This is a genomic window from Microbacterium sp. CSI-V (assembly GCF_001984105.1).
GTDB lineage: Bacteria > Actinomycetota > Actinomycetes > Actinomycetales > Microbacteriaceae > Microbacterium.
This window is the reverse complement of record NZ_MTQM01000008.1, coordinates 517,994-575,664: the sequence shown is the minus strand read 5'-3', so window position 1 is coordinate 575,664 and position 57,671 is coordinate 517,994. Positions and strand designations below refer to the sequence as shown.

The 57,671-nt window shown below is 68.8% G+C and carries 52 protein-coding genes and 2 tRNA genes (2 of these 54 running past the window's edge); 31 read left to right on the top strand and 23 right to left on the bottom strand.

From position 1 onward, the window contains the following. Both CSIV_RS09285 and CSIV_RS09280 read right to left on the bottom strand, forming a co-directional pair. Window positions 1–607 carry the 5' portion of a 3-hydroxybutyrate dehydrogenase gene (locus CSIV_RS09285; protein ID WP_077051093.1) on the bottom strand. Its footprint begins 143 nt before the window's first position, so only the first 607 of its 750 coding nucleotides appear in the window; its start codon is at window positions 605–607; the stop codon falls past the left edge of the window. Window positions 608–612: 5 nt separating this feature from the next. Next, window positions 613–1,971 carry an MFS transporter gene (locus CSIV_RS09280; RefSeq protein WP_077051092.1) on the bottom strand — a complete coding sequence of 453 codons (1,359 nt, stop codon included), beginning with the start codon at window positions 1,969–1,971 and terminating at the stop codon, window positions 613–615. Between the two features lie 104 nt (window positions 1,972–2,075). On the opposite strand from CSIV_RS09280, the gene CSIV_RS09275 reads away from it, so the two are divergent. Beyond that, window positions 2,076–2,978 carry a LysR family transcriptional regulator gene (locus CSIV_RS09275; RefSeq protein ID WP_077051091.1) on the top strand — a complete coding sequence of 301 codons (903 nt, stop codon included), beginning with the start codon at window positions 2,076–2,078 and terminating at the stop codon, window positions 2,976–2,978. Window positions 2,979–3,390: 412 nt separating this feature from the next. Here the strand turns inward: CSIV_RS09275 and sfnG are convergent, their stop codons facing one another. Further along, window positions 3,391–4,524 (bottom strand): dimethylsulfone monooxygenase SfnG, encoded by a 1,134-nt coding sequence (sfnG, locus tag CSIV_RS09270; RefSeq protein ID WP_077051090.1) that lies wholly within the window; start codon window positions 4,522–4,524, stop codon window positions 3,391–3,393. 125 nt (window positions 4,525–4,649) lie between these two features. On the opposite strand from sfnG, the gene CSIV_RS09265 reads away from it, so the two are divergent. Then, window positions 4,650–5,711 carry an LLM class flavin-dependent oxidoreductase gene (locus tag CSIV_RS09265; protein WP_202401104.1) on the top strand — a complete coding sequence of 354 codons (1,062 nt, stop codon included), beginning with the start codon at window positions 4,650–4,652 and terminating at the stop codon, window positions 5,709–5,711. A 326-nt stretch (window positions 5,712–6,037) separates the two neighbouring features. On the opposite strand, the gene CSIV_RS09260 is transcribed toward CSIV_RS09265, so the two are convergent. After that, window positions 6,038–7,351, bottom strand: a complete 1,314-nt coding sequence (locus CSIV_RS09260; RefSeq protein WP_077051392.1) for an O-acetylhomoserine aminocarboxypropyltransferase/cysteine synthase family protein — start codon at window positions 7,349–7,351, stop codon at window positions 6,038–6,040. Beyond that, complete coding sequence (locus CSIV_RS09255; protein ID WP_077051089.1) at window positions 7,344–8,285, bottom strand: ATP-grasp domain-containing protein; 942 nt, start codon at window positions 8,283–8,285, stop codon at window positions 7,344–7,346. The genes CSIV_RS09260 and CSIV_RS09255 overlap by 8 nt, the downstream gene beginning before the upstream one ends. A gap of 144 nt (window positions 8,286–8,429) precedes the next feature. Here CSIV_RS09255 and CSIV_RS09250 point away from each other — a divergent pair, with 144 nt between their 5' ends. From CSIV_RS09250 to CSIV_RS09200, 11 genes are all read left to right on the top strand, one after another. Beyond that, on the top strand, window positions 8,430–9,260 hold the full coding sequence (locus CSIV_RS09250) for a class I SAM-dependent methyltransferase (protein ID WP_077051088.1): 831 nt from the start codon (window positions 8,430–8,432) through the stop codon (window positions 9,258–9,260). A gap of 89 nt (window positions 9,261–9,349) precedes the next feature. Continuing rightward, window positions 9,350–9,745: a hypothetical protein gene (locus CSIV_RS09245; RefSeq protein WP_077051087.1), complete on the top strand. Its 396-nt coding sequence runs from the start codon at window positions 9,350–9,352 to the stop codon at window positions 9,743–9,745. 108 nt (window positions 9,746–9,853) lie between these two features. Next, window positions 9,854–10,324, top strand: coding sequence for a hypothetical protein (locus CSIV_RS09240; protein WP_077051086.1), 471 nt, complete (start codon window positions 9,854–9,856; stop codon window positions 10,322–10,324). Window positions 10,325–10,407: 83 nt separating this feature from the next. Next, entirely contained in the window at window positions 10,408–11,343 is a 936-nt protein-coding gene (locus CSIV_RS09235; protein WP_077051085.1) for an ABC transporter ATP-binding protein, read from the top strand. Beyond that, the gene (locus CSIV_RS09230) at window positions 11,340–12,137 is read left to right on the top strand and encodes an ABC transporter permease (protein WP_077051084.1); all 798 of its coding nucleotides are present in this window, start codon (window positions 11,340–11,342) and stop codon (window positions 12,135–12,137) included. Before CSIV_RS09235 ends, CSIV_RS09230 begins: the two co-directional genes overlap by 4 nt. A 20-nt stretch (window positions 12,138–12,157) precedes the next feature. After that, the gene (locus CSIV_RS09225; RefSeq protein WP_077051083.1) at window positions 12,158–13,264 is read left to right on the top strand and encodes a sensor histidine kinase; all 1,107 of its coding nucleotides are present in this window, start codon (window positions 12,158–12,160) and stop codon (window positions 13,262–13,264) included. Window positions 13,265–13,318: 54 nt separating this feature from the next. Further along, window positions 13,319–13,924 (top strand): response regulator transcription factor, encoded by a 606-nt coding sequence (locus CSIV_RS09220; protein WP_077051391.1) that lies wholly within the window; start codon window positions 13,319–13,321, stop codon window positions 13,922–13,924. A 227-nt stretch (window positions 13,925–14,151) separates the two neighbouring features. After that, window positions 14,152–15,099, top strand: a complete 948-nt coding sequence (locus CSIV_RS09215) for a hypothetical protein (protein WP_077051082.1) — start codon at window positions 14,152–14,154, stop codon at window positions 15,097–15,099. 12 nt (window positions 15,100–15,111) lie between these two features. Further along, on the top strand, window positions 15,112–15,387 hold the full coding sequence (locus CSIV_RS09210; protein WP_077051081.1) for a hypothetical protein: 276 nt from the start codon (window positions 15,112–15,114) through the stop codon (window positions 15,385–15,387). 211 nt (window positions 15,388–15,598) lie between these two features. Beyond that, a complete protein-coding gene (locus CSIV_RS09205) occupies window positions 15,599–16,234 on the top strand; it encodes a hypothetical protein (RefSeq protein WP_139340655.1) in 636 nt (211 codons plus the stop codon). A gap of 106 nt (window positions 16,235–16,340) precedes the next feature. Next, entirely contained in the window at window positions 16,341–17,777 is a 1,437-nt protein-coding gene (locus CSIV_RS09200) for a P-loop ATPase, Sll1717 family (RefSeq protein ID WP_139340654.1), read from the top strand. A 195-nt stretch (window positions 17,778–17,972) separates the two neighbouring features. On the opposite strand, the gene CSIV_RS09195 is transcribed toward CSIV_RS09200, so the two are convergent. The 4 genes from CSIV_RS09195 to CSIV_RS09180 all read right to left on the bottom strand — a co-directional run bounded on the left by CSIV_RS09195 (window position 17,973) and on the right by CSIV_RS09180 (window position 21,859). Next, on the bottom strand, window positions 17,973–18,359 hold the full coding sequence (locus CSIV_RS09195) for a DUF779 domain-containing protein (RefSeq protein ID WP_077051078.1): 387 nt from the start codon (window positions 18,357–18,359) through the stop codon (window positions 17,973–17,975). A 230-nt stretch (window positions 18,360–18,589) separates the two neighbouring features. Next, a complete protein-coding gene (gene exaC / locus CSIV_RS09190) occupies window positions 18,590–20,140 on the bottom strand; it encodes an acetaldehyde dehydrogenase ExaC (protein WP_077051077.1) in 1,551 nt (516 codons plus the stop codon). Window positions 20,141–20,420: 280 nt separating this feature from the next. After that, window positions 20,421–20,996, bottom strand: a complete 576-nt coding sequence (locus CSIV_RS09185) for a sugar O-acetyltransferase (RefSeq protein ID WP_077051076.1) — start codon at window positions 20,994–20,996, stop codon at window positions 20,421–20,423. Continuing rightward, window positions 20,993–21,859 (bottom strand): helix-turn-helix domain-containing protein, encoded by an 867-nt coding sequence (locus CSIV_RS09180; RefSeq protein WP_077051075.1) that lies wholly within the window; start codon window positions 21,857–21,859, stop codon window positions 20,993–20,995. Before CSIV_RS09180 ends, CSIV_RS09185 begins: the two co-directional genes overlap by 4 nt. Before the next feature lie 126 nt (window positions 21,860–21,985). Here CSIV_RS09180 and CSIV_RS09175 point away from each other — a divergent pair, with 126 nt between their 5' ends. Both CSIV_RS09175 and CSIV_RS09170 read left to right on the top strand, forming a co-directional pair. Next, window positions 21,986–22,405, top strand: coding sequence for a (R)-mandelonitrile lyase (locus CSIV_RS09175; protein WP_077051074.1), 420 nt, complete (start codon window positions 21,986–21,988; stop codon window positions 22,403–22,405). After that, window positions 22,402–23,436: a zinc-binding dehydrogenase gene (locus CSIV_RS09170; protein WP_175627589.1), complete on the top strand. Its 1,035-nt coding sequence runs from the start codon at window positions 22,402–22,404 to the stop codon at window positions 23,434–23,436. The genes CSIV_RS09175 and CSIV_RS09170 overlap by 4 nt, the downstream gene beginning before the upstream one ends. Before the next feature lie 55 nt (window positions 23,437–23,491). Here the strand turns inward: CSIV_RS09170 and CSIV_RS09165 are convergent, their stop codons facing one another. The 5 genes from CSIV_RS09165 to CSIV_RS09145 all read right to left on the bottom strand — a co-directional run bounded on the left by CSIV_RS09165 (window position 23,492) and on the right by CSIV_RS09145 (window position 30,572). Then, entirely contained in the window at window positions 23,492–24,016 is a 525-nt protein-coding gene (locus CSIV_RS09165) for a hypothetical protein (RefSeq protein ID WP_077051072.1), read from the bottom strand. Window positions 24,017–24,044: 28 nt separating this feature from the next. After that, complete coding sequence (locus tag CSIV_RS09160) at window positions 24,045–25,352, bottom strand: GAF domain-containing protein (RefSeq protein WP_077051071.1); 1,308 nt, start codon at window positions 25,350–25,352, stop codon at window positions 24,045–24,047. 211 nt (window positions 25,353–25,563) lie between these two features. Beyond that, window positions 25,564–27,423, bottom strand: a complete 1,860-nt coding sequence (locus CSIV_RS09155) for a M1 family aminopeptidase (RefSeq protein WP_077051070.1) — start codon at window positions 27,421–27,423, stop codon at window positions 25,564–25,566. Window positions 27,424–27,487: 64 nt separating this feature from the next. Next, complete coding sequence (locus CSIV_RS09150; protein WP_077051069.1) at window positions 27,488–28,915, bottom strand: CCA tRNA nucleotidyltransferase; 1,428 nt, start codon at window positions 28,913–28,915, stop codon at window positions 27,488–27,490. A 142-nt stretch (window positions 28,916–29,057) separates the two neighbouring features. After that, complete coding sequence (locus tag CSIV_RS09145) at window positions 29,058–30,572, bottom strand: DUF7059 domain-containing protein (protein WP_077051068.1); 1,515 nt, start codon at window positions 30,570–30,572, stop codon at window positions 29,058–29,060. A 106-nt stretch (window positions 30,573–30,678) separates the two neighbouring features. Between CSIV_RS09145 and CSIV_RS09140 the strand changes: the two genes are divergently transcribed. The 3 genes from CSIV_RS09140 (at window position 30,679) to trxA (ending at window position 34,274) form a co-directional block, all read left to right on the top strand. Continuing rightward, window positions 30,679–32,808, top strand: a complete 2,130-nt coding sequence (locus CSIV_RS09140; protein ID WP_139340653.1) for a DUF6049 family protein — start codon at window positions 30,679–30,681, stop codon at window positions 32,806–32,808. 93 nt (window positions 32,809–32,901) lie between these two features. Beyond that, window positions 32,902–33,888: a thioredoxin-disulfide reductase gene (trxB, locus tag CSIV_RS09135; protein ID WP_077051066.1), complete on the top strand. Its 987-nt coding sequence runs from the start codon at window positions 32,902–32,904 to the stop codon at window positions 33,886–33,888. Between the two features lie 62 nt (window positions 33,889–33,950). Next, a complete protein-coding gene (gene trxA / locus CSIV_RS09130) occupies window positions 33,951–34,274 on the top strand; it encodes a thioredoxin (RefSeq protein ID WP_077051390.1) in 324 nt (107 codons plus the stop codon). Window positions 34,275–34,498: 224 nt separating this feature from the next. On the opposite strand, the gene CSIV_RS09125 is transcribed toward trxA, so the two are convergent. The 3 genes from CSIV_RS09125 to CSIV_RS09115 all read right to left on the bottom strand — a co-directional run bounded on the left by CSIV_RS09125 (window position 34,499) and on the right by CSIV_RS09115 (window position 36,825). After that, the gene (locus CSIV_RS09125) at window positions 34,499–34,846 is read right to left on the bottom strand and encodes a tryptophan synthase subunit alpha (protein ID WP_077051065.1); all 348 of its coding nucleotides are present in this window, start codon (window positions 34,844–34,846) and stop codon (window positions 34,499–34,501) included. 84 nt (window positions 34,847–34,930) lie between these two features. Further along, on the bottom strand, window positions 34,931–35,908 hold the full coding sequence (locus tag CSIV_RS09120) for a ParB/RepB/Spo0J family partition protein (RefSeq protein WP_077051064.1): 978 nt from the start codon (window positions 35,906–35,908) through the stop codon (window positions 34,931–34,933). Beyond that, the gene (locus tag CSIV_RS09115; RefSeq protein ID WP_077051063.1) at window positions 35,908–36,825 is read right to left on the bottom strand and encodes a ParA family protein; all 918 of its coding nucleotides are present in this window, start codon (window positions 36,823–36,825) and stop codon (window positions 35,908–35,910) included. The genes CSIV_RS09120 and CSIV_RS09115 overlap by 1 nt, the downstream gene beginning before the upstream one ends. Window positions 36,826–40,403: 3,578 nt before the next feature. Between CSIV_RS09115 and CSIV_RS09110 the strand changes: the two genes are divergently transcribed. Further along, window positions 40,404–41,195 carry a hypothetical protein gene (locus CSIV_RS09110; RefSeq protein WP_202401100.1) on the top strand — a complete coding sequence of 264 codons (792 nt, stop codon included), beginning with the start codon at window positions 40,404–40,406 and terminating at the stop codon, window positions 41,193–41,195. A 10-nt stretch (window positions 41,196–41,205) separates the two neighbouring features. Here the strand turns inward: CSIV_RS09110 and rsmG are convergent, their stop codons facing one another. Genes rsmG through rpmH form a run of 6 tightly spaced genes read right to left on the bottom strand, consistent with a single transcriptional unit; the run spans window position 41,206 to window position 44,282 of the window. Beyond that, on the bottom strand, window positions 41,206–41,835 hold the full coding sequence (gene rsmG, locus CSIV_RS09105; protein ID WP_139340652.1) for a 16S rRNA (guanine(527)-N(7))-methyltransferase RsmG: 630 nt from the start codon (window positions 41,833–41,835) through the stop codon (window positions 41,206–41,208). A gap of 10 nt (window positions 41,836–41,845) precedes the next feature. Continuing rightward, entirely contained in the window at window positions 41,846–42,349 is a 504-nt protein-coding gene (locus CSIV_RS18030; protein ID WP_077051061.1) for a Jag family protein, read from the bottom strand. A gap of 18 nt (window positions 42,350–42,367) precedes the next feature. Then, window positions 42,368–43,441, bottom strand: coding sequence for a membrane protein insertase YidC (gene yidC / locus CSIV_RS09095; protein ID WP_077051060.1), 1,074 nt, complete (start codon window positions 43,439–43,441; stop codon window positions 42,368–42,370). 3 nt (window positions 43,442–43,444) lie between these two features. Then, window positions 43,445–43,801: a membrane protein insertion efficiency factor YidD gene (gene yidD, locus CSIV_RS09090; protein WP_077051059.1), complete on the bottom strand. Its 357-nt coding sequence runs from the start codon at window positions 43,799–43,801 to the stop codon at window positions 43,445–43,447. After that, window positions 43,798–44,136, bottom strand: a complete 339-nt coding sequence (gene rnpA, locus CSIV_RS09085; RefSeq protein WP_077051058.1) for a ribonuclease P protein component — start codon at window positions 44,134–44,136, stop codon at window positions 43,798–43,800. The genes yidD and rnpA overlap by 4 nt, the downstream gene beginning before the upstream one ends. Before the next feature lie 8 nt (window positions 44,137–44,144). Next, window positions 44,145–44,282, bottom strand: coding sequence for a 50S ribosomal protein L34 (rpmH, locus tag CSIV_RS09080; RefSeq protein ID WP_013584598.1), 138 nt, complete (start codon window positions 44,280–44,282; stop codon window positions 44,145–44,147). Between the two features lie 295 nt (window positions 44,283–44,577). Here rpmH and dnaA point away from each other — a divergent pair, with 295 nt between their 5' ends. From dnaA to CSIV_RS09020, 12 genes are all read left to right on the top strand, one after another. Then, complete coding sequence (gene dnaA, locus CSIV_RS09075; protein ID WP_077051057.1) at window positions 44,578–46,002, top strand: chromosomal replication initiator protein DnaA; 1,425 nt, start codon at window positions 44,578–44,580, stop codon at window positions 46,000–46,002. Between the two features lie 450 nt (window positions 46,003–46,452). Continuing rightward, complete coding sequence (gene dnaN, locus CSIV_RS09070) at window positions 46,453–47,604, top strand: DNA polymerase III subunit beta (RefSeq protein ID WP_077051056.1); 1,152 nt, start codon at window positions 46,453–46,455, stop codon at window positions 47,602–47,604. Between the two features lie 48 nt (window positions 47,605–47,652). Beyond that, window positions 47,653–48,804, top strand: coding sequence for a DNA replication/repair protein RecF (recF, locus tag CSIV_RS09065; protein WP_077051055.1), 1,152 nt, complete (start codon window positions 47,653–47,655; stop codon window positions 48,802–48,804). Next, a complete protein-coding gene (locus CSIV_RS09060) occupies window positions 48,797–49,285 on the top strand; it encodes a DUF721 domain-containing protein (protein WP_077051054.1) in 489 nt (162 codons plus the stop codon). Before recF ends, CSIV_RS09060 begins: the two co-directional genes overlap by 8 nt. Window positions 49,286–49,404: 119 nt before the next feature. Then, window positions 49,405–51,441 (top strand): DNA topoisomerase (ATP-hydrolyzing) subunit B, encoded by a 2,037-nt coding sequence (gene gyrB, locus CSIV_RS09055; protein WP_077051053.1) that lies wholly within the window; start codon window positions 49,405–49,407, stop codon window positions 51,439–51,441. A gap of 32 nt (window positions 51,442–51,473) precedes the next feature. Beyond that, window positions 51,474–54,101: a DNA gyrase subunit A gene (gene gyrA / locus CSIV_RS09050; RefSeq protein WP_077051052.1), complete on the top strand. Its 2,628-nt coding sequence runs from the start codon at window positions 51,474–51,476 to the stop codon at window positions 54,099–54,101. After that, a complete protein-coding gene (locus tag CSIV_RS09045) occupies window positions 54,098–54,502 on the top strand; it encodes a DUF3566 domain-containing protein (protein ID WP_077051051.1) in 405 nt (134 codons plus the stop codon). Before gyrA ends, CSIV_RS09045 begins: the two co-directional genes overlap by 4 nt. Before the next feature lie 68 nt (window positions 54,503–54,570). Beyond that, a tRNA-Ile gene (locus tag CSIV_RS09040) sits at window positions 54,571–54,644 on the top strand. A gap of 14 nt (window positions 54,645–54,658) precedes the next feature. Next, window positions 54,659–54,731, top strand: a tRNA-Ala gene (locus CSIV_RS09035). 111 nt (window positions 54,732–54,842) lie between these two features. Further along, a complete protein-coding gene (locus CSIV_RS09030; RefSeq protein ID WP_077051050.1) occupies window positions 54,843–55,544 on the top strand; it encodes a FadR/GntR family transcriptional regulator in 702 nt (233 codons plus the stop codon). 126 nt (window positions 55,545–55,670) lie between these two features. Continuing rightward, complete coding sequence (locus CSIV_RS09025; protein WP_077051049.1) at window positions 55,671–57,083, top strand: four-carbon acid sugar kinase family protein; 1,413 nt, start codon at window positions 55,671–55,673, stop codon at window positions 57,081–57,083. A 33-nt stretch (window positions 57,084–57,116) separates the two neighbouring features. Next, window positions 57,117–57,671, top strand: the 5' portion of a protein-coding gene (locus tag CSIV_RS09020) for an NAD(P)-dependent oxidoreductase (RefSeq protein WP_077051048.1). 342 nt of this gene lie beyond the right edge of the window; only the first 555 of its 897 coding nucleotides appear in the window; the start codon lies at window positions 57,117–57,119; its stop codon lies beyond the right edge, outside the window.

Here is a 57,671-nt window from a genome sequence, read left to right as displayed (position 1 = left end):
TCTCGAGCACCTCGGACTCCGGGATGCCGTGCGCCCGCGCCTGGTCCGCGATCTGCTTCTCGACGAGTGGCGACCTCACGTACCCGGGGTCGATGCAGACGCTGGTGACCCCGCGGGGGCCGCCCTCGAGCGCCGTGGTCTTGGAAAGGCCCTCCAGTCCGTGCTTCGCGGTGACGTACGCCGACTTGTATGCCGATGCGCGTATACCGTGCACGCTCGAGACGTTGAGCACCCGTCCGAACCCCCGCTCGTACATCCCGGGGAGAGCCGCGCGGATGAGGAGGAACGGCGCCTCGAGCATCAGCCGGAGCATGAACGAGAAGCGCTCGGGAGCGAACTCCTCGATCGGACTCACGTGCTGGATGCCGGCGTTGTTGACGAGGATGTCGACGTCGAGGCTGAGGTCGGCCAGTGCCGCCGTGTCCGAGAGGTCGACCGCCCAGGCGCGGCCGCCGATCTCGTCGGCGAGAGCCTGAGCGCCCTCGGCGTTGAGATCGGCGACCGTCACGGTGGCTCCGGCCTCCGCGAACGCCCGCGCGATCGCGGCACCGATGCCGCTGGCACCGCCGGTGACGAGGGCGCGGCGTCCGCTGAGGTCGATGGTCATGATTCCTACTTCCCCCGCGCGGCGTCGGCGGCGTCGATGTCGCGGAGCGAGATTCCGCGCGTCTCCTTCAGCGACAGTACGGCGACCGACGTGACCACGCAGGCGACCACGATGTAGATCGCCACCGGCAGCCACGACCCGAAGTCGCGCAGCCACTGCGTCGCGAGGATCGGGGCGAGCGACCCGGCGAGGATCGCGGTCACCTGCGCACCGAGGGAGACGCCCGAGTAGCGCATGCGCGTCGGGAACAGCTCGGCCATGACCGCCGGCTGCGGCGCGTACATGCCGGCGTGGAACACCAGGCCGAGCGCCACGGCGGCGACGATGACGACGGGGTTGAGCGTGTCGAACATCGGGAAGGCGAAGAACGCCCAGGTCGCGCTGAGGATCGCGCCGGCGAGGTACACGGGCTTGCGGCCGATGCGATCGGCGAGGCGGCCGAGTGGGGGGATCACGGCGAAATGGATGACGTGCGCGATCAGCAGCGCGAGGAGGAGCTGGCTCGTGTCGTACGAGTGCACGAACTTCAGGTACACGATCGAGAAGCTCACGACGATGTAGTAGACGATGTTCTCCGCGAAGCGGATGCCCATGGCCTGCACGACGCCCTTCGGGTACCGGCGCAGCACCTCGACGACACCGAACGAGGTCGCCTTCTCCTGCTCGACCTGCTTCTTGGCCTCGAGGAAGATCGGCGCCTCCTCGACGTGGGTGCGGATGTAGAACCCGACCAGCACGATCACGGCCGACAGCCAGAAGGCGACGCGCCAGCCCCAGTCGAGGAACGCGGCGGGGGCGAGGATGAACGACATCACCAGCAGCACGGTCGTGGCCAGCAGGTTGCCGACCGGGACCGCCGCCTGCGGCCAGCTCGCCCAGAACGCGCGCGAGCGGTTCGGGCTCTGCTCCGCGACGAGCAGGACGGCGCCGCCCCACTCACCGCCGACCGCGAAGCCCTGGATGAAGCGCAGGGCCACGAGCATCGCGGGCGCCCAGTACCCGACGGAGGCGAAGCCGGGGAGGCATCCCATCAGGAACGTCGCGGCGCCGACGATGATGATCGTCGCCTGCAGCGTCGGCTTGCGGCCGAACCGGTCGCCGATCTGACCGAAGACGATGCCGCCCAGGGGGCGGGCGACGAAGCCGACGGCGTACGTGACGAAGGCGGCGATGATCCCGTCGAGCGGCGAGCCCGACGACGGGAAGAAGAACGTGCCGAACACCAGGCTTGCGGCCGTGGCGTAGAGGAAGAACTCGTACCACTCGACGACGGTGCCGGCCATCGAGGCGGCGACGACGCGGCGGATCTTGCTGGTCGAGATTTCAGGGGAGGCGCTGCGTTGCGCGGCGGCGGGGGATTCCATGCTGCTCCTTCGGTGTCGACGGTGACATCCGGTGATGAGTCTGCGGTGCGGTTGATTTTGCGGCAATGCCCAGACGTGCGGGTCGGGTGTGCAGAATTGCACACATGGATGCCACGAACGTCCGCGCCGACGATCTCCTGATGCTGCTCGCGGTGGCGCGCACCGGCCGTTACACCGCGGCCGCGCAGGTGCGCGGCGTCGATCACACCACCGTCGCGCGGCGCATCGCCGCCCTGCAGGATGCGCTCGGCGGACGGGTCGTCGCCGCGTCGGGCCGCGGCTGGGAACTGACGACCCTCGGCAAGCACGCCGTCGAGACCGCGGGGCGCATCGAGGCCGCGATGTCGCGGCTGTCCGGCGGGGAAGAGGAGCCGGACCCCGTCTCGGGCGTCGTCCGCATGTCGGCGACGGACGGCTTCAGCGCCTACGTCGCGGCTCCCGCGATCGCGGCGTTACGGCAGCGGCATCCGGAGCTGTCCGTCGAAATCGTGGCGACGCAACGTCGTGCGGCGCTCCACCGGCCCGGTCTGGACCTCGAGGTCGTGGTGGGGGAGCCGCAGACCTCCCGCGGCACCGCGACGCGCCTCGGCACCTACACGCTCGGAATGTACGCCTCGCGGGAGTACCTCGAGCGCGAGGGCACGCCCCGCGACCTCGCCGAGCTCGAGCAGCACCGCTTGGTGTATTTCGTCGACTCGATGCTGCAGGTGGAGGCGCTCGACCTCCCGCGGCGGCTGGTGCCGCGCATGCGCGACGGGGTGACGTCGACCAACGTCTTCGTCCACGTCGAGGCGACACGCGTAGGTGCCGGAATCGGCATGCTTCCGTGCTTCGCCGCCGATCGGCATCCGGATCTGGTCCGTCTCTTGCCCACGGTCGTCGCGGAACGCCTCCCGTACTGGATGATCGTGCGCCCGGATTCGCTGCGAATCCCCGCCGTTGCGGCACTGGCGGAGGCGCTCCGTGCGCAGACCGCCGCCGCGCAACACATGCTCGACGGGGCATAGATGTTGTCGGTGGTGTCGCACGCCCGGTCGAGTGTCCAAGACACGCCGCATGACGCGGGGTCGATACGGCGTGTCGTGGACACTCGGGGGTCGGCGGCGCCGCTCAGCGGGCTGGGGCGGCATTACGGGCGTTCGGTGTCCAAGACACGCGGACCGAGCCCGGCGGCATCCGCGTGTCTTGGACACTCAGTGGGGTTCCCGGGCGGAGGGGCTCCAGGCCGGTCTGACGGGCGCCGAATCGGTCGAGTGTCCAAGACACGCCGCATGGCGGGGGCCCGATACGGCGTGTCCTGGACACTCGGGGTTGGAGCGCCGCTCAGCGGGCTGCGGCGGTACCACGGGCGTTCGGTGTCCAAGACACGCGGACCGAGGCCGTCGGCATCCGCGTGTCTTGGACACTCAACGGGGAGCGTCAGCCCCGCGCGACGCCGATCGGGTCGCTGGTGCGGGCGAGGTCGGCCTCGAGTTCGCGCACGATCGGGATCACGGTCTCGCCGAATCGCTCGAGTTCCTCCTGGAAGTGGAGGAACCCGAGGAGGAACAGGTCGACGCCGCGCTTCTTGTACTCGATGATCCGTGTGGCGATCTGCTCGGCATCCCCGAAGAGCTGCGTACGGAAGCCGTCGTTGTACTGCACGAGGTCGTCGAACGTCGAGTCGGCCCACATGCCCTTCTTGTCGGCGGTGGCGTTGCCGGCCTCCTGCACGCTCTTGCGGAAGCCCTCAACGGCGCCGCCGTCGGCGTGCGCGATGATCTCGCGCAGCTGCTGCTCCGCCTCGGCTCGGCTGTCGCGCTGGATGACGAAGCCGTTGAGACCGAAGCGCGTGCGGCGGCCGTGTTCGGCCGCGATACGGGTCACGTCGTCGTACTGCTCGGTGAAGCCGTCGAAGTCCTTGCCGTTGGAGAAGTACCAATCGGCGTAGGCGCCGCCGTTGAACCGTGCCGCCGTGGAGTTGCCGCCCTGGAAGATGTCGGGGTGCGCGCGTCCCGGCACCTCGTACGGGAACGGGCGGAGCGTGAAGTCGGTGATGTCGTAGTACTTCCCGTGGAACGAGAACTTCTCCTGTGTCCACAGACCGCGCAGGATCTGGATGAACTCCGCCGCGCGCTCGTAGCGCTCGTCGTGTTCGAGCCACTCGAGTCCGAGGTCGGTGTACTCGTCCTTGAACCAGCCGCTGACGACGTTCACGGCGGCACGGCCGTGCGAGAACTGGTCGGCGGTGTTGATGAACTTCGCCAGGACCGCCGGATGCCAGATCCCGGGGTGGATGGCCGAGATGACCTTGAGCTTCTCGGTGGCCAGCAGCAGCGCGAGGCTGATCGACGTGGATTCGTGCTGCTGCGCGGCGCCGTAGCTCGAGGCGTACCGCACCTGGCTGAGCGCGTACTCGAACCCGACGCGCTCTGCCGTGCGCGCGAGCTCGACGTTGTAGTCGAGACCCCAGTCGGTGCGCTGCTCGATGGAGCTGATCACCAGCCCGCCGCTGACGTTGGGGACCCAGTAGGCGAACTTCAGGGGCTCGTGCGTGGGGGCGATGTCGGTCATGGGGTTCTCCTCGCGGATCGGAACCCGGCTACCGTCGCACTGCCCTCGTCGAGGGTCAACGACATGTGACGGACCGTGTCCTCGCATGACGACACACGCCGTTCGACCGGGTGAGGATGGATGCCATGACCTCCCCCCAGCGCGTGCGTTTCGGCTACTGGACCCCGATCTTCGGCGGGTGGCTCCGTAACGTCGACGACGAGCAGACGCCGGTGTCGTTCGCTCACATCGCGGAGATCGCGCGGGCGGCGGAGGAGGGCGGGTTCGACCTCACGCTCATCCCGGAGCTGAACCTCAACGACATCAAGGGCGTCGAGGCGCCGTCGCTCGACGCGTGGGCGGTGACCGCGGCACTCGCGGCGGTGACGTCGAAGCTGGAGCTGCTCGCGGCGGTGCGCCCGGGGTTCCACAACCCGTTCCACACCGCGAAGCAGGCGGCGACGATCGACGAGATCAGCGGGGGACGCTTCACGCTGAACGTCGTGTCGGCGTGGTGGGCCGAGGAGGCGAAGCAGTACGACGGGCTGTTCAGCGCCCACGACGACCGCTACGCGCGCACGATCGAGTGGGTCGAGGTGCTCCGCGGCCTGTGGACGCAGACACCGTTCGCGTACGAGGGGGAGTACTACCGCACCGAGGGCACGTTCCTCGAGCCGAAGCCCCGCGTGATTCCGCGTCTCTACGCCGGCGGTGAGAGCGAGGCCGGACGCACCGCGATCACGCGTTTCGCCGACGCGTACCTGACGCACGGCGGCACGCTCGACGAGCTCGAGGCGAAGGTCGCCGACATGCGACGTCGCCGCGCCGAGGCCGGCGCAACGCCGTTCGAGGCGTTCGGCATGGCGGCGTACGGCATCGTCCGTGACACCGAGGAAGAGGCTCAAGCTGAGATCGACCGCATCACCGACGTGCGCGGGGGAGCGGCGTACGGCTCGTACCAGGACTTCGTGAGCAAGTCGAAGCTCGACACCCAGGTCGACCTCAAGGAGTACTCGGTCTCGAACCGCGGCCTGCGCCCGAACCTCGTCGGCACGCCCGATCAGGTGGCCGAGCGCATCGTCGCGTTCGCGAACGTCGGCGTCTCGACGCTGCTGCTGCAGTTCTCGCCGCACCTGTCCGAGCTGCAGCGGTTCGCCGCCGACGTGATCCCGCGCGTGCGTCGGCTCGAGGCGCTGCGCGACGCCTGACGACCGCGCCGAGGGTTCGGTCCGACACCTGCGCGCCGCAAGTTCAGTGTCCAAGACACGCGGACAGGCGGTCGCGGCATCCGCGTGTCTTGGACACTCAGCGGGAGGGAACTACCGGGGGAGGCCCGGGTTCAGCCGTCCTCGACGTCGCACTCGCAGGTCACCGCGAAGACAGCGGCCGCCGGCGCAGCGCTCGACGCCGAGCCTGTTGGTTGAGTGTCCAGAACACGCGGACCGGATGCCGCGGCATCCGCGTGTCTTGGACACTCAACGCCGAAACGCCTGGCGCCCACACCGCCGGCGCCGCCGCGCGAGAACCCCGCGCGCTACGCCGCCGCGCGGAGCGCCTGGTCGAGGTCGGCGATGAGGTCGGCGGCATCCTCGAGCCCGATCGACAGGCGGATGAGCCCGTCGTGGATGCCGAGGCGGTCGCGCACCTCTTGCGTGAAGCCGAGGTGGGTCGTGGTCGCGGGGTGCAGCGCCATCGAGCGCGTGTCGCCGATGTTGGTCATGCGGCTGAACAGGCGCAGCGCGTCGAAGAAGCGCTCCGCTCCGTCGCGTCCGCCGCGCACGGTGAACGAGAACACCGAGCCGGTGAGCCCGCCGTAGTCGCGCACGGCGAGCGCGTGCTGCGGGTGGGAGGGGAGTCCCGCGAAGTCGACGCTCTCGACGAGCTCGTGGCCGTCGAGCCACTCGGCGATCTCACGAGCGGATGCCACGTGCTGACCCATCCGCACCGAGAGCGTCTCCATGCCCTGCTGCAGGAGGAAGCCGTTCAGCGGCGACAGCGCGGGGCCGGTGTCGTTGGCGATCCCGAAGCGCAGGTACAGCTCGAACGCGCGGGGGCCGAAGGCGTCGACGTACGAGGGGTGTCTGGCGATCGCGGTGTCGGTGATCCCGGGATACGGACGGGAGGCGCCGGCCCAGTCGAACGTCCCGCCGTCGACGACCGCTCCCGCGAGGTTGGCCCCGTGGCCGGAGAGGAACTTCGTCGCGGAGTGCACGACGATGTGAGCGCCGTGCTCGATCGGTCGCAGGAGGAACGGCGTGGCGATCGTGTTGTCCACGACGAGCGGCAGACCGTGACGCTCGGCGATCCGTGCGACGCGAGCGATGTCGACGACGTCGTTCTTGGGGTTCGGCAGCGTCTCGGTGAAGATGGCCTTCGTTTCGGGCCGGATCAGGGCATCCCATTCGGCGTCGTCGTCGGGATCCCAGACGTACTCGACCGTCACTCCCAGGCGCGCGAAGGTGCGGTCGAAGAGCACACGCGTGCCGCTGTAGATGCTGGCCGTCGACACGATGTGCTCGCCCGCGCCCGCGAGTCCGAGCAACGTTGCGGTGATGGCGGCCTGACCCGACCCGACGACGAGCGCGCCCGTTCCGCCCTCCAGCGACGCGAGCCGTGCCTCGGCGACCTGGTTGGTGGGGTTGAGGTTGCGCGAGTACAGGTGCCCCAGGTCGGCGCCGGCGAAGCGATCGGTCGCCTCCTGGAACGACGCGAACCGATAGGCAGCCGATAGATGCACGGGCGTCACGCGCGAGCCGTGGGTGAGGTCTTCCACCTCGCCGGCGTGCACCTGGCGGGTCGAGAACCCGAAGCCGTCCCAGTCGCGGTGGGGTTCAGCGGGCTCAGCCACGCGCACCCACCGCCTCGTGCGGAAGCAGCGCCCCGAGCCAGCGGGCGATCTCGCGCGGACCGGAACGGGGAGCGGATGCCTCGACGTCGGGGTTGTAGTTCGTGTTCGTGTTCACGTCATAGGTGACGACCCGGCCGTCGCGCGTCTCGATGAACTCGATGCCGGCGACGCCGATCCCCTCCGCCGCGAGGAAGGCGAGGTATCGGTCGATGATGGCCGGGTCGACGTCGTCGCGGAGGCGGAACAGCGGCTCGGGCTCCACGCCGTCGGCACCGGGGATCGCGCACGCTTCGGCCGGGCACAGCTCGAAGCTGCCCGCGCTCGTGTCGACCCGCACGGCGTAGACGAACTGGCCGCCCACGAATTCGGCGCGCGTGATGAACGGCGCGCGAGCGACCAGCAGCTCCTGCAGCAGCGTGATGCCGTCGGGCGACGGCTCGAAGTCGGCGCTGTCGACCCACGCCGCGAACTCGGCGTGCGACTCCCACCGGCGCACGCCCAGGCCCTTGCCGCCCTGATTGTGCTTGCTGATGAACGGCGCCTCGAACTCCTCGGCCTTCGCCCCGAGCTGCGCGGTACCGAACACCGCCGTCGTGCGCGGGACCTCGACGCCCGCGTGCCGGAGCGCGGCGTGCTGCGCCACCTTGCTGACCTCGAGCTCGAGGACGTCGGCGCCGTTCACGACCGTGCGACCCCACGAGGCGAGCCAGCGCAGCACCGCACGGCCGTACTCCTTGCTCGCGGCGTGGTCGCGCGTGTGGGCGGAGGCGCTCAGGCGCGACCAGAACACACCCTCCGGAGGCTCGACGGAGAGATCGATGGACCCGTCGGTCAGCAGCCATTCCTCCAGCGGCACCCCTTCCGCCTCGAAGGCCACCTGGAATGGCGGCAGCCACTGGGGGTTCTCATGGATCACGTACACACTGCCCGACATGCCGCCAGGCTAACCCGGCCCTCCGACACCGGCACAGGCCCGCGTCACGCACGGTCACGGCGGCCTTTCGATCCGAAGGCGCAGCCTGGCGACCCGGCATCCACGTGTGTATCGTCGCAAGGCTGTGCCGTCGGAAGGGATGCCATGACCACCGAGTACCTCGATGCGAACCGCGCCAACTGGAACGAGCGCGCCACCCTGCACGCCGCCCGGGACGGATCGGGATACGGCGTGCTGCGCTACGTGGAGGACCGCGACGCGCTCAGCGACGTCGTGCGGTTCGACCAGCCGCTGCTCGGCGACCTCAAGGGGAAGCGCGCCGTGCACCTGCAGTGTCACATCGGCACCGACACGCTGTCGCTCGCGCGCCTCGGCGCCCGGGTGACGGGCCTCGACTTCTCGGAGAACGCGGTCGCGGAAGCCCGGCGGCTCGTGGCCGAGACGGGGGATTCCGTCGATTTCGTCCGATCGGACGTCGCGCACGCCCTCGACGTCCTCCCGAGTGGCGAGTTCGACCTCGTCTACACGGGGATCGGGGCGCTGTGCTGGCTGCCGTCGATCACGGAATGGGCCGGTGTGGTCGCGGATCTGCTGGCTCCCGGCGGCACGCTGCACATCCGCGAGGGGCACCCGGTGCTGTGGTCGATGAACGAGACGCTCCCGGGGCTCACGCTCGCATTCCCCTACTTCGAGCAGCCCGCCCCGCTGGAATGGGATGACGACAGCACCTACGTCGAGGTGTCCGCTCCGCTGCAGTCCACCCGGACGTACGAGTGGAACCGCAGCCTCGGCGAGATCGTCACGGCGCTGCTCGACCGTGGCCTGCGGCTCGACGCGCTCATCGAGCACGACAGCGTGCCGTGGGAGGCCCTCCCCGGCCGGATGACCCTGCGCGCCGACGGCGAATACGCCCTCACCGAGCAGCCGTCCGTCATGCCGCTGAGCTACACGCTCCGCGCGTCGAAGCCGGCCTGACCTCGCACATGATCTGGCGAAGAAGTGCGCTGCCTCTCTTCCTTGCGACCGTGCTCGCCCTATCGGGCTGCTCGACGAAGGAAGCCGCAATGAGTCCGGAAGAAGCACGCGATCAGGCCCTGACGATCCTCAACGGCACGATAGAAGCCGCGGGAGGAAGCGATTGGACCCTGGATCGACAGGGTTTCGCCGCCCCGCAGGAATGCCGGGTCGACAATCAGGACGGCGTTTCCTTCACCCATGGCGCTTTCACGACGAATCTTGGGACCGACCCCGCTGCAGACGTTCAACGTGTCGCGGACTACTGGACCTCGCTGGGCATTGACTCGCGCGTCACGTCTAACCCCGTCCCCGCGGTCTTCGGCAGCGGAGGACCGGTCAAGGCCATCTCCTTCGCAACGGCACCCACCTATGCGATCAGCTTGGGTGGTGTCTGCGTGCCCGGGAATCCGTGCGACTACTACGACCAGTCCCCGGCGGGCTGAGTATCCGAACCGCATAGTCTGTGTCACTCGCGGCGGCGACCTCGGCGGGTCGACCGAAGCGGCCGGTTCCGGGGCGTCGCGAGGCCATCGGGGGAGGAGTTCACGATTTTGGATGCCACCCGCCCCGCGCTCGCACTCCTTGCGGCAGCCGCGCTCACCCTGACCGGCTGCGCACCGACCCCGCTGCCGACCTACGAGGCGGTCCGCAGCCAGGCGCAGGCGGCGATGCAGCGCGTCGTCGACGAGCTCCCGAGCGGCATCCGCGTCGAGAAGAATCCCTCGGACAAGCCTTTCGGATGCGAAGGGGAAGGCGTCTTCTACACCGGCCAGTGGACGGTGTTCCCTCCCGAGGGCTTCGACGGTCAGAGTTTCGTCGATGGGCTCCCCGCGGCGCTCGGTTCCGACTTCCGCACCGATGACCGAGGTCTCGAACTCAACTATCCGGCCGCGAGTTTCATTGCCCCCGGATACTCCAACAGCACTGTCGACGTTTCGGTGCTCACACGCGACGAGGGAGTCGTCGTCGATATCCTTTCGACTTCGCAGTGCGCGCAGCGGCCCGCGACCGAAGCGCCGTAACCGCGCCACCCATGACGAACGTCACCCCCACAAGGTGACCCCCGCCCCAGGCACGGGGCACGGCGCCGGGCCAGCATGAGGACATGACCTCCTCCAGCACCGCCCCCGCCGCGATCGACGCGCGGGGCGTCGTCAAGAGCTTCGGCTCCGTCCACGCCGTCCGCGGCGTCGATCTGCGGGTGCAGCCCGGCGAGATCGTGGCGTTCCTCGGCCCGAACGGCGCCGGCAAGACCACCACGATCGACATGATCCTCGGCCTCACGAACCCCGACTCGGGCTCCATCAGCGTCTTCGGGTACACCCCGCGCGGGGCGGTGTCGCGCGGCCTCGTCTCCGCCGTCCTGCAGACGGGGGGTCTGCTGAAAGACCTCACGGTCCGCGAGACGGTCGAGCTGACGGCATCCCTGTTCGCCGAGAAGCGTCCCGTCGACGAGGCGCTGGAGCGGGCCGGCATCCGGGATCTGGCGAATCGCCGCGTCGGACTCTGCTCGGGCGGCGAGCAGCAGCGGCTGCGCTTCGCGATGGCGCTCGTGAGCGACCCGGCGCTGCTGATCCTCGATGAGCCGACCACCGGCATGGACGTCGAGGCCCGTCGCTCGTTCTGGAACGCGATCCGGACGGATGCCGCCCGCGGCCGCACCGTGATGTTCGCAACGCACTACCTCGACGAGGCCGACGAGTACGCCGACCGCATCGTGCTGATGCGCAGCGGCCAGATCGTCGCCAACGGCACCACGGCCGAGATCAAGAACCTCGTCTCGGGTCGGATCGTGCAGGCGACGATCCCGGATGCCGACATCACGGCGCTCGCGTCCCTCCCGGGCGTCGATTCGGTCGAGGCCGCCGGCGAGCGCGTGACGCTGCACACCCGCGATTCCGACGCCCTCGCGCGCCACCTCCTGGCGGAAACCCCCGCGCGGGATCTCGAGATCACCGCGCGAAACCTCGAGAGCGTGTTCGTCGCGCTCACCATCGACTCCCCGGCATCCGCCGACGCCTCGAACGGAGCAACCCGATGACCGCCATCAGCCGCGACCGTCCCGCCCCCGTGCTGGGGGGTTTCACGCTCACGTATCTGCGGATCGAGCTGGTCCGCAAGCTCCGCAACCCGCGGGCGCTGTTCTTCACCGTGGCGTTCCCGGTGCTGATGTTCTTCATCATCGGCTACCAGATGCTCGACGAGCCCCTGACGCAGGTGCCGGTGGCCGACGGGGGAGTGTCGGTGGCCGCGTACATCATGGTCTCGATGGCGATGTACGGCGCGATGATGTCGGCCACCCAGACGGGTGCCGCCGTCGCCGTCGAGCGCGCGCAGGGCTGGACGCGGCAGCTGCGCCTCACGCCGCTGAATCCGCTCGTCAACGTGATCGTGAAGCTCCTGGCGGGCATGCTGTTCGGACTCATCGCCGTGATCGCGACGTATGTCGTGGCATCCCTGGTCGGGGTTGAGCTGTCGGCGGGGCAGTGGATCGTCACGGGTCTGGCCGCATGGCTCCTGGCCGGGGCGGTGTTCACGACGCTCGGACTCATGGTCGGGTACATGGTGCCGGGCGAGAACGTCGCGCAGATCACGAGCCTCGCGGTGGTGCTGCTGTCGTTCCTCGGCGGGCTGTTCTACCCGCTGTCGTCGATGCCCGACTTCCTGCAGACGGTCGGCAAGCTGACGCCCGTGTACGGCATCGCCGAGCTGGCGCGTGCGCCGCTGACGGGGGATGCCTTCGACCTCGGCGCCCTGATCAACGCGGTGGTGTGGCTCGCGGTGTTCGTCGCCGGCACGGTGTACTTCTTCCGGCGGGACACGCGGCGTTCGTGAGCCGCTCTATCGTGAACGACATGGACGAGAAGACCAGCCCGGGACGCTTCCGCGTTCCGGGCCGGCGCTCGTTCACGCGGGGCTGGTTCATCGGCGGCGGGCTCTCGCTGATCTGGACCTTCCCGACGCTGCTGTCGATCTGGGAAGTGCCCGATCCCGTCGCTCACGCCGTGGGGACTCTCATCGTGGTGGTGTTCGCGGCGGTGTTCCTCGTGAGCGTCCCGTTCGCGCGCCGGACGACCTCGGGGTGGCGCCGACTGATCCCGGCCGCGGTGATGTTCGCCCTCAGCCTGAGCCTCACGCCCTGGATCGGCGAAGACGTGCGGTGGATGTGGACGTTCGTCGGCGTCGCGGTCGCGGTGTCGAGCGTCGCACGGCGCCCTACGTGGATCCTCGTGCTGCTGCTGAGCGCGCTGTCGTTCGTGGTGGGGGAGCGGAGCGGCGCCGACACCTTCACGAACGTGCTGAACTCGGCGATCATCCTCTCCATCTCGATCATGATGCTGAGCTTCGTGCAGAACATCACGACCCTCGAGCGACTCCGCGCCGCGCAGGAACAGGTCGCCGAGCTCGCCGCCGAACGCGAGCGCAGCCGCGTCGCGCGCGACGTGCACGACATCCTCGGCCACTCGCTGACCGTGATCACGGTGAAGGCCGAGCTCGCCGGAAGACTGATGGATGCCGGATCCCCGGCCGCCCGCGACGAGGTGGCACAGATCGAGCAGCTGTCGCGCGGTGCGCTGGCCGACGTCCGCGCGACGGTGCACGGGTATAGAGGTGTGAGCATCAGCGGCGAGCTCGCCGCGGCCCGTGCGGCGCTGGAGAGCGCCGGGGTCGCGCCCGAGCTGCCCGGGTCGACGGATCAGGTGCCGTCCGACCGGCGCGAGCTCGCGGGGTGGGTGGTGCGCGAGGCCGTGACGAACGTGGTGCGGCACGCCGAGGCATCCGTGTGCCGGGTGTCGCTGGACTCTCGCTCGGTGGAGGTCGCCGACGACGGGCGCGGGCCGTCGGGCGCATCGTCCGGCTCGGGGCTGTCGGGACTGCGCGAGCGCGTCGAGACAGCCGGCGGCCGCATGTCGGTGGGTCGCAGCGACCTCGGCGGATTCCGAGTGAGGGTGACCTGGTGATCGATATGACCTTGGGTCGCAGCGACCTCGGCGGATTCGGGGCGGGGTGACGTGGTGATCCGACTTCTCATCGCGGACGATCAGGCGCTCGTGCGCGGCGCCCTCGCCGCGCTGCTCGGTCTGGAGCCCGACATCGAGGTCGTCGCCCAGGTGGGCCGCGGCGACGAGGTGGTCGAGGCCGCCCGCGCGTCCGAGGCGACCGTGGCGCTGCTCGACATCGAGATGCCCGGTATCGACGGCATCGCCGCCGCGTCTCTTCTGCGCACGCAGGTTCCCGGATGCCGCGCCCTCATCGTCACGACGTTCGGCCGGCCCGGATACCTCGCGCGTGCCATGCAGGCCGGGGCGTCGGGGTTCGTGGTGAAGGACACCCCCGCGGCGGAGCTGGCGGATGCCGTGCGGCGGGTGTCGGCCGGGTACCGCGTGGTGGACCCGGTTCTAGCCGCCGAGTCGTTGGCGCAGGGCGACTCCCCGCTGACCGAGCGAGAGACGGACGTGCTCGCCGCCGCCCGCGCCGGAGGGTCGATCGCCGACATCGCCCGCATGGTGCACCTGTCCGAGGGGACGGTGAAGAATCACCTGTCCAGCGCGATCGGGAAGACCGGCGGGCGGAATCGGGCGGATGCCGTGCGGGTGGCGGTGGAGCGGGGGTGGCTGTGATGCCGCCGCTTCGGCTTTGTTCATTCACGGGGTGAGCGCGGTGCGTCGGGCGTTCGGCGGACAAGACGACTTCGCCGGGTGAACTCGCGCCCATCTGGGCATGCAAACATGTCCGCCTCTCTACGCTCGACCTTCGAGCACCGCACACGCCGCGCTCAGCACGAGTAGCGATCGCCCTTTGGCTGTGTTCTGGCTCGCCGGGCGATCGCGTGACGAGAGGTGAGCCCATGAAGATTGCCCGCGGAACACGGCCGACGCGACACCTGCGTTCCCTGGCGATCCTCGCGGTCGCGAGCTGCGTCGTCACTTTCTCCGCATCGGCTGCGAGCGCCGACACTGTCGTCGACACGACGGATGTGGCGACCGTCGTGTCCCTCGTATCCGACGCCGCGCCCGCGGGCTCGCGCCCTGCCGAGGCCGTGGAAGTCGACGGCTCGTTCGCCGCATCGACAGCGGAGACTGACACATCGATCCCGGTCGACCCCGCCAGCCCCGTCGAGGTGTCCACCGAAGTCGCCGGACGCACCGTAGTCGCCAAGATCGATCTACCCTCTGACCTTGGCCTGGATGACGGCGAGATCGGGCAGGACGGCACCGTTGTGTATCCGAGCGCGGACGACGCAACGCTGGCGGTTCAGTCACTCGAGAACGGTGACACCCGTGTGCAGACCGTCATCCCCGACCGCGACGCAACGCACGAAGCGGCGTTCGGTCTCGACGGATATCGAGCGGTCATCGACGCCGTGGGGAACGCGGGCTTCCTGCAAGAGGGTCGCGACGGCATCTACGTGCCCGTGGCAGCCGCGTGGGCGACCGACGCCGCCGGCGTCCCGGTTCGGACGTACTACGAGGTGCGGGGCGACCGCCTGGCACAGGTCGTCGTGCCATCGGCGACGACGGTTTACCCGGTGGTCGCAGATCCCACGTGGGGGTGGCGCAACGCGGCGTGGGGCCTGACCCTGAGCCGCTCCGAGACGGCGAGCATCAAGGACTACGCGGCCGCATCCGGCTTCTGCACCGCCCTGGTGAAGTCGAAAGGACTCGCCGTGGCCTGCGGCGCCTGGGCTGCCTACCTCCAAATCCAGGCAGCGACAGCGAACCGCCAGTGGCCGCGGGGATGCCTGCACATCGTCGTCGCACCTTTGCCCGGCGCGATCTCGCACACGTACTGCTGAGCGGAGCGACTCGTGACGTACGTTCTGGAACTCATCCGGACCCCGGTGGCAGTCTGCGTGCTGTTGGCCGTTATCGGCGTCGGACTCGGGCTCGGCTATGACGCCCACCGACGGGTCGCGGCCGTGATCCCGATCGTGGCCGCTATGGCCGCGGGGCTTCTCGTTGGAGCGATGGCGCCTGAGGTGTCGCTGGCGACGCCAACGCTCGCCCTGGGGTTCGTTCTGACGATCTTGGTGCGAGGCGCGAGGTCACGGCGGCTCACCGAGCACGCGGACGCCGACGGATAACGAAAGTGGAGGGCGGGAGCGGTGCGAATGTGTACCGCTCCCGCATCCGAGCGCCTGAAAATCGTTAGGTCACGGGATCGACGCCCGTCGGAGCCACAAGGACCGTCGTTACAACGGCCCCAGAAACCCAAAGACCGCGCTTAGCAAGCTCGAATCGGAGCTCGCAAGCATCGATGAGGAACTCCGACCCAGCAAGACCACACTCGAAGAGTTGGCAAAGGCCAAGGCGAGTGTTGAGAAGGGGCTAACGCTTTACGAACAACTCGAGGAACTGCGCCAGGCGCTGACAGCTGTGATGGCTGACAGTGCAAAGGAGGTAGCAATCGCGGCTGGCTCCATAAGCTATACGTTGCTCGATGCGTTCTCGCAGGAGATGGCCGACCTGCTCGAAGCGTGGGGGTTCCCCGACAGCTCGAGCGTGAGATACGACTGCGCTGATCAGGACGTGATTGCCGGTGGACAGGCGCGGGCTGCGCATGGCAAGGGCGTACGCGCGATTCTCCACGCCGCTTTCACTGTGACGCTAGGGCAATACTGCGTCAACAATGGGCTCCCTCATCCGGGCTTCGTCATCATCGATTCCCCGCTGGTGACGTACAGACCACCTGACGAGCTCGAGCCCACTTCAGACGAGCCTGACTCTATGCCGTCCGACTTGGTCTCGCGCTTCTACGAATCCCTCCAGAACTATGTCGGTCTGCAGGTCATCGTCATGGAAAACACGGATCCTCCAGATGGGATCCCCGATGGGGTAATCGACGTGGTGTTCACCAAGTCTGCGATCGGGCGTTACGGCTACTTCCCCGTCAGCAGTCGCCCGAAAGCTCTGGCCCCCTCGCAGAGCTAGTTCGGGACGATCCCTGAGTTGGAGCCGTCTCAAGCTACCAAAACCAACGAGCACGACGCCCCCGAAAGGGTCGCGCGACTCTCAGGCCCATCGGTAAGCTCGGCGAATGAGTAACGGTGCGCTTCCAAAATTCGAGCTACTGAACTTCGGCGAACTCGACGCCGCACTCGAAGCGCTGGAGATGCCTGAGCTACTTTTGCATGGGTACTACGACTACAACCAGGCCGTCCAACACGTCTTGGACGGACGAACCTGGCTGATCCTCGGACCAAAGGGATCCGGGAAGTCCGCTGTTCTGGAACATCTACGGCTTCGCTGGGCCGGCCAGTGGAATCGGTTCTACACGGGATGGAACCTAGCCGGGTTTCCAGTGAACGACATGACCAACATCCCCATGGGACAGTCCCGGGGCGGGTCCCGCAACCAAGCAGCGTGGGAGTTCGTCCTCCTCCTTCGACTCGTCGAATCACTTTCAGCGGACGAGGGGCTAAAGGTTGACGCCAAGTTCTACGCCATTGTGAAGAACCTGCGAGCGAAAGGCCTGCTGACGTCTGACTGGTCGGCATCGGTTGCGATTTGGTCGAGTTCCACTTTCAAATTGGACCTCAAGATCTTCTCGACTGAGTCGCGCGTGGACGCATCTACCATCACCCCGCTCGAGGCCAACACCTATTTGAAGCAGATGATCGAGTGGTGCTCAACAGATAGCAAACATGTGATCGCACTGGACGGGCTGGACTCGTTCTTCTTCGAGCAGAAGGACGAGTGGACGTCCCTGGCGGGTCTCATGCAAGCTGGATTGAGTCTGAATCGCTTCTTGAAAGAGCACAAACTCCCCGTCTCAATCGTCATAGCGGCCAGGTCCGACGTTTTCGACGTGCTTCCCGGGCCTGAAATAAACCGACTGAAGTCTCATGCCGTGTATCTGGACTGGCACGCCAATGGAATCGGAGCCAAGAACCACCTCTGGAAGCTGCTGACCCACAAAGCACAGGTTGGAGCGCCGGATGTGACCAGCGTGGTCGGACAGTACTTATCAAAGAGCGTTACGGTGGGTCCACACATGGAACTCCCCGAATACCTGCTTGATCACACGCGTCTGCTGCCGCGCGACGCCGTTGCTCTGATGCGCCACCTCCAGAAGGCCTACCGGGGAAACGGGAAGGTTCCTGAAGAGAATGCGAAGGCGGCGGTGAGATCGTACTCCGAGGAGTACTTTGTCGGAGAGATCTTTGACAACCTTGCGGGCGTCCTGGACGAGGACAGGGCAAGAAACTTGGGGGCGTTCAAAGACGCCCTTCGCACATCGCCTAGCCGTTTTTTCACGTTCGAATACGTCTGCGCCGAGGTCAAGGGCGAACTCGATGAGACCGAGGTCAAGCAACTGCTGAAGCAGATGTTTGAGATCGGTGGGATCGGCATCCGAAACGGCTCATACACAGATTTCGTGTATCGGCGTGTGGGCGGGGCCGGCTTCACCACCCGCCATGGTTTCATGCTCCACGACGCCCTCACCCGCGCGTGGAACAGGCCTTGGAGATAGATCCCACGCGGACAAATTACCTGACAGGTCTTTGATCCTGGGTCGGTCCCGGGCCGGGAACCCGGCTGAAACCACACACAACCAACGAGCACGAAGTCCGCGGAATTACGCGGCAAACGAGCACCCGTGGGCACCCGCAAACCCGGCGAATACAACTGAGAATCGTGACGTCACGAGTTCGCGAACCCGCCCCACCTAAACCCCAACCCCGAACGCCACCGCCTCCTCCTCGGTCAGCATCCGCGATCGAATGAGGAACCGCATCCCGGTCGGTCCCTCGACCGAGAACCCGGCACCCCGTCCCGGCACGACGTCGATCGTGAGGTGTGTGAACTTCCAGTACTCGAACTGCGACTCGGACATGTAGACCTCGATCGGGTCGTCGAGACCGACGTCGATGCTGCCGAGGTGCACGTCGCTGGGGCCGGTGAGGAACATCCCCACCGGGTAGCACATGGGGGAGCTGCCGTCGCAGCAGCCGCCCGACTGGTGGAACATCAGCGGGCCGTGCTTCGCCGTCAGGTCGCGTAGCAGCGCGGCCGCGGCATCCGTCACGTCCACGCGGGAGAGCTGTGTCGTCATGTCCCACTCCTTTCGATTCATGTCCCAAAAGTTGTCGATATGGCGGCCCCGAAACCGCAACAAGTGGGACGAGGTCCCGGCGACCCCGCAGCGCCACCGAGCAAAAGGGTGTGACCCCCGGGGGGCATCCCGGGGGTCACTGAGCGTCGGCGACCCGCCGCCCCGACGCTCTGTCCACGACGGCGCCAAGACGCTGCAGCCCGCAGCGCCCTGGCGCCAATGCCGCCGGCTTAGAAGAAGCCCATCGCGCCTTCGGCGTAAGACACCAGCAGGTTCTTCGTCTGCTGGTAGTGGTCGAGCATCTTGAGGTGGTTCTCACGGCCGATGCCCGACTGCTTGTACCCGCCGAACGCGGCGTGCGCCGGGTACTGGTGGTACGTGTTGGTCCAGACGCGTCCGGCCTCGATGGCCCGGCCGGCGCGGTAAGCGGTGTCGCCGCTGCGGCTCCACACACCGGCACCGAGTCCGTAGAGCGTGTCGTTCGCGATCGAGATCGCGTCGTCGAAGCTGTCGAACGACGTGACCGAGAGCACCGGGCCGAAGATCTCCTCCTGGAAGATCCGCATGTCGTTCGTGCCCTCGAAGACGGTCGGAGCGACGTAGTAGCCGCCCGACAGCTCGCCGCCGAGGTCGACCCGCTCGCCACCGGTGAGCAGCTTCGCACCGCCGGCCTTGCCGATCTCGATGTACGACAGGATCTTCTCGAGCTGGTCGTTCGAGGCCTGCGCGCCGATCATCGTCTCGGGGTCGAGCGGGTTGCCCTGCTTCACCTTGCCGACGCGTGCGAGGCCGTCGCCGAGGAACTGGTCGTAGATCGACCGCTGGATCAGCGCCCGCGACGGGCACGTGCACACTTCACCCTGGTTGAGGGCGAAGAGCGTGAAGCCCTCGAGCGCCTTGTCGTAGTACGCGTCGTCGGTGGCGCGGGCCACGTCCTCGAAGAAGACGTTCGGGCTCTTGCCCCCGAGCTCCAGCGTCACCGGGATGAGGTTCTGCGACGCGTACTGCATGATCAGGCGGCCCGTGGTGGTCTCACCCGTGAAGGCGACCTTGCGGACCCGCTTGTGCTGCGCCAGCGGCGCCCCCGCCTCGATGCCGAACCCGTTGACGATGTTCACGACACCGGCCGGCAGCAGGTCGCCGATGATGTCGAACAGGAACAGCAGGGATGCCGGGGTCTGCTCGGCCGGCTTGATCACGACGCAGTTGCCCGCGGCGAGCGCCGGGGCGAGCTTCCACGCGGCCATGAGGATCGGGAAGTTCCACGGGATGATCTGCGCCACCACACCGAGCGGCTCGTTGAAGTGGTACGCGACGGTGTTCTCGTCGAGCTGGCTGAGCGACCCCTCCTGGGCCCGCAGCACACCCGCGAAGTAGCGGAAGTGGTCGACGGTCAGGGGAATGTCGGCGGCGAGCGTCTCGCGCACCGGCTTGCCGTTCTCCCACGTCTCGGCGACAGCGATCATCTCGAGGTTCTGCTCGATGCGGTCGGCGATCTTGTTCAGGATGACGCTGCGCTCGGCGGGCGTGGTCTTCTTCCAGGATGCGAACGCCTTCCAGGCGGCATCCACTGCTCGGTCGATGTCGGCCGCGTCTCCGCGGGCGATTTCGCAGAACGGCTTGCCGGTGACGGGGGTGATGTCTTCGAAGTACTCGCCGCTGTGCGGCTCGACCCACTCCCCGCCGATGTAGTGCCCGTACCGCTCGCGATACTGGGCGACGGCCCCGCGCGAACCGGGGGCGGCGTAGACGCTGGAAACGCCTTCTTCGACGATGGTCATGCGTGTCTCCTTCGACGGTCATGAGACGCCGCGACGGCTTCGGGCGGCGATGCGCCGAACGTACGCCGCGCCACGTTGCATCCGGTTGCACGGGGGTCGGCCGGGACCGCGACCGCGAAAGCACACGATCCGTGCGAACGCACACGTCGCGGCCGCCCACAGCGTGTGACCTCGCACGGATCGTGTGCTCTCGGCGCCGCACGACCGCGCACGCACGTCGCGCGACCGCCCCGCACGCACGCGCCGGCCCCGCACCGCGCCGGCCCCGCCCGCGCCCCCCCTACGCCGGATCGTGGATGCCGCGCACCACCCGCGCGGGAGACCCCACCGCGATCGTGGCCGCCGGGACGTCTCTCGTGACCACCGACCCGGCGCCGACGACCGCGTCGTCGCCGATCGTCACTCCGGGCAGGACCGTGACGTTCGCCCCGAGCCACACGTTGCGTCCGAGGACCACCGGCGCGGGCAGCAGATCCGCGCGGCGAGCGGGGTCGATGCCGTGCTGCAGCGTCGCGATCACCACGTTGTGGCCGATCAGGCAGTCGTCGCCGATCGTGATGCCGCCCTGGTCTTGGAAGCGGCATCCGGAATTGATGAACACCCGCTCGCCCAGCCGGATATTGCGACCGAAATCGCTGGTGAAGGGCGGGAAGAGCGTGACGGACTCGTCGACCTCGCGGCCCGTCAGCCGCGCGAGGAGCGCACGAACGTCGTCGGGCTCGCGGTACGCGGAGTTCAGCTCGGCGGCGATCCGCAGGGCCTCCTGACTCGTGGCGTGCATGACCTCGTGGAGGGGCGATCCGCCGGCGATCGTGTCACCGCGGTCGAGGGCTTCGAGAAGATCATCGACGCTCACGGGCGAGCCGCCTCGCTGAGCGACCAGCTGGCGAGCATCTGCAGACGCTCGGCCGACGGCGACCCGGGTTCGGCGGTGTAGACCAGCAGCGCCATCCCGTCTTCAGCGGTGACGGCGAGTTCTTCATACGCGAGGGTGAGCTCGCCGACCACCGGGTGATGGAACCGCTTGGTCCCGGTCCCGTGGGTGCGCACGTCGTGCGCCGACCACAGGCGGGCGAAGGTCTCGCTGCGGGTCGTGAGCTCGCCGACCAGGTCCTGCATCGTGCGGTCGTGGGGGTCGCGCCCGGCCTCGACCCGCATGATCGCGACGCACATCTGCGCGAACAGCTCCCAATCGGGGTAGAAGTCGCGCGCCGCCGGGTCGAGGAACTGGAATCGCGCCAGATTCGGCGCCCGCCCGCCGGCACCGATGACGGGGGAGTAGAACGCCGCTCCGAGGGCGTTCGTGGCGACGAGGTTCTGGTGGCGGTCGCGGACGAACGCCGGCCCGCCGGTGATGGCATCCAGGGTCCTCTGCAGACCTGGACGCGCGGACACAGTGGCGCTCGACCGTCGCCGGGGTCGCCCGGAGGTCGGGATGCCATCGGCTGCCCGGGCGAGATCGAGGAGGTGCATCCGCTCGGTCTCGTCGAGCAACAGGGCGCGGGAGAGCGACTCGAGCACCGCGGCGGAGGCACCGGCGATCTGTCCGCGCTCGAGCTTGGCGTAGTACTCGACGCTCACGTCGGCGAGCATCGCGACCTCCGCGCGCCGCAGACCCGGAACGCGCCGATTGGTGCCCGCCGGCAGCCCCACCTGCTCGGGGGCGACGCGCGCGCGGCGGGTCGTGAGGAACTCCCGCACCTCGGCCTTGTTGTCCATGCCGTCCACGGTAGGACCGTCGCGCGGAGGAAGGGATGCCCTGGCGGTACACCTTCCGTCAGGGCCTCCCGCGGGGGCCGTCGACGGAGTGTGCTGGGCGTACCGCCCTGACGAACGGAGCACACCATGCGTACCCTCCCCATCCCACCGACCGTCAAGAACCCGCCCGAATGGTTCACCGGCGACGTCTGGCTCGACCCGGTCGTCTCACCGCAGCACGACGGTCAGCGTCTCCACGCCGGCCTCGTGCGGTTCGCCCCCGGCGCCCGAACGGCGTGGCATTCGCATCCGCTCGGCCAGACCCTGCGGGTGGTCGAGGGCACGGCGCGGGTGCAGGCGCGCGGCGGCGCCATCGTCGAGGTGCACGCGGGCGAGACGGTCTCGTGCCCGCCCGGCGAAGAGCACTGGCACGGTGCCGCACCCGACAGCTTCATGACGCACCTGGCCCTGTGGGAAACCCCCGAGGGCGCGGAGAGCGCGACGTGGGGTTCCCACGTCACCGACGACGAGTACAACGCCCCCATCACCGAGGAGAGCAACCGATGAGAGCCACACTGATGTACGGCGCGGGCGACGTCCGCGTCGAAGAGGTCGCCGATCCCACCATCGAAGAAGCCACGGATGCCGTCATCCGGGTGACGTACGCCTGCGTGTGCGGGTCCGACCTGCACCCGTACCACTCCCTCGAGCACACCCCCGAGGGGCGCCGGATGGGTCACGAGGCCATCGGCGCCGTCGAGAAGATCGGTGAGGACGTCCGCACCCTCGCGGTCGGCGACACCGTGATCGTGCCCTTCGCCTGGTCGGACAACACGTGCGTGTTCTGCCGCGACGGCATCACCACGTCGTGCGTGCACGGCGGCTTCTTCGACGGCGCCGGGTCGGCGACCCAGGCCGAGCGCCTGCGGGTCCCGCAGGTCGACGGCACCGCGGTCGTCGTCCCGGCCGGCACCGACGAGGCGCTCATGCCTTCGCTGCTGACGCTGTCGGACGTGTACCTGACCGGACACCACGCCGCCCACCGGGGCGGCGTCGCGCCGGGGAAGACCGTCGTCGTCATCGGGGACGGCGCCGTCGGTCTGTCCGCGGTCCTCGCCTCGCGTCAGCTGGGTGCCGAGAAGATCATCCTCATGGGGCGCCACGAGGCGCGAACGAACCTGGGTCGCGACTTCGGCGCGACGCACGTGGTCGCCGAGCGGGGAGACGAGGGCGTGACACGCGTGCTCGACCTCACCGGCGGCGAGGGCGCGCACGTGGTGCTGGAAGCCGTCGGACACATGCCCGCCTACGAGCAGGCGTACCGGATCGTCCGCCCCGGCGGAGTGATCTCGCGCGTCGGCGTCCCCCAGTACGAGGACGCACCCGTCGGCTTCACCTCGCTGTTCGGCAAGAACGCCACCCTGACCGGTGGACCGGCGACCATCCGGGCATACATCGAGGCGGCGCTCCCCCAAGTGCTCGACGGCAGCATCGACCCCGGCCGCGTCTTCGACCGCGAACTGCCGCTGTCCGAGATCGCGGAGGCGTACCGCCTCATGGACAGCCGCGAGGCACTGAAGGTGCTGATCCGGCCCTGACGCCCTTCACGGACGAGGGATGCCGCGACCCCGGGGCCGCGGCATCCATCGGCCTCTACGCGTCGGCGTCGACCAGCACCGACCGCAGCGGCGGGACGTTGACCTCGTGCAGGTCGACGTCGTCGAGGCGCTCGATGCTCACCACGCGCGGGGCGATCGCGCGGTCGTCGGCCACGATCCAGCTGCCGACGAGGAGGAAGCGGTCGTTGCCCGCGGTGATCGGACCCGTGACGGCGAAGGTCGCGGCCGTCGGCGTGACGAACGTGACGCGGACGGGCGTGCCGTGGGGGAGGGTCGAGGGGTCGACGACGTCGGCCGACAGGGCCGGCTCGGGCGCGGGGATGCCGAGATCGATGCGCTGGATCTCGGCGCTGGTCGCGAGGATCACATCGCCGACGAGCGGCTGCCCGCCCACGCCGATGCGGACGGCCCCCTCGATCGCGTACAGACCGTAGCGGGGCGATCGCACCAGGACGCGGGCGATGTCGCCGGCCTTGACCTCGGCGACGGCCTCGCGGATGCGCCCCACATCGCGACGGGCGCGAGCTGCCGAGAAGATGTCGAGCGTCTGTTCGTCCATGGATTCAGCGTAACCACGGGGTCCGACATCAGTCCTGTTCGAGACGCTCGATCCGCGACACGAGCCCGGCGCGCTTCGGCGACCGCGCGGGCAACATCCCGAGGCACAGCCGCAGCACCTCGGCATCCTCCCGCCCGTCGACGGTGTCGGCGTACGCGAGCAGCACGTCGATCCCCGCCTCCTCGATCAACGCCTCGCGCAGCGCTTGACGCACCGACTCCCGCACCTCGGCCACCCCCGGCGCCACCGAATCGGGCAGCACCGGCCCGCGGTAGGCGGCGAGCGCGACGCGGTGCGCCCCGCGATCGAGCAGCGACACCATCTGCTGGGCGTCGGTCTCGAGGCCTTCGGGCAGCCGGTAGGGGCGGGATGCCGGCACCAGCGCGGGCGCGAGGGGCTCGAGGACCTTCCGCAACCGCACCATCTCGGGGCGCAGCGTCTCGGTGGCGGGGTGCCCGTAGACCGCTTCGCTGAGCGCCTCGGCCGACATCCCCTCGCGGTGCACGGCGAGCAGCAGCAGGATCTCGGCGTGCCGCGCGCCGAGCTCGACCACCGTCTCGCCGGACTCGCCGGACACCTCGAGCAGCGCCCGATCCCGGCCGAGGATCCGCAGCAGCGCGCGCGTCCCGGGGGAGCGCCGCGGTCGACGCGGCGGGGGGTCCTGCTGCGCCCGGAGCCGCCCGACGAGGATCTCGCTCTCGATCGCCCGGGCCGTGGCATCCACCAGCAATTGCGCTTGCGGGGTCACGGCCTCGGGGCCTCCCGTGACGTCGATCATGCCGAGCAGCCGCCGCGTCTCGGGGTCGTGCACGGGCGCTGCGGTGCACGACCACGGCTGCACGAGCCGGTTGAAATGCTCCGCCCCGCGGATCTGCACCGACCGGTCGAGCCTCAGCGCCGTCCCGGGCGCGGACGTGCCCACGACGTCCTCCGACCAGTTCGCCCCGGCGATGAAACCCATGTCGCCGGTGCGCGTGCGGATGTGTCGATCACCCTCGACCCACAGCAGGCGTCCGGCGGCATCGCCCACGGCCACCACGACGCCGGAGTCCTCCGCCGACCCCGGCAGCAGCAGGGCGCGGATCATGTCCATCACCCCGGCGAGCGGGTGCGCGCGGCGATACGCCTCGAGCTCCTCGGACGCGAGATCGAGCGTCGGCAGACCCTCCGGACCGACGAGGGATGCCAGCGACCGCCGCCACGACTCCTGCACCAGCGGACGCACGTCGCTGAGCCGCCGATCCTCGTTACCGGCGAGCAGTTCGTCGTGGGCGCGCGCGATCAGCAGCCCCGAGTTCTCGGGGGAGACGGCGGGTCGCGACCACGGCGAAGACACGGGACTCCCATCGGCGGTGACGGTGTCGTGCCCAGTGTAGGTCGCCGTGCGCGGGGGTGGGCGGGTTCACAGCGGGATGCCAGGGGTCGGGCCGGGATGCCGCCCTCGGCGCTCGCACGACGGGTTCGGGGCGTGATTCTCCGTTCGGGGCGCGGGTTTTCTGCCCCAAACAGAGAAACGCGCCCCAAACCCGAGGTCGGGGCCGCCGGCCTCAGTCGACCTTCCGGCGACGACGCGCGGCGACCAGGATGACGGCACCGCCGATCAACAGCGACAGCGCGGCGATCAGGGGCACGGTGGCCGGCTTCGCGCCGGTTGCGCTGAGGGTGTGCGGGAGCGCGGCCGACGACGGACTCGGGGTCGCGGATTCCGTCGGACTCGGGCTCGCCGGCGCGGACACCGTCACGACGAGGGATGCCGTGGTGAACGGGGCGCCGAAGAAGTCGGTGCCCGATCCGGTCAGGGTGACCGTCCCCGGCGTCGACCAGTCGGCATCCGCGGTGTCCCACGTGACCGACGCGGGCGTGCCCGGTCCCGACTTGTAGTTCGGTGTGACCTCCGTGGGGAGGACGGGGGCCGTGCCGACCGTCGTCTCGGCGGTGAGCGGCTCGAACGAGACGATGTCCTCGGGGACCGCCGGCGGGGTGTCGCTCGAGATCCACTGCACGAGCGTGCGACTGAGGTCTCGGCCGGACACCTCGTTGGCGAGCGCCAGGAAGTCCTCCGTAACGACGGACGACCCTCCGTGCTCCTTCGTCCACGCCCGCATGATGCGATCGAAGCCGTCGGGGCCGACGGCGTTCATGAGGGCGCTGTAGACGTAGGAGCCGCGGACGTAGCTCTGATTGCCGAAGAGTTGGGCGGGGTCGGTCCACCCGACGGTCGGAACCTCCCAGATGTCGGGGTCGCCGTCGGGACCGACCGCCTGAGCGGCGAGGTCGCGCGGATCGCTCTGCTCTCGCACCTGCCACGCGTAATAGGACTCGAAGAAGGAGGCGCCGCCCTCGCTGAGCCAGATCTCCGACCAGGTGCGGGGGCTCACCGAATTGCCGAGCCACATGTGCGTGAGCTCGTGGAGCAGCGTGGCCTCGTCGATCCCGCCGTCGAAGAACGGCCGGTCCTGCGTCTCGAGGGCGTATCCCACGTTGGCGTAGTCGTAGATGAGGCCCGTGCTCTCCCCGGGGTACGGTCCGAGCTTCGTCTCGAGCCAGTCGAGCATCGAGGCGATGCGCCCGCGCATGCTCGCCACGAGCGCCTTGTCCTCGTCGGACGCGTCCGCCGTGACGAACGACCACTCGGGCAGCACGCGGCCGCTCGCCAGCGTGATGGTGGAGTTCTGGATGTCGTAGTGCCCGACCGCGAGCACGAGCATCGACGTCGACAACGGCGTTCCGACGTGCCACGACCATCGCGTGCGATCGGCGTCGACGGGCTCCTGTCCGACGAGATCGCCGCTGCTCGCCACCGACAGGTCGCGAGCATCCGTCTGGGTCGGAGCGGTGACCTCGATGTCGTAGGTCGCCTTGTCGCTGGGGGTGTTGTTGCTCGGCAGCCACGTCATCGTGCCCACCGGCTGCCCCAGCGCGACCACGCCGCCGCTGGTCGGCATCCACCCCTCGAACGACCCGTCCGGATCCTCGTGCGTGCCCGGAGCGCCGCGGTATTCCACCGTCACCGTGAAGTCGCCGGACACCGGAGCCGCCGGTGTGACGACGAGCTTGTGCAGCGTCGCGCCCTTGTCGTCCTCGCGTGCGAAGGTCGCCGCGACCCCGTCGACGGTGACGGTGTCGACGGTCAGCCCCTCGAAGTCGAGACGGATCGTGTCGAGCGTCGCCGCGGCCGAGGCGGTGATCGTGGTGACCACCGAGATGTCGTCGTTGGCTCGGTAGTCCATCTGCACGTCGTAGTGCTCGACATCGAAGTCCGACGTTCCCACCGCGGGGAAGATGTCGGCGGCCGGGTCGATGGTGTCGGCCACTGCGGCGCCCGGCAGGACCACGGCGGTCGCGAGGATTCCGATCGTCACCGTGGTGACGCTCAGCGCACGGAATGCGGGAGAGAGGGGGGTCATGAGGATGACCCTAGACACTGGGCGTTTCCCCAGCATTTCCATGGAGGAACGCCGGGCGGCCTCCTCAGCTCCGCGCGGCCCACCATTCGCGCAGGCGCTTCTCGGCCTCGTCCTCGCCGAGCACGCCCTCGTCGAGGCGCAGGTCGAGCAGGAAGCGGTATGCCTCACCGACCTCGCGGCCGGGCTTCAGGCCCAGGACTTCCTGGATGCGGTTGCCGTCGAGCTCGGGACGGATCGAGTCGATCTCCTCCTGCTCGCGCAGCGCCACGATGCGCGCCTCGATGTCGTCGTAGGCGGATGCCAGGCGCTGGGCCTTCCGCTTGTTGCGCGTGGTCACGTCCGCCCGCGTGAGGATGTGCAGGCGTTCCAGCTCGTCGCCGGCGTCGCGGACGTAACGGCGGACCGCGGCATCCGTCCACGCCCCCTCGGCGTAGCCGAAGAACCGCAGGTGCAACTCCACCAGGCGAGCGACGACCGTCGTGGTCGCCGCGTCGAAGCGCAGAGCCTGCAGGCGCTTGCGCGCCATGCGCGCGCCCTTGATGTCGTGGTGGTGGAACGTCACGCCGCCGCCGGATTCGAGACGCCGCGTCGCGGGCTTGCCGATGTCGTGCAGCAGGGCGGCCAGGCGCAGCGGCACGTCGGGCGCAGCGCCGGGGTGGCGCTGCTTCTCGAGCGCGATCGCCTGACGCAGCACCGTGAGCGAGTGCTCGTACACGTCTTTGTGGTGATGGTGCTCGTCGACCTCGAGGCGCAGCGCCGGGACCTCGGGAAGGAACTCCTCGATCAACCGCGTCTCCACGAGCACCCGGATGCCACGCACCGGGTCATCGGTCTGGAGCAGCCGCACGAGTTCGGCCTGCACGCGTTCGGGGCTCACGATCTCGAGCGTTCCGCGCAGCTCGGCGACGGCATCCAGCGTCTCGGCGTCGACCGCGAACTCGAGCTGCGAGGCGAACCGGGCTGCCCGGAGCATGCGGAGCGGGTCGTCGCCGAAGCTCACCGCGGGGTCGATCGGGGTGCGCAGACGCTGTGCGAGCAGGTCTTCGACGCCGCCGGTCGGGTCGACGAGCGTGCGCGAAGGGACGCGCAGCGCCATCGCGTTGACGGTGAAGTCGCGCCGCGTGAGGTCGGCCTCGAGGGTGTCGCCGAACTCGACCGTCGGCTTGCGGGTCACGCCGTCGTAGCTGTCGGCCCGGTACGTCGTGATCTCGACCTGCTCGCCCTGCACCTTGGCGCCGATCGTCCCGAAGGCGCGGCCGACGTCCCACTGCACCGACGACACCGGCTTCACGAGCGCCAGGATCTCGTCGGGGCGCGCGTCGGTCGTGAAGTCGAGGTCGTGCGTCGTGCGGCCGAGCAGCGCATCGCGCACGGGACCGCCCACGATCGCCAGATCGCGCCCCGCGTCGGCGAACACCCGCGCGAGGGTGGCGACCACCGGATGCTCGGCGAGCTCACCGAGGCGCGCGACACCGTCGGCCATGTTCAGCATGCCTTCGAGCCTAACCGGGGGCACCGTCGCCCCGGGGTCCCGTCGGCCACCTCGGCGCCGCCTCCCGGGTTGGGTGTCCAGGACACGCGGACGACGCGCCGACGCATCGGCGTGTCTCGGACACCGAAACCGGCGAGGGGCCTCACGCGTCCGCGAACGCGAGGAATCCGGTCACCAGCAACTCCCGCACCCGCGGCAGGACGTCCGCGCGGAGCTCTGCGGCATCCACGTCCAGGAGCTGGGCGATCGCGTCGATGAGCGACCCGACCGACAGGTCGCCGTCGCACGCCCCGACGAGGGCCGCGAGCGCCGAGTCGACGTCGAGCGTGCGGGCGAAGCCGCCGCCCTGGCGCAGCTCGATCACCGACGGCGACTCCTCGCCGGGCCGGTGGTGCCGGGCCTCGGTCACGTCGGGAGCGACTTGCAGGACAGCGGATGCCAGTCCCTCATCGTCCAGGAGGGCGGCACGGTCGTGGTTCTCCAGGCACGCTGCGAGGTGCGGGCCGAACGCGGACTCGCCGCCGCCCGCGACCCGCTCGTACCGGGACAGTGTCGGTGCGCCGGCCAGCGGGCGCCGGAGCAGCACGTAGCCGAAGCCGATTCCGGTGACGCCGCGGCTCGCGAAATCGTCGAGCCACGCGCCGATGAGCCGCGCGTACTCGGGCGTGCCCGGGATGGTGCCCCCGTCCCGCACCCACAACTCGGCGTAGGCGAGGGGGTCGAGCACCTCGCGCTCGATCACCCAGGCGTCGAGCGACGTGTCCACCCACCCGCGGACGCGATCGAGGCCGGCCTCGCCGTCGCGGTACTCCCAGTTGCCGAGCGACTGCGCGACCCCGCCGGGCGCGAGGTGCGCACCGACGGAGGAGATCACCGAGGCGACGAGCGCATCGCCCTCGAGCCCGCCGTCGCGGTACTCGTAAGCCGGGACGCCCGCGACACGCGGCGTGATCACGAACGGGGGATTGGATGCCACCCGATCGAACGTCTCCCCGTCGACCGGGTCGAAGAGCGAACCGAGCCGGGTCTCGATCCCGTCGACGTCGTTGAGCAGCGCGTTCAGGCGCGTGAAACGCAGCGCGCGCTCGGAGATGTCCGTCGCCACGACCCGCGGGACCAGCCGCCGCAGGCGGAGGGCCTGGATGCCGCAGCCGGTGCCGAGGTCGAGGGCCGAGCCTCCGCGCCACGTGAGCTGCAGCGTGGCCAGGGTCTGCGATGCCCCACCCACGCCGAGGACGTGGTTTTCGGGGAGCGGCCCGCCGAGCGCCGCTTCATCGAGGTCGCTCGCGATCCACCACTCGACGTCGCCGTCGGCATCCGCGAACGGTTGGGGGCGGATGAGGGCCGCGGGGACGACGCGACCACCGTCGAGCGCGACCAGACCGAGAGCCTCGGCACCGTCGAGTCCGAGCCCCGGGAGAGCCGCCGCCGCGTCCTCCCGAGCGACCGGTGCACCGAGGACCCACAGACGCCCGAGGACCGCGAGCGCGTCGCGTCGGCCGCCGAGGGCACGCTCGGCCGGCCCGCGCAGGCCTCGCGCGACGGCGTCGTCGGCATGGACGCCCCACGCCGCGCGCAGCGCCGCGCCCGCGAACCCCGCGGTCCGCAGATCGTCGGCGAGGGCACGGCACAGGGTCGGGTCTGGTTCGGGGAGCACCGCCCCATTCAACCGTCTGCGCGAGGCTATCGGGGGGTTCCGAGGCAGGCGGACCTAGACTCGTCGCGGTGCGAGGCCCCCTCGCCCCACCGACGCTCGTATGAACGTGACCTCCCTGCCCTCGGGCTCACCCGTGCCGCGGCGCTCTCTCACGCGCCGGTTCCTGGCGACCCTCGCCGCGGCCGCCCTCGCACTCGGACTCGCGGCGCCGCTCGCCGCCACCGCGGCGACCACCCCGACGCCCTCGCCGTCCGCCGGCGCCGTTGCGCCCACCCTGACCGCCGCGCCGGCCGGAAACGGCATCCTGCGTGCGGGGGAGACTCTCGCGGTCCTCACCACGCTCACCAACTCCGGGGGCGCGACCGTCTCCGCGACCTCCGTCTCGCTGTCGATCGGTGCGACACCGCTGGCCGATGACGCCGCCCTCACGCGGTGGCTGAGCGGCGACGCGTCCGGAGTCACGCTGCAGCAGATCGCGACCGGGAACCTGGATGCCACGGCCCCGGCGGCACAGACCTCGGTGTCGTTCACGGTGCAGGGCACCGACCCGGCCCTCCTCGGCCGCGCCGCCGGCGTCTACCCCGTCCTGGCCCAGACGGGTGGGGGAGCGTCGCTGCAGGCCCCGACGGTCGTCGTCGTCCCCGCGGACGGCGCGAGCACACCGCTGGCCGTCGTCGTGCCGATCACCGCAGCCCCCCGCACCGGTGGCCTGCTCACGGCTGACGAACTGGCCGACCTGACCGCGGTCGACGGCGCGCTCTCGGCGCAATTGGATGCCGTCGACGGTTCGGTCGCGACCCTCGCTGTCGACCCCGCGATCCCCGCCGCGATCCGGGTGCTCGGGTCGTCGGCGCCCCCCACCGCGGTCGCATGGCTGAAACGCCTGCTCGCCCTCCCCAACGACCGCTTCGCGCTGCAGTTCGGCGACGCCGACCTGTCGGCGCAGATCCGCGCGGGTGTCACCACACCGCTCGCGCCGACATCGCTGCAGTCCTACATGACGGCGTCCGATTTCACTCAGCCCGTCTCGGGGGTCACCACTCCGAGCCCCTCGGCCTCGGCGGCCCCCGGACAACCCTCCTTCCCCGACCTGACGGCCCTCCTCGACATCGGATCCGCCGACCAGAACGTCTTCTGGCCCGCCACCGGCTCGGTCGACGGCGCCGTGGTGAGTGCCCTCGGGAGCCTCGGCTCGGATGCCGCGCCGACCCGCATCCTCGTCGCCTCGAGCAACCTCGCGGGGGGCGCCGCCACCGCCACCGCCGCCGTGGGCGGGGTGGCGACGCCCGCGTACGACGCGGAGGTCTCCCGTGCCCTGACGACGGCGGCAGCCGAGAACGACACGGCCCGGCGCGGTGCGGCGCTGGCCGCCGTCTCCGGCCATCTCTCCTTCGCCCGAACGGGTGCGGACGACCGCCCCGTGCTGGCCGTTCTGGACCGGGGCACCGATCGCTCGCGCGTGAGCCTGCGTGCGACGCTGGGCGCCCTGGCATCCGCCCCCGGGTACACCCCCTCGACGTTCGCCGCGATCGCGAGTGCTCCCCTGACGGACGTGTCCCTCGCCGAGGCGACTCCCGACGCCGTCCGCGCAGCGGATGTCGCCGACCTGCTCACGGACGAGGACACGATCGATCGTTTCGCGACGATCCTCGACCAGCCGGAACTGCTCACCGGACGGGAGCGCGCCGAGATCCTGCAGGTGCTGAACGTCGCCTGGACCGGGGATGCCGCCCGCACGGCCGTCGCCGCCCACCGCTCCGCGACCCAGACGACCCTGGACTCGGTCGGCATCCTGTCGTCCGACTTCCGCCTGGTGAGTTCCAGCGCGCCGCTGCGACCGTGGGTGCGCAACGATCTGCCGTGGCCCATCTCGGTGGTGCTGCGGGCGCAGCCCGACGACGTGCGCCTGCGTGTGCAGGCCGACACCCCGATCGACGCCCAGGCGTCGGCGAACACGCGCACCGAGGTCCCCGTCGAGGCCCGGATCGCGAACGGCGAGGTCAACGTCTCGATGCAGCTCTACAGCCCGACGGGCGAGCTCATCGGTGCTCGGCAGGATGTGCAGGTCGAGGTCCGCGCCGAATGGGAGAGCATCGGCCTCATCGTCTTCATCGTCCTGGTGGCGGTGTTCCTCGGCATCGGTGTCCTGCGCACCGTCAGTCGCCGCCGGCGGGCGCGCGGGGCGGAGGCCCACGTCAGCACCCCCGGCGACGCCGAACAGGTCGGCCAGGACTGACGGGCGCGACCCCGCGCCAGCCCCCGGCCCGAGGAATATTGCGGGGCTAGCATGGGTTTCATCCGGCGGAATCAACGAAGGGAACGCGCTACCGTGCGTCACGTCATCATCATCGGATCGGGTCCTGCCGGCTACACGGCCGCCATCTACGCCGCCCGAGCCAACCTCGAACCCCTCGTCGTCGCGAGCTCCGTCGAAGCCGGCGGCGACCTCATGACCACCACCGACGTCGAGAACTTCCCCGGTTTCCCCGACGGAATCCTCGGACCCGACCTCATGGCCAAGATGCAGGCGCAGGCCGAGCGTTTCGGCGCCGAGGTGCTGTACGACGACGTCGTCTCGCTCGAGCTCGACGGCCCCGTCAAGAAGGTCACGCTCGGCAGCGGCAAGGTGCACGAGGCAGCTTCGATCATCTACGCGACCGGCTCCGCCTACCGCAAGCTCGGACTCGAGGGCGAAGAGCGTCTGTCCGGCCACGGTGTCTCGTGGTGCGCGACCTGCGACGGCTTCTTCTTCCGGGAGCGGACCATCGCCGTCGTCGGCGGCGGCGACTCCGCGATGGAAGAGGCGAACTTCCTCACCAAGTTCGCTTCGAAGGTGTACATCATCCACCGCAAGGACTCGCTCCGCGCCTCGAAGATCATGCAGGAGCGCGCCTTCGCGAACCCCAAGATCGAGTTCGTCTGGAACAGCGAGGTCGCCGAGATCCTCGGTGACGAGGCCGTGAACGGTGTGCGCCTGCGCTCCACCGTCGACGGTTCGGAGCGCGACCTCGAGATCGAGGGCCTCTTCGTCGCGATCGGCAACGACCCGCGGACGCACCTCGTGCACGACAAGCTGCAGCTCACCCCCGAGGGCACGATCTGGGTCGACGGTCGCTCGTCGCGCACGTCGGTCGACGGCGTCTTCGCCGCGGGTGACGTCATCGACCCCACCTACCGTCAGGCCATCACGGCTGCCGGCAGCGGCACCGTGGCCGCGCTCGACGTGGAGCACTTCCTCGCCGCGCGCGGTGAGGCGGGCGAGCCCGCCGTCGCCGAGAGCCCCCTCGAAGGGCTCCCCGACGCCGCTGTCGTCTGAGGAATAAACCCACGCTCACCGGGGTTTCCACCGGTAACGCTTCCATCTAAGGAGAAATGCACATGACCGCCAAGGCGACGACCAGCGCGACCTTCGAGCAGGACGTCCTGCAGGCCGAGGGCCCCGTTCTCGTGGACTTCTGGGCCGAGTGGTGCGGACCGTGTCGTATGGTCAGCCCCGTTCTCGACGAGATCCAGTCCGAGAACGCCGACAAGATCACCATCGTGAAGCTCAACGTCGATGAGAACCCCGACCTCGCGATGAAGTACCAGATCACCTCGATCCCCGCGATGAAGGTCTTCGAAGGCGGCGAGGTCAAGACGACCATCATCGGCGCCAAGCCGAAGTTCGCTCTCGAGAAGGACCTCGCGGCCTACCTCGGCTGAGCCCGCTCGCAGCGATAAGCCCCCGGCACCCTTGTGGTGTCGGGGGCTTTCTCGTGGGTGACGGGATGCCGGGAGCAGACTCGCTCGATCCGGGCCGCCCTGCGGCCGCCTGGCCACCGAGGCGCTTCCGGGGTGGCCGCGGCACCAGAGCCGCCTCCGGGAGCTCTGCGCGGCGTCCTGGAGCGTTCAGGGCTGACTGGCCGTACGCCGGGTCGCTGGTGGGCCTAGGAGGCGTCGAGGCGCACGGATGCGTCCCAGCGACGGTGGGGTTCCTCATCGCCGAGGATCCGCCACACCGCGCGCGTGAGCGCCGGATAGTCCAGCGCGATCTGTCGCAGCACACGGTAGTTGCGGGACCGGTTCGGCCGGACGCCGCCGTTCTCGGCGATGTTCTCGGCTCGGAGGGTGAGCACGACGAGCTCATCGACGCTGGGGAGATCTTCCATGAAGTCCCAGGGGTCCTCACCGCCGCGAAGACGCTCGTGAATGAGGACGGCGAGTTCGTCCGAGGCCTCCGCGCGCAGCAGTTCGAGACTGGCGCGGCGGCGAGGGCCCTGGTCGTTCGCGGTCACCTCTCCAGCCTACGTCGGGCCTCGGACAGAGGAGCCGCTCGGCGCCGTCTCCCGGCATATGCCGAGAAGGGAATGAGCCGATGTTCAGCCGGTGTAACCGTCTTCTCCGAGTACGGCGAGAATCCGGTTGAGGTCCTGGATCGTGGCGAAATCAATGCTGATCTGGCCTTTTCTTGCGGTGAGCGACACCTTCACCTTGGTGTCGAACCGGTCACCCAGACGCTCGGCGATGTCATCGAGACCGGAACGACGGCTCCCGGCCTTGGGCTTCTGACGAACGGGGGCGACTCCCGGCATCTTGGCCGCGGCCTCGGCCGCCCGGACGGAGAGGTCTTCGTTCACGATCTTGTCGGCGAGCTTCTGCATCTCGCGCGGGTCGTCGAGCGAGAGGATCGCGCGCGCGTGGCCCGCGCTCAAGACGCCGGCCGCGACCCGCTGCTGCACGGGGACGGGGAGCTTCAGCAAACGGATCGTGTTGCTGATCTGCGGACGCGAGCGACCGATGCGGGTGGCGAGCTCCTCCTGCGTGATGCCGAAGTCCTCGAGGAGCTGCTGGTAGGCGGATGCCTCTTCCAGCGGATTCAGCTGCGATCGGTGCAGGTTCTCGAGCAGCGCGTCGCGGAGGAGGAACTCGTCGTCGGTCTCGCGAACGACGGCGGGGATCGAGGACAATCCGGCCTCGCGCGACGCGCGGGTACGGCGCTCGCCCATGATGAGTTCATACGTGCCGTCACCCTTGTCGCGGACGACCACGGGCTGCAGGACTCCGAACTCGCGCACGGAGTGGACGAGCTCAGCGAGGTCTTCCGGATCGAAGTGCGTCCGCGGCTGACGGGGGTTGGGCACGATCGACTGCGGGTCGATGTGCACCAGCCGAGCGCCCGGGACAGCGACGAGGTCCGACGCCGTGTCATCCACGGGCTCGGTCGCCGAGGTCGTCGCCTTCGACTCCTCGGTCTTCGTGCCGCCGGGGAAGAAGACGTCGACCGGGCGGGCCTCCGACGACTCGGCGGTGGGGATGAGGGCGCCGATTCCGCGGCCCAGTCCGGTTCTCTTGGCCATCAGTCTTCCTTCGTGGTGGTGTCGCGTGCGACGATTTCGACCGCGGCTTCGCGGTAGGCGATCGCGCCCGCCGAGTGGCCATCGTAGGCGATGACCGTTTGTCCGAAGCTCGGCGCCTCCGACACGCGCACCGAGCGGGGGATCACCGTGTCGAGCACCTCATCCGAGAAGTGCTGACGCACCTCATCCGCGACCTGCTGTGCGAGGCGCGTTCGACCGTCGTACATGGTCAGCAGGATCGTCGACACGTGCAGGGCGGGGTTCAGATGCTTCTGGATCATCTGAACGCTGCCGAGAAGCTGGCTCAGACCCTCGAGCGCGTAGTACTCGCACTGGATCGGAATGAGGACCTCATCCGCCGCCGTGAACGCGTTGATCGTCAGCAGCCCGAGAGACGGCGGGCAGTCGATGATCACGAAGTCGAGGTGGTTTCCGGCATCCGCAAGGTAGTCACGCAGGGCCCCGCGAAGGCGATGCTCGCGCGCCACCTGGGAGACCAATTCGATCTCGGCCCCGGCGAGGTGGATCGTGCTCGGAGCACAGAGGAGGTTCGGCGACTCCGGGCTGGTCTGGATGATGTCAGCCAGCGGGAACTCGTCGATCAGCACGTCGTAGATGCTCGCCGTGTCCGCGTTGTGGGGCACACCGAGTGCGGTCGACGCGTTGCCCTGAGGGTCGAGGTCGATGACGAGAACCTTGGCACCCAGCGACGCGAGAGCCGCCGAGATGTTGACGGCCGTGGTCGTCTTCCCGACGCCACCCTTCTGGTTCGACACCGTGAATACGCGGGTTCGCCCCGACAACTTCACCTCGACTGCCTCCAGCGCTCGGCGCCGAGCCGAGAGATCCGCGAGCTCACGTGCAATGGGGGAGTCCTCGAAGGAGGTCGAGCCGGACGACTCGCCGGATTGTTTCACGTGAAACGCGCTCCTTCATCTCCGGGGACAACATCCTCAGTCTACGTGGGCACACCGACCGTGCGCAGGCGCGTGTCGGGAATCGCGGGGTGAATCCGGGTCATCTCCAGCGCGGGTGCCCGCAGAGGATCGCGGATTGTCGTCCACGAGGAGACGAACGCACAGCTTCCCGGACACACTCGGTCCCGTCGCCGCATCAGCTGTCTACGAGCACGGCGCACTGATCTCGTCGGTGGTGGCGTGCAGGGGGAGCCCGTCTATTCGCTCGTTCGGGCGTGGAGGGCTGTTGTTCGCACTGACGGGCGGGGACGCTGCGTCGTCGCGCCCAATGTGGATGTTTCACGTGAAACGTTGCGATTGCCGAGCGCATGAGCGTCGGTGCTCCTGCGTGGCTATATGGCTTCTACACCCTGTGCTGCACCTACGTGGTCGTGGCGTTCGAATGAGTGGTGTTTACTCTCAGCCGGCTCTGGTCATCGAGGGCAGCCCCCGTTCGCCCCACCACAGCCGGTCGTCACGGCTCGCACGCCAGGGGCATGTCGGTACGCCCTTCGGGATCGACTTCGCGCGCACGGACCCGCGCTCTCCACCGCCCCCGGGCCCCATCGGCCCTCCGCGACAGCCCGCACCGCCGGAGTGTCGCCCACGACGCCGCAACCGTGGGCGCTTTCGAAGCCCGCGTCCGACGTCTTGCTCGCCACACCGTGTGAAGCGATCTCCCAATGCGCCTCATCACCGACGATCTCCGTCACGCTGGGATCCGGTGACAGTCGAGCTCGCGTCTGCGCTCCGGAGGCGCATCTGGCCTGGCCGCGCAATGCGGGCTCGATGTTTCACGTGGAACATCTCGGGTTGGCGCCAACAGTCAATGAGTGTCCAGGCCGTCACACCGCGACTGCTCGGGCCCTGTGTGCCGCCGCACCTCGCGTCGCGCCGTCTGCCACGGCACCACGTCCATCCGTGTGGCCCCCCCCCCCGCCGCACCGCCTGGGTCTGTGAACCGCATCTGCGCAGGCCAAGCGCCGATGCCAGCCCCCGGGGATGCTGGGACAGCGACGACCGGGGAGTCCCGACACCCACGCAGCTGTGCGGTGCACTCCATGGACGAGGCTGGTCGATCAGACCACGGCCGGCGCCGTAGCCGCCGTCACCCACACGGCGGCCGCGCACAGCACCGCACCCCGAGACGCGAAACAGCCGCTTGGCCGCGCGCGCTGACAACCGGCGGCCGCCATCCCGGCATACCCCTGTGTCGCTAGTGGCGCTCGTTTCGCCGTGCGGCCACGGTTCGGAGACATCAGCCCCACCAAGGACCGCAATCCCAGTCGACACTCATTCGTCGCCGCGGGACCTGAAGTGTCGAGCGGTAGTGCGCTCTGCCGGGAGGCGGCACGCCGCGGGCATCCAGCTCATTGCCGTCACAACGGAATGTTTCACGTGAAACATACCCACGCGCGAGGCGAGTAGATCGAGCGCGCCGTTAGACACGAAGCTTCGCAGCGCGCATTCGAAGGGACGGTTCGGCGGGCGACACATCGCCCTACCGGGGCCGAGGCCGCGGGGATGCACGTCACCGCGCAACCGCACGCACTTCCATCGACCGCCTACCCGTATCCCACCGGGCGCAGAGGAAGCGGGCGACAACCCACGGCCCGCCGATTCGGTGCTCGGTCCGCACCCTCTCGGTGGCCCACATCTCGGATTCCGGCCTGAGAGGATGACGAATGACGCGTCCCCGGCCGCTCATCCGGCGGCGTGCCTCCGGACACATCATCCCGGAGCGGCCTGAGCCACCTACACAGACGACGCCGACCTACCTAATGTGCGGCCTCGTCGGTACGCATACAGAAAGCACGGCTCGGTCACGCGATCAGGCCCCTCGGACAGCCACGATCCTCGCGCTAGCAACGGCGTGCGCGCGGCGGACGGACGTGGCGGTCCGTCGAGCTCGTCCACGGGCAGGCCGCCGACGAGACGATCAGATTTCGGCACCCCCCGCCCACTCGCCACCACGGCTGCCCTCAAGTGTGGCACCGCACACGGATACCGGCGCACGGAACCGTCTCACGTGATCGCCGGTCGCGTGTCGCACGGGCCGGGTGAGGCACGGTCGCCCGAGGTGAGCACCATCTGCGCGCCAATCGCGCCTCGCGGGGTGGAACGCGATGTTCCACGTGAAACATCCGCATACAGACGCCCTTCGGAGCGTGACTCACGCGTGGTGCGCGCCAGGCTACTTCCTCACGCGAGCAGCAAGCGTGGGCAGCCCAGAACGACAGCGATGGCGGCACGGCGGGGCCGCGCGGGCGGGGGAGCGGATGCCGACGGTGGCAGATGGACGGCGTCGAGTAGCGATCATCGCGGGACCCGCTCGACGACAGCGCGACCAGGATCTGACGGGAGCACCGTGCTGGCGGCTCGATGTTTCACGTGAAACACCTCGGGGATGCGCACCATCACCGCAGGTGTGTGCGGCACTACTTGTCACGCGAAGCACCCCGGAACACCGGCGCACAGGCCCCGCAACCGGATGCTCCTCTCCACAGTCAGGGCGAGCCGCCGCCCGCCCGAACCAGGGTGGGGGGAAGACCACGCACCCCATCCCCATCAGCGGGCACGCGCGGAGATGGCACAAACACACAAGCTAATGCGCTTTCTTGGGTGGTCCACGGCATCACGCGGTTCAGCCCGGATGGCTACGCTCACCTTCTTTCGACCGAGTTCACGGACCACATGTCATCTCGCGTGCCAGCCAGCCGCTCTTCGACCTGCGTGCACTACCGGATGAGCATCCCCACCGACCGACCGCCTCTTCCGCGCGAAGACGGCTCATCCGGACGTCGCCTCGCAAGGATAGGAACGTCCTGCACGCTCCGCTCCCTCCCATCACGGTGTGGGAGAGGCCCCGACCCCGACGCGATTGCGGAACTGCGCAGAGCGCGGTGGTCACGACGTGCCCGCGACCCCGCGGTGTCGACGCCATCACCCACGCCCAGAACCGAGTGACTGGCGCCCGACGCGCCTCAGACACCCGAACTTCGACGTCGACCCATCACCGTGTTGGAACATGGGATGACGGTGGGGGAGTGTGTGCCGACCCATCGACGTGCGACGCGGCACCGATGACAGGAAACCACACGTTCCGCGCGGCCCCAGTCCTGCTCACCGGCGACTCTCGCGGGACGAACATCGATGGTCGCGACGCCACACCACCACGGGAGACCGGGGAGGGGGTGCCAGATCCCGAGGACTAAGGCGTCGGCGACAGTCGCAGCGCGGCGCATCGCAGCCTCGACCCCGTCGACACGCACACAAGCGAGCGCGCAGACACCGGAACAGTGGCGCAGCACGTCTCACACTGCCGAGAAGCGGAGCGCCGCAGACTCTGCGAGTCGCGACTCGCCCAGCTTCTCGACGCCGCCACGAAGAGATGCCCGACCCGACCCCACCTGCTGGCGAAGCCGCGGGACCCACCTCGCGAATGGTTTCACGTGAAACACTCACGACCTCGCGCGCGACGGGGACGCGGGCACACTCCGACCGCATCCATGTCAGACCTTCACGGCAGACTGGCTGTCATGCTTCGAACGCCGGGTGACCCGCTCTCGCCACCCCCGACCTCCGCGCCCATCATCGACGACGACTTCTCGAACGGCGAGCTCGCGCCGGTGTGGGTTCCGCACTATATGCCGCACTGGACGACGGCGGACCGATCGGCCGCACGGCTCGCCTTCGCGCCCGAAGGCCTCGATCTGCGCATCGAGGAAGACCAGCTCGAGTGGCGTCCCGAAGACGGTCCGATGCGGGTCTCGAATCTGCAGACCGCCACGTTCTCGGGCGCTCTCGGCTCGAACGTGGGAACCCACCGCCACCGTTCGGACGGACTCCTCGTTCGTACGCACACGCCGACGAGTCTCCGCTACGCCCCGACGGCCGGCCGTGTCGATGTCACGCTGCGGGCCAGCACCGATCCCGACTGCATGACAGCCATCTGGCTGGTCGGCACCGAACACGACGACCCGCGAGACTCGGGCGAGATCTGCGTCGCGGAGATCGACGCGGATGCCATCGGCGCAAGCACGCGCGTGCGGTGCGGCATCAAGGCCCACCACGACCAACGGCTCCGCACCGACATGATCGCGACGACCGTTCCGCACGACGCGTCGCGCTTCCTCACCTGGAGCGTCGAGTGGGGCGGGGGAGTGACCACCATCGGATGCGAGGGACGCCTCGTCGCCGCCTTCGATCAGGCTCCGGCGTATCCCCAGATGCTCCTCATCGACGTGTTCGAGATGTCACCCGGTCGAGGCGCCTACCCGAAAGCGGCAACGGTGAGGCGTGTTAAGGCGTGGTCGACCAAATCCCATTGAATGGGAGTAGCTACCGCGTGACCGTCGCCGTCAGGACGCGCGTCGGTTCGTCGACCACGCCCTCACCCACGACATGCACCTCGATGTCGGACACACCGAAGCGCCGGATCTGCTTCTCCGCCGCGTCGACCTCGGCCGCCACGTTCGCGCCCTTGAGGTAGGCGAGTCGCCCTCCCACCCGCGCCAGCGGCGCGGTCCACGGAATGAGCGTCCTGAGCGCACTGACGGCACGTGCGGTGACGACATCGAACACCCGGCCCTTGGCCCATTCCTCTGCGCGGAGACGCTCCACGGTGACGTTCTCGAGGCCGAGGTCGGCGACCTGCTCACTGAGCCAGATGGTCCGTCGCTCCATGGGCTCGATGAGAGTGAACTCCACGTCCGGTCGTGCGATCGCGAGCACGACACCGGGAAGGCCGGCACCTGACCCCACGTCCGCGACTCGCCCCTCGAAGAACGGTGCGGCCACCGCACTGTTGAGGATGTGCCGGGTCCAGAGCCGCGGCACCTCGAGTGGTCCGATCAGACCACGCTCTTCGCCATGCGCCGCCAGGGCGCTCGTGAACCGCCGTGCCAGATCGATGCGCTCACCGAACAGCGCCGCCGCGGCATCCGGTTCCGCTTCGAGTTGGTTGCCCACGTCGAACGGATCAGCCGCGACGCAGCACGGTGTGCCGGTCCGCACCCTCACCGAAGGACTCGGACGAGTACCCGCGGTCAGCCGCGATGTCGTGCACGAGCTTGCGCTCGTAGCTCGACATCGCCGGCAGCGACGCCTGCGAGGCGCCCTCCTCGAGACGCTGGATGGCACGGTCGACGAGGTTCTCGAGCTGACGCTGACGCGCATCGCGGGAGCCGCCGATGTCGAGGATCAGACGCGAGAAGCGTCCCGTCGAGTTCTGCACGGCCAGGCGGGTGAGTTCCTGCAGAGCCTGGACGGTGTCGGGGTGCGAGATCGTCGACAGCGCGGAGGCATCCTCGGCCTCGACGGACACGTACGCACGGCCGGCGCGCACATCGAGCGCCAGGTCGCCGTCGATATCGGCGATGTCGAGGAGCCCTTCCAGGAAGTCGGCGGCAACGTCGCCCTCCTGCTCCAGCTGCTCCTCGGTGGCGGCGGTGTGCTCGGTGGCGATCTGCTCGGACGTCGTCATCTCATGGTCTCCAGGTGCTCAGGAGGGGGAGTCGGTTCCGGGCTTCGCGGTCGTCCGCGGAGCGGTTCCGGAGGCCTTCGGGGACTGCTGCTGCTTCTTGGCGCGCTGCTTGCCGACGGGCTGCTGGCGCTTCGGCTGTGCGGCGCGTGCGCGCTCGGCCTCTTCGAACAGGCGCTGCTGTTCGGCCTCGTACTTCTCGATCGGAACGACCTTGCCGCTCGAGTCGATCGCCTTGCCCTTGCGGGCGAGCCGCTCTTCCCGCGCCTTCGCGGCATCCGATCCGGGAGTCGGCATCTCGCGGATGACGACGAACTGCTGCACCATCGTCCACAGGTTGCTGACGAACCAGTAGATGACGACGCCGAGCGGGAAAAAGACACCCGAGAAGATGAAGGCCAGCGGCAGGATGTAGAGCATGATCTTCTGCATCTGGTACGCCTGACCGGTCTTGGCCTCGGGCGACAGGTTCTTCGAGATGATCTGCAGCTGCGTGAAGAACTGCGACGCGATCATCAGCACGACGAGCGTCAGCAGGATCGCGACGGTGACCTGACCGTCGGACTGGCCCCACGCGGTGACGAGGTTGACGTGCATGGATGCCACGTCGAACAGGCGCGCGTCGTAGAACTCGCGGGTCAGCTCAGGGGTCAGGAGACCCACGCCGCCGAGACCGCTCGTCGCGTGCTTGGCGACGTCGTTCAGCACGCTGAACAGGGCGAAGAAGATGGGCATCTGCACGAGCAGCGGCAGGCAGCTCGAAACCGGCGTGGTGCCGTGCTTCTTGTAGAGCGCCATGGTCTCGCGACTCATCGCCTCGCGGGAGAGCTGGTCCTTCTTGCCCCGGTACTTCTCCTGCACCTTGCGCAGCTCGGGGGCGATCTCCATCATCTTGCGCTGGCTCTTGATCTGCTTGACGAAGAGCGGGATGAGCGCCGCCCGCACGATGAGAACGAGGCCGATTATCGACAGCACCCACGTGAGGCCCGCGGCCGGAGGCATGCCGACCGCGGTGAAGAGCGCATGCCAGCCGACCAGCACGAGCTCGACGGCCCATTTCAAGGGCCAGAGGACGATTCCAATGAGATCCGGCACGGATCAGTCCTTTCGGGAGGGCACGACGAAGCCGTGCGGAGTGAGTTCGTGACGGAAGGCGCGGTGCGGACGGACGTCGTCGATGCCTCCCTGAGCCCAGGGGTGGCAGCGGGCGAGGCGGGCCGCGGTCAACGCGGCACCTTTGACGAGTCCGTGCTGCTGCACGGCGCCCACCGAATAGGCGGAGCAGGACGGGTAGTACTTGCACACGTCGCCGTAGACGTGCGAGATCGTCGCGCGGTAGGCGTGCAGAAGGGCGAGGCCGGCGTTGCGGGGGAGAAGGGGAACGGATGCCGCGATGGTGTCCCACTCCAGGTGCCCGACGCCGGTGGACGAGGTGGGCAGCGTCGACGTACTCATGCGGCGGCCTTGCGCTGCAGGCACCGGACGACGTCGGCGCGGAGATCGGCGTAGTCGACGGTGGCGGCCGACGGGAGCGCGCGGATGACGACCGAGGCGCCCCCGCGGACGAGCGGGAGCGCCTCGGCGCACACCGCCTTGAGGCGGCGGCGGACGGTGTTGCGTGTGACGGCGGAGCCGACCTGGCGGCTCACGATGAAGCCGAACCGTGCGGGACCTTCGTCCGGCACGCTGCCGACGTAGGTGACGGTGTGCGTTCCGGCACACCGAGAACCCCGACGGACGGTGGCTTTGTAATCCGATCCGCGGGTGAGTCGGTTCGGCTTCGCGAGCACTAGGTGGGTCAGGCCGAGAGCTCGGTGCGGCCCTTGGCGCGACGCGCCGCGAGGATGCCGCGGCCGGCGCGCGTACGCATACGGGCGCGGAAGCCGTGCTTCTTGGCGCGACGGCGGTTGTTGGGCTGGAAGGTGCGCTTGCTCATGGGTCACTCCGGAGGTGATGTCACCCGATGCTCTTCTGCCGGGGGACGTGGTCGGGACTGCCGTGTAGGCATAAGTCAACCGACTAAGGCTACGTCGTGCGCGACGTTAACTCAAACCGGGAGGTCGACCGCTCATTATCCCCAAGCGTCGTCCACACCCGTGGCAAAGACACGCGAGCGCGTTCTACAGTTGATTTGGCTCCGTGCGGACCGCGAACTAGCGTGTCCCCGGAAGTTATCCACAGGTTCGGCGCGCTGCACGTCGACAGTCGCGCGCCGAGATCCCGGAGGGGATATGTCATTGCACCAAGTACCGGATGTTCCCGTCTGGTCCGCCGTGCTCGACCATCTCCTCACCGATGACCGCGTCACCCCGCAGCTCCACGGCTTCCTGAACCTCGCCGTTCCGCAGGGCGTCATGGGGGGCACGCTCTACCTCGACGTCCCGAACGACCTCACCGCGGCGCAGATGAACAAGCGCATGCGCGCGCCCATCCTCGAGGCCCTGACGCAGGTGCAGGGCGTCGACCCCGAAGTGAGCAACTTCCGCGTGGTCGTGAACCCCGAGCTCATCGAGTCGCACCGTTCCGCACCCGCCGTCGACGAACGACCGGTCGCGAACTCGACACCGAACACCCATTCGCCCCTGCCCGAGCAGGCGCCCGACCCGATCGTCCCGGCCTCCCGGAACGACACGCGGCTGAACCCGAAGTACACCTTCGACAACTTCGTCATCGGGCAGTCCAACCGCTTCGCGCACGCCGCCGCGGTCGCCGTGGCCGAGGCGCCCGCGAAGGCGTACAACCCGCTGTTCATCTACGGCGACTCCGGCCTCGGCAAGACCCACCTCCTCCACGCGATCGGCGACTACGCCGCGAGCATGTACGCCGGCATCCGCGTGCGCTACGTCTCGAGCGAGGAGTTCACGAACGACTTCATCAACTCGATCGCGAACAACCGCGGCTCGGCCTTCCAGGCCCGCTACCGCGATGTCGACATCCTGCTCATCGACGACATCCAGTTCCTGCAGGGTCGCGCCGAGACGCAGGAAGCGTTCTTCCACACCTTCAACACGCTGCACGATCACGACAAGCAGGTCGTCATCACCAGCGACCTCCCTCCGAAGCAGCTCACCGGGTTCGAAGACCGCATGCGCAGCCGCTTCGAGTGGGGTCTCATCACCGACGTGCAGGCGCCCGACCTCGAGACGCGTATCGCGATCCTCCGCAAGAAGGCGCAGAGCGAACGACTCCTCATCCCCGACGACGTCCTCGAGTACATCGCGACAGTCGTCTCCTCGAACATCCGCGAGCTCGAGGGGGCGCTCATCCGCGTCTCCGCCTTCGCAAGCCTGAATCGCTCGACGCTCGACATGTCGCTGGCGCAGACCGTGCTCCGCGACATCATCGACCAGGACGACGCCAACGTGGTCTCGCCGACCGACATCATCACCGCGACCGCGCAGTACTTCAAGCTGTCGGTCGACGATCTCTACGGGTCGAGTCGCTCGCAGGCCGTGGCCACGGCGCGACAGATCGCCATGTACCTCTGCCGTGAGCGCACGAGTCTGTCCCTGCCGAAGATCGGGCAGCTGTTCGGCAACCGCGATCACACGACGGTGATGTACGCGTACAAGAAGATCAGCGACCTCATGAAGGAGCGGCGCTCGATCTACAACCAGGTGTCCGAGATCACGACGCAGCTGGGGCGCATGCGCTGAGCGCTCATCTGAACTGAGGGGTTCGTCCGCATCCGCGGGCGAACCCCTCGGTCGTTTTCGCGCGCGAGCGAGGCCGTAAGCGACGTTCGCGGCAGATCTTTTACTGGGTTCTACACAGTGTGGAAAACCTGTGGATAACTCGAATTCTCTGCGGAAGACATGTGAACGACACGCGTCCGCCTGTGGAGGAAGCGGAGAACCCGCACGCGACCGAACGTGTTAACTGCCCAGGCTCTCCGCAACGCGTCCACAGATCACAGGCGTGTAGTTCCCTTGTGTTAACACGCCTCGCGTGAGTTATCCACACTCTCCACAGCTGTTAACAAGATGAAGAATCCATTGATGAGTTATCAGAGGTTCGATGACCTTGCAGTGCGAACGTGTGCCGACGTGTGCCGACTCGGTCGGGCACTAGCATGGGTAAGCCATACCGCCGTCAAGGGAGCGCCCGTGAAGTTTCACGTCAATCGCGATGTCTTCAGCGAAGCCGTTTCGTTCGTGGTCAAGCTCCTGCCGCAGCGCAACCCCCAGCCGATCCTGGCCGGTGTGCTGATCGAAGCGGGCGAGCAGGGTCTCACGCTCGCCGCATTCGACTACGAAGCATCCGCCCGCACCACGATCGAAGCGACCGTCGACGAGCCGGGGACGATCCTCGTCCACGGCCGTCTGCTCTCCGACATCGCGAGCCGGCTCCCCAACGCGCCCATCCAGATCGCGGTCGACGACGACGGCGGCATCCTGCTCACGTGCGGCTCGGCGCGCTTCACGCTGGCATCCATGCCCGTGCAGGAGTACCCGGCCATCCCCGAGGTCACCGGCGAGTCCGGTCTGGTCCCCGCTGACGACTTCGCCACCGCGATCGCGCAGGTCGCCTTCGCCGCGTCGCGAGACGACGTCACCCCCGTCCTCACGGGCGTGCAGCTCGAGGTCACCGGCACGCAGCTGAGTCTCGTCGCCACCGACCGCTACCGCGTCGCGCTCCGCGAGATCCCCTGGGACGGCGGGGCTGCGGCATCCGACGAGCCGACGGCAGCCCTCGTGCCGGCACGCACGCTGCAGGAGGTCGGCAAGACCTTCGCGCACGGCGGCGACATCTCGATCGCCTTCTCGGGCTCGGGCGACCGCGAGATCATCGCCTTCTCCTCGGGCAACAAGACCGTCACGTCGCTGCTCATCAAGGGCAACTTCCCGCCCGTGCGCCGTCTCTTCCCCGCGCAGACCGAGCACCACAGCGTCGTCAACACCGCCGAGCTCGCCGAAGCCGTGCGCCGTGTCGCCCTCGTGCTCGACCGGTCCGCCCCGCTGCGGTTCACCTTCGGTCCGGACGGGGTGTCGATGGACGCCTCGGGAACCGAGCAGGCCCGCGCGACGGAATCCGTCGACGCGACGCTGGTCGGCGATGAGGTCACCCTCGGCCTGAACCCGCAGTACCTCCTCGAGTCGCTCGGCGCCGTCCGCAGCGAGTTCGCGCGCATCACGTTCACCTCGAGCGACAACGCCAACAAGCTCAGCCCGGTGCTCATCACCCCGCAGACCTCGGTCGACAAGGGCGGCGAGGGCTCGTTCAAGTACCTGCTGCAGCCCAACCTCCTCCTGCGCTGAGGGGGCTCCGGCCCGGCGCATGTCGGGGCCGCCGGGTAGTCTGACTCGGTGATCGTGGAGCAGCTCGGACTGACGGATTTCCGCAATTATGCGGCCGCCGACGTGGCGCTCTCGGCCGGCGCGAACCTCTTCGTCGGCCGCAACGGTCAGGGGAAGACGAATCTCGTCGAGGCCGTCGCGTATCTCGCGACGCTGGGCTCGCATCGCGTCTCCAGTGACGCGCCGATGGTGCGTGACGGGGCGGATGCCGCGATCGTCCGGGCGCGTCTGGCCCACGGGGAACGCAGCGTGCTGCTCGAGCTGCAGCTGAACCGCCAAGGATCGAACAAGGCGCGGGTCAACGGCGTGAACGTCCGAACGGCCGAACTGCCCCGCTACGCGCAGGTGGTGCTGTTCGCCCCCGAGGATCTGCAGATCGTGCGGGGCGACCCGTCGGCGCGTCGGCGGTTCGCCGATCAGCTCATCGTCCAGCGGTCCCCGCGTCTCGCCGGCGTCCTGGCCGACTACGACCGTGTGCTCCGCCAGCGCACCGCGCTGCTGAAGTCGGCACGTGCGCGCGGCATCCGCGGCGATGCCCTCGGAACGCTCGACGTGTGGGACGACAAGCTCGTCGCCCTCGGTACCGAGGTGATCGAGGCGCGTCTGGCATTGGCATCCGATCTCTCCGCTCCCGTGGCCGAGGCGTACGCCGCGATCGCGGGTGCCGACCACGACCCGCGTCTGCGCTGGGCGCTGTCGGTGGGCGGGGGCGATCCCGAGGAGGGCGACGACGCCACCGAGGCGGGGATGACGGGATCGCTCGCCGACCAGTTCCGGGCCGCGCTCGCGGCCCGGCGCGCGACCGAGCTCGAGCGGGGCCTGACGCTCGTCGGCCCGCATCGCGACGACCTCGTCCTCGAAGTGCGGGGTCTGCCCGTGAAGGGATACGCCTCGCACGGCGAGTCGTGGTCGGTGGCGCTGGCTCTGCGCCTGGCATCCGCTCAACTGCTCCGCGCGGAGTCGCGTCTCGGCGACCCGGTGCTCATCCTCGACGACGTATTCGCCGAGCTCGACGCCGGTCGCCGCACACGCCTCGCCGACCTGGTCGCGGGATACGAGCAGGTCATCGTGACCTCCGCCGTCGAAGAGGACGTGCCCGACGGTCTGCGTGCGCACGTCGTCCGCGTCGAGTCCGGCCGGATCGAGGGCGCCGATGAGTGACGAGCCCGACCTCCCCGAGACCATCGCCACGTACCTGCGGCTGCGCGGTCTCGAGCCGTCGCCGTATCGCAAGAAGAAGCGTCGCCGGCGTGCCGATGACGGCGAGAACGCCCCGTTCACCCCGGGCCGCGATCCCCGCGGCCTCGGCGATGTGCTCTCGACCCTGACGAAGTCGGCCGGCTGGGAGCCGCAGCTGGCGCGCGAAGACCTCGTCCGTACCTGGCACGACGTGGCCGGTGCCGACACCGCCGCCCACACCCGCCCGGTGGCCCTGGATGCCGGGATGCTGACCGTCCAGGCTGACTCGACGGCGTGGGCGAAGCAGCTCCAGTTGATGCGCGCGCACATCCTGTCGGAGATCATCCGGCGCTTCCCCGAGGCGGGGGTCGAGTCGATCCGCTTCATCGGGCCGGACGTCCCCTCCTGGAAATGGGGGACGAGAGCCGTTCCAGGCCGCGGCCCGCGCGATACCTACGGCTAGGCCATGGTCGGGGTTGGCTCGATCCGATTTATCCCCTCCTAGGGGCGTACACACCGCTTCGAGCGGCCTCGCGCGGTAGGATGGAGGTTCCGACGAATCGATCTGGAGCTCGCGAAGTCATGACGTCCGAAAACCCCGACAACGTTTCCGCGGAACCCGAAGCGACGACCAGTGCGAAGGTTCCCAACGAGTACGGGGCAGACGCCATCCAGGTGCTCGAGGGTCTCGAGGCCGTCCGCAAGCGTCCCGGCATGTACATCGGCTCGACGGGCGAGCGCGGCCTCCATCACCTCGTGCAGGAGATCGTCGACAACTCCGTCGACGAGGCCCTCGCCGGCTACTGCGACCTGATCGACGTCACGATCCTCTCCGACGGCGCCGTCCGTGTGATCGACAACGGCCGTGGCATCCCGGTCGACATGCACCGCACCGAGGGCAAGTCGACGGTCGAGGTCGTCCTGACCGTTCTGCACGCCGGTGGAAAGTTCGGCGGTGGCGGGTATGCCGTCTCCGGCGGTCTGCACGGCGTCGGCTCGTCGGTCGTCAACGCGCTCTCGACCCGCCTCGAGGTCGAGGTCAAGCGCCAGGGACACGTCTGGCGGCAGTCCTTCCGCGACGGTGGTGTGCCGCTGGCGCCGCTCGCCCAGGGCGAGGAGAGCGAGGAGACCGGCACGACGATCACGTTCTGGCCGGATGCCACGATCTTCGACACCGTCGACTTCGACTACGACACCCTCCGGACGCGCTTCCAGCAGATGGCGTTCCTGAACAAGGGACTCCGCATCAGCCTGCGCGATGAGCGTCCGGATGCCGTGGTCACCGAGGGCGAGCCCGGCGAAGAGGTGACCGCAGCCCGGCACGATTCGTTCCTCTACGAGCGCGGCCTCGTCGACTACGTCGAGCACCTCAACCGCGTGCGCAAGGCCGATGTCGTCAACGACGAGGTCATTGAGGTCGAGTCCGAGGACACCGACCGCAAGATCGCCCTCGAACTGGCGATGCAGTGGACGACGGCCTACACCGAGAACGTCTTCACCTACGCCAACACGATCAACACCCATGAGGGCGGCACGCACGAGGAGGGGTTCCGCGCGGCGCTGACGACGCTCGTCAACCGCTACGCGCGCGCGAACAACCTCCTCAAGGAGAAGGACGACAACCTCACGGGTGAGGACATCCGCGAGGGGCTCACGGCCGTCATCTCGGTGAAGCTGTCGGAGCCGCAGTTCGAGGGCCAGACGAAGACCAAGCTCGGCAACACCGAGGCGCGTGCCTTCGTGCAGAAGGTCGTCGGCGACAAGCTCGGCGACTGGTTCGACCGCAATCCCGCGCAGGCCAAGAACATCATCCGCAAGGCCATCGACGCCGCGACCGCGCGTCTCGCCGCCCGCAAGGCCCGCGAGACCGCTCGGCGCAAGAGCGTCTTCGAGTCCGCGGCCATGCCCGACAAGCTCAAGGACTGCACGTCGAAAGACCCGTCGATCAGTGAGATCTTCCTCGTCGAGGGTGACTCCGCCGGCGGCTCGGCCGTGCAGGGTCGCGACCCGCACACGCAGGCGATCCTGGCGCTGCGCGGCAAGATCCTGAACGTGGAGCGCGCGCGCCTCGACCGAGCGCTGGGCAACAAGGAAGTCCAGGCGATGATCCAGGCCTTCGGCACGGGCATCGGCGAAGACTTCGACATGGCCAAGGCCCGGTACCACAAGATCGTCCTCATGGCGGATGCCGACGTCGACGGGCAGCACATCACGACGCTGCTGCTCACGCTGCTCTTCCGTTACATGCGCGGTCTCATCGAGGCCGGCTTCGTCTACCTCGCGCAGCCGCCGCTCTACCGCCTCAAGTGGTCGAACCACCCGCACGAGTACGCGTACAGCGACCGTGAGCGCGACGCGCTGCTCGTCGAGGGCCAGGCCGCCGGTCGCCGTATCCCGAAGGACAACGGCATCCAGCGCTACAAGGGTCTCGGCGAGATGAACGACCACGAACTGTGGGAGACCACGATGGACCCCGAGACCCGCACCCTCAAGCAGGTCACGATCGACGACGCCGCCGCGGCGGACGAGATCTTCTCGGTGCTCATGGGCGAGGACGTCGAGTCGCGACGCAGCTTCATCCAGCGCAACGCCAAAGACGTCCGCTTCCTCGACATCTGATCCCGGTCGACTCGATACGAAACTGAGAATCCATGGCTGACGACATCACTCCCGAGCCCGCCGGCGCGCCCGAAGAGCCCGCGCACAATCACGGGAAGATCGACCAGGTCGACCTCCAGCTCGAGATGCAGCGGAGCTACCTCGACTACGCGATGAGCGTCATCGTCGGGCGCGCGCTGCCCGACGTGCGCGACGGCCTGAAGCCCGTGCACCGCCGCGTCATCTACGGCATGTACGACGGCGGCTTCCGTCCCGACAAGTCGTTCTCGAAGTGCGCCCGCGTCGTCGGCGAGGTCATGGGGCACTACCACCCGCACGGTGACGCCCCCATCTACGACGCCCTCGTGCGTCTCGTTCAGCCGTGGTCGCTGCGCTATCCGCTGGCCCTCGGGCAGGGCAACTTCGGGTCCCCGGGAAATCAGGGCGCGGCCGCTCCCCGGTACACCGAGACGAAGATGGCACCCCTCGCGCTCGAGATGGTGCGCGACATCGAAGAAGACACCGTCGACTTCGAGGACAACTACGACGGACAGACCCAGGAGCCGACGGTCCTGCCGGCGCGCTTCCCGAACCTGCTCGTCAACGGCTCGGTCGGTATCGCCGTCGGTATGGCGACGAACATCCCGCCGCACAACCTCCGCGAGGTCTCCGCCGGCGCCCTGTGGGCTCTGGAGAATCCGGATGCCAGCCGCGAAGAGCTGCTCGAGGCGCTCATGGAGCGCATCCCCGGGCCCGACTTCCCCACGCACGCGCAGATCCTCGGCACGCGCGGCATCAAGGACGCGTACCGCATGGGACGCGGCTCGATCACGATGCGCGCCGTCGTCAACATCGAAGAGATCCAGGGACGCACGTGCCTGGTCATCACCGAGCTGCCGTACCAGGTCAACCCCGACAACGTCGCGGTCAAGATCGGCGACCTCGCCCGCGAGGGCAAGATCACCGGTATCGCCGACATCCGCGACGAGACGTCGGGTCGTACCGGGCAGCGCCTCGTCGTCGTGCTCAAGCGCGACGCGGTCGCCAAGGTCGTGCTGAACAACCTGTACAAGCACACCCAGCTGCAGGAGAACTTCGGCGCCAACATGCTCGCCATCGTCGACGGCGTGCCGCGCACCCTGTCGCTCGACGGCTTCATCAGCCTGTGGATCGACCACCAGATCGAGGTCATCGTCCGGCGCACGCGCTACCGCCTGCGCAAGGCCGAGGAGCGCATGCACATCCTGCGCGGCTACCTGAAGGCGCTCGACGCGCTCGACGAGGTCATCGCGCTCATCCGCCGTTCGCCGACGGCTCAGGATGCCAACGAGGGACTGCAGAAGCTCCTCGACATCGACGACATCCAGGCGCAGGCCATCCTCGACATGCAGCTGCGCCGTCTCGCGGCGCTCGAGCGTCAGAAGATCGTCGACGAGGCCACCGAGCTCGAGGCGCGCATCGCCGACTACAACGACATCCTCGCCACCCCCGGTCGCCAGCGCACGATCATCCGTGACGAGCTCACCGCGATCGTCGACCGATTCGGTGACGACCGCCGGACCGAGATCCTCCACGGCTTCGACGGCGACGTGTCGATCGAAGACCTCATCGCCGAGGAGGAGATGGTCGTCACGGTCACCCGCGACGGCTACATCAAGCGCACGCGCAGCGACAACTACCGCCAGCAGCACCGCGGCGGCAAGGGCGTGAAGGGCGCGCAGCTGCGCGCGGACGACGTGGTCGAGCACTTCTTCGTCACCACGACCCACCACTGGCTGCTGTTCTTCACCAACAAGGGCCGCGTGTACCGCTCGAAGGCGTACGAGGTGCCCGAGGCCGGCCGGGATGCCAAGGGCCAGCACGTCGCGAATCTCCTCGCGCTCCAGCCCGACGAGGAGATCGCGCAGATCCTCGACATCCGCGACTACAACGTCGCGACCTACCTCGTGCTCGCAACGCGCAACGGTCTGGTCAAGAAGACCCGTCTCGACGAGTACGACACCAACCGGCAGGGCGGCGTGATCGCCATCAAGCTCCGCGGCCAGGCGTCCGACGACGGTGAGGATGCCGAGCAGGGCGCGGCCGACGAACTCGTCAGCGCACTGCTGGTCGACGAGGGCGACGACATCCTCCTCATCAGCCGCCTCGGCATGTCGTTGCGGTTCTCCGCCACCGACAGCGCGCTGCGCCCGATGGGCCGCTCGACGTCGGGCGTGAAGGGCATGGACTTCCGCGCGGGCGACAGCCTGCTCTCGGCATCCGTCGCCAAGGACGACGAGTTCGTCTTCATCGTCACCGAGGGCGGCTACGCCAAGCGCACCGCCGTCACCGAGTACCGCATGCAGAACCGCGGCGGACTGGGCATCAAGGTGGCTCGTCTGACCGAGGATCGCGGCGTTCTCGCGGGCGGTCTGATGGTGTCCGAGGGCGACGAGGTCCTTGTGGTTCTTGCCAGTGGCAAGGTGGTACGCTCCTCCGTGGCCGAGGTGCCTGCCAAGGGTCGCGACACGATGGGTGTCGTGTTCGCCCGTGCCGGAGGCGATGATCGCATCATCGCGATCGCCCGGAACAGCGAGCGGAACCTGACCGAGACGACGGAGACGACCACCGATCCGACCGCGCCCGATGCGGTCGAGACCGCCTCCTCTTCCGACACCCCCGAGGAAAGTACTGACGCATGAGCACGGTAGCCGACAAACTCGCCAAGAAGTCGACTCAGAAGACGTCCGCCAAGCAGGTGCGTCTGCGCCTGGTGTACATCGACTTCTGGTCGGCCCTGAAGCTCTCCTTCCTGGCCGCGGTCGCGATCGCGATCGTCACGGTCGTGTCGTACTTCCTGGTGTACCTCGTCGTCAGCGCCACCGGCCTCATCACCCGGGCCGACGAGTTCTTCGCCAGCTTCACCGACGGGAGCGCCACCCTGTCGCAGTACGTGGGCCTGCCCCAGGTCATGGCGTTCGCCGCGATCGTCGCGATTCTCAACCTGGTCGTCGTGACGGTCATGGGTGCGGTCCTGGCCGGCATCTACAACCTCGCCGTCAAGGTCACGGGCGGCCTGCTCGTGGGCTTCACCTCCAACTGACGCCGATTCGGAAAAACCTCGGGATTCAGGTAAAGTCTTCGAGGTTGACGACGTTGCGTCAGCGAGACGGGGCTATAGCTCAGGCGGTTAGAGCGCTTCACTGATAATGAAGAGGTCCCAGGTTCAAGTCCTGGTAGCCCCACCCGTTCCCTTCCCGGGGCCTTAGCTCAGCTGGTAGAGCGCCTGCTTTGCAAGCAGGATGTCAGGAGTTCGAATCTCCTAGGCTCCACATCGAATCCCTCCTCCGCGGTGCGTGTCGTCCACGCGGGCGCACGCTCTACGCTGGAGGAATGACGCCGGTAGGACCCCTCCCTCCGTGGCGTGAGAGCGAGACGACGTCATGAGCAGACGCAAATCCCTCGTCAACACCGTCGCCGATGAGCTGCTCGAACGCATCATCGCCGGTGATTTCCTGCCCGGAGATCCCCTCCCCACCGAAGCCGAGATCGGCGACGAGTTCGACGTGAGTCGTGTCACGGTCCGGGAGGCGCTGCGCACCCTGTCGGCGCGCGGGATCGTCCGTGTGCTGTCCGGCGTCGGCTCGCGCGTCGCCCCGGTCGAGGCCTGGCGATCGGTGCCCGACGCGCTCCGGTACCGCGCAGCCCGCGGCGACGACGCCACGGTCTCGGAGCAGCTCATCTCGACGCGCAGGCTGATCGAATGCGAGGCGGCCGCGCTGGCGGCTCCGCTCATCTCCGAGGTCGCCCTCGGCGAATGCGAGGAGTGCGTCGACTCGATGGTCGCGGCCTCGGCGCGGGCGGACGTGGACGCGTTCGTGGCGGCGGACCTGCGTTTCCATGCGGTGATCATGGAGGCGTCGGCCAATCTCTTCCTCGCCGTCCTTCTCGCGCCCCTCACCGAAGTGATGGCCGAGCGGCGGAAGCAGACGTCCCAGGTGCCGCAGATCCAGGAGCACGCGATCGCGGAGCACCGGGCCATCGTCGCCGCCCTGCGGACGGGCTCGAGCGCGGCCGCGCGGGCGGCGATGGACCACCACCTGCAGCAGACGCTCGACGATCTGCGCGCCTACGTCCTGAGCTGAGTCGGTTCCGCCCTGCGCGCGGAGACGCGACGGCCCGCTTGACGCTTCCTCCTGCATGCTGCATGCTGTCATACATCTGATAGCTGCTCTCGGAGACGCGAGCACTCTCAATGACGAGGAGAGAACGTGGCATCCATCGATCCGGCGGCGCTGCCCGCCGTCGCCGAGCCCGACGTCGACGCCCTGGCCGCCCGGGTCGCCGATGCGGACCGTGTCTTCGTCGTGCTGGACGACGACCCGACGGGCACGCAGTCCGTGGCGGACCTCCCCGTGCTCGGCGCGTGGGACGTCGAAGACTTCGCCTGGGCGTTCGCCTCGGGCGCTCCCGCCGTGTACGTGCTGACGAACTCCCGCAGCCTCGCGCCCGAGTCCGCCGAACGCATCAACCGTGAGGTCGTGCGCGCCGCCCTTCGCGCCGCGGAGCGGTCGGGGATCCGCGTCGATTTCGTCAGCCGCAGCGACTCGACGCTGCGCGGCCACTTCCCCCTCGAGCCGGACACGATCATCGAGGAGGTCCGCCTCGCCGGCGGCACGCACATCGGCAACACCGTGGTGGTCCCGGCGTTCCCGGATGCCGGGCGCATCACGATCGACGGGACGCACGGCGTCCTGGCGGATGGAGCGTTCACCCCCATCGGCGAGACCGAATTCGCCCGCGACTCGACGTTCGGATTCACGTCTTCGCGCCTCGCCGACTGGGTCGAGGAGAAATCGGGCGGCGAGATCGCGGCATCCGATGTCGTCCAGATCACCCTCGCCACACTGCGCCGGAGTGCAGCGGCGGTCGCCGACGCGCTGCGCTCCGCCGCCGACGGCGTGCCGATCGTCGTCGACGCGGTGGTCGAGGAGGATCTCATCCAGCTGGCGCTCGGTCTCGAGATCGTCGAAGCGGAGGGACGCTCGTTCGTCTACCGCGTGGGCCCGCCGTTCGTCCGCGCCCGCATCGGACAACGCCGTCGGGAGCCCGTGGACGTCGACGGTCTCACCGCCGACCGGTCCGTGCGCGGTGGACTGATCGTCGTCGGATCGCACGTCGGTCTGACCAGTCGCCAGCTCGCCCACCTGGTCGACCATCGCGATCTCGCCGTGGTGGAGCTGGAGGTGCCGCGGCTGCTCGAGGCGCATACCGCCGCCGACGAGGTGACGCGCGTGATCGACGCCGTCTCGACCGCACTCCTGGGCGGCGACGTCGTCATCCACACGAGCCGAACGCTCGTGCGCACCGACGACCCGGCCGAGAGTCTCGACATCTCGCGCCGCGTCTCGCAGGCCGTGGTCGACATCGTCCACGCGGTGGCCGAACGCCGCACCCCGCGGTTCGTGATCGCCAAGGGAGGCATCACGTCCAGCGACGTGGCGACACGCGGCCTCGACATCCGCCGCGCGCGCGTCCGCGGATCCCTCTTCCCGGGCATCGTCTCGGTCTGGGAGGCCGCGGACGGTCTGGCCGCCGGCATCCCCTACATCGTCTTCGCGGGGAACGTCGGCGACGACACCTCGCTCACCGCGGCGGTCGCGCGCCTGTCCGCGACCGCCTGACCGCGCCCGCCCCTCTTGAAAAGGATCGACCCCATGACCTCGACCCCCACCGTCGCCGTCCTCGGACTCGGAGCCATGGGCCTGCCCATGGCCGCACGTCTGGCCGAGACCCTCCCCGTCCGCGGCTTCGACATCGCTCCCGCCCGCCTCGTCCTCGCGCAGGAGTCCGGCGTCGTCCCCGCCGAGTCCGCCACGGATGCCGCGAGCGTCGCGCAGGTGGTGCTCGTGGCCGTCCGGGATGCCGCCCAGCTGAACGACGTCCTCTTCGGTTCCGCCGGTATCGCCGGATCGCTGCCGGCGGGTGCCGTCGTGGTGCTCACCAGCACGGTCGGGACGGACGGTGTCGCCGAGGTCGCCGCAGCCCTCGCCGAGAAGGGCATCGGCCTGGTCGACGCCCCGCTGAGCGGAGGCCCCGTCCGCGCGCGCCAGGGCGATCTGCTGATCGTGGTCGGGGCCGACCCGTCCGCGCTCGCCGTCGCTCGACCCGTCCTCGAGGCGCTGGCCTCGACGTTGACGATCGTCGGGGAACGTGCGGGCGACGGCCAGGCGCTCAAGACCGTCAATCAGCTGCTCTGCGGTGTCCACATC

What these genes read in the sequence shown, in the direction of transcription:
- CSIV_RS09280 (WP_077051092.1), bottom strand. Translation starts at nt 1,971, where the DNA reads ATGGAATCCCCCGCCGCCGCGCAACGCAGCGCCTCCCCTGAAATCTCG.
- CSIV_RS09275 (WP_077051091.1), top strand. Translation starts at nt 2,076, where the DNA reads ATGGATGCCACGAACGTCCGCGCCGACGATCTCCTGATGCTGCTCGCG.
- sfnG (WP_077051090.1), bottom strand. Translation starts at nt 4,524, where the DNA reads ATGACCGACATCGCCCCCACGCACGAGCCCCTGAAGTTCGCCTACTGG.
- CSIV_RS09265 (WP_202401104.1), top strand. Translation starts at nt 4,650, where the DNA reads ATGACCTCCCCCCAGCGCGTGCGTTTCGGCTACTGGACCCCGATCTTC.
- CSIV_RS09255 (WP_077051089.1), bottom strand. Translation starts at nt 8,285, where the DNA reads ATGTCGGGCAGTGTGTACGTGATCCATGAGAACCCCCAGTGGCTGCCG.
- CSIV_RS09250 (WP_077051088.1), top strand. Translation starts at nt 8,430, where the DNA reads ATGACCACCGAGTACCTCGATGCGAACCGCGCCAACTGGAACGAGCGC.
- CSIV_RS09245 (WP_077051087.1), top strand. Translation starts at nt 9,350, where the DNA reads ATGAGTCCGGAAGAAGCACGCGATCAGGCCCTGACGATCCTCAACGGC.
- CSIV_RS09235 (WP_077051085.1), top strand. Translation starts at nt 10,408, where the DNA reads ATGACCTCCTCCAGCACCGCCCCCGCCGCGATCGACGCGCGGGGCGTC.
- CSIV_RS09230 (WP_077051084.1), top strand. Translation starts at nt 11,340, where the DNA reads ATGACCGCCATCAGCCGCGACCGTCCCGCCCCCGTGCTGGGGGGTTTC.
- CSIV_RS09225 (WP_077051083.1), top strand. Translation starts at nt 12,158, where the DNA reads ATGGACGAGAAGACCAGCCCGGGACGCTTCCGCGTTCCGGGCCGGCGC.
- CSIV_RS09215 (WP_077051082.1), top strand. Translation starts at nt 14,152, where the DNA reads ATGAAGATTGCCCGCGGAACACGGCCGACGCGACACCTGCGTTCCCTG.
- CSIV_RS09200 (WP_139340654.1), top strand. Translation starts at nt 16,341, where the DNA reads ATGAGTAACGGTGCGCTTCCAAAATTCGAGCTACTGAACTTCGGCGAA.
- CSIV_RS09195 (WP_077051078.1), bottom strand. Translation starts at nt 18,359, where the DNA reads ATGACGACACAGCTCTCCCGCGTGGACGTGACGGATGCCGCGGCCGCG.
- exaC (WP_077051077.1), bottom strand. Translation starts at nt 20,140, where the DNA reads ATGACCATCGTCGAAGAAGGCGTTTCCAGCGTCTACGCCGCCCCCGGT.
- CSIV_RS09180 (WP_077051075.1), bottom strand. Translation starts at nt 21,859, where the DNA reads ATGGACAACAAGGCCGAGGTGCGGGAGTTCCTCACGACCCGCCGCGCG.
- CSIV_RS09175 (WP_077051074.1), top strand. Translation starts at nt 21,986, where the DNA reads ATGCGTACCCTCCCCATCCCACCGACCGTCAAGAACCCGCCCGAATGG.
- CSIV_RS09170 (WP_175627589.1), top strand. Translation starts at nt 22,402, where the DNA reads ATGAGAGCCACACTGATGTACGGCGCGGGCGACGTCCGCGTCGAAGAG.
- CSIV_RS09165 (WP_077051072.1), bottom strand. Translation starts at nt 24,016, where the DNA reads ATGGACGAACAGACGCTCGACATCTTCTCGGCAGCTCGCGCCCGTCGC.
- CSIV_RS09155 (WP_077051070.1), bottom strand. Translation starts at nt 27,423, where the DNA reads ATGACCCCCCTCTCTCCCGCATTCCGTGCGCTGAGCGTCACCACGGTG.
- CSIV_RS09150 (WP_077051069.1), bottom strand. Translation starts at nt 28,915, where the DNA reads ATGCTGAACATGGCCGACGGTGTCGCGCGCCTCGGTGAGCTCGCCGAG.
- trxA (WP_077051390.1), top strand. Translation starts at nt 33,951, where the DNA reads ATGACCGCCAAGGCGACGACCAGCGCGACCTTCGAGCAGGACGTCCTG.
- CSIV_RS09120 (WP_077051064.1), bottom strand. Translation starts at nt 35,908, where the DNA reads ATGGCCAAGAGAACCGGACTGGGCCGCGGAATCGGCGCCCTCATCCCC.
- CSIV_RS09110 (WP_202401100.1), top strand. Translation starts at nt 40,404, where the DNA reads ATGCTTCGAACGCCGGGTGACCCGCTCTCGCCACCCCCGACCTCCGCG.
- CSIV_RS18030 (WP_077051061.1), bottom strand. Translation starts at nt 42,349, where the DNA reads ATGACGACGTCCGAGCAGATCGCCACCGAGCACACCGCCGCCACCGAG.
- yidD (WP_077051059.1), bottom strand. Translation starts at nt 43,801, where the DNA reads ATGAGTACGTCGACGCTGCCCACCTCGTCCACCGGCGTCGGGCACCTG.
- rpmH (WP_013584598.1), bottom strand. Translation starts at nt 44,282, where the DNA reads ATGAGCAAGCGCACCTTCCAGCCCAACAACCGCCGTCGCGCCAAGAAG.
- dnaA (WP_077051057.1), top strand. Translation starts at nt 44,578, where the DNA reads ATGTCATTGCACCAAGTACCGGATGTTCCCGTCTGGTCCGCCGTGCTC.
- CSIV_RS09060 (WP_077051054.1), top strand. Translation starts at nt 48,797, where the DNA reads ATGAGTGACGAGCCCGACCTCCCCGAGACCATCGCCACGTACCTGCGG.
- gyrB (WP_077051053.1), top strand. Translation starts at nt 49,405, where the DNA reads ATGACGTCCGAAAACCCCGACAACGTTTCCGCGGAACCCGAAGCGACG.
- gyrA (WP_077051052.1), top strand. Translation starts at nt 51,474, where the DNA reads ATGGCTGACGACATCACTCCCGAGCCCGCCGGCGCGCCCGAAGAGCCC.
- CSIV_RS09045 (WP_077051051.1), top strand. Translation starts at nt 54,098, where the DNA reads ATGAGCACGGTAGCCGACAAACTCGCCAAGAAGTCGACTCAGAAGACG.
- CSIV_RS09030 (WP_077051050.1), top strand. Translation starts at nt 54,843, where the DNA reads ATGAGCAGACGCAAATCCCTCGTCAACACCGTCGCCGATGAGCTGCTC.